Annotated in this window: 53 protein-coding genes and 1 pseudogene; 29 read left to right on the top strand and 25 right to left on the bottom strand. The window is 74.2% G+C overall.

Annotation, left to right across the window (positions count from 1 at the left end):
• Positions 1 to 572 (top strand): annotated as a pseudogene (locus ABZ249_RS23680) (succinate--CoA ligase subunit alpha); the annotation flags it as partial.
• Entirely contained in the window at positions 569 to 2,131 is a 1,563-nt protein-coding gene (locus ABZ249_RS23685; protein ID WP_355266662.1) for an aldehyde dehydrogenase family protein, read from the top strand. The pseudogene ABZ249_RS23680 and the gene ABZ249_RS23685, both read left to right, overlap by 4 nt.
• Positions 2,132 to 2,338: 207 nt before the next feature.
• Here the strand turns inward: ABZ249_RS23685 and fdhD are convergent, their stop codons facing one another.
• From fdhD to ABZ249_RS23710, 5 genes are all read right to left on the bottom strand, one after another.
• Positions 2,339 to 3,220, bottom strand: a complete 882-nt coding sequence (gene fdhD, locus ABZ249_RS23690) for a formate dehydrogenase accessory sulfurtransferase FdhD (protein WP_355266665.1) — start codon at positions 3,218 to 3,220, stop codon at positions 2,339 to 2,341.
• Positions 3,221 to 3,353: 133 nt separating this feature from the next.
• The gene (locus ABZ249_RS23695; protein WP_355266668.1) at positions 3,354 to 4,295 is read right to left on the bottom strand and encodes a 2Fe-2S iron-sulfur cluster-binding protein; all 942 of its coding nucleotides are present in this window, start codon (positions 4,293 to 4,295) and stop codon (positions 3,354 to 3,356) included.
• Entirely contained in the window at positions 4,292 to 6,322 is a 2,031-nt protein-coding gene (locus tag ABZ249_RS23700; RefSeq protein ID WP_355266671.1) for an NAD(P)H-dependent oxidoreductase subunit E, read from the bottom strand. The genes ABZ249_RS23695 and ABZ249_RS23700 overlap by 4 nt, the downstream gene beginning before the upstream one ends.
• Positions 6,323 to 6,525: 203 nt before the next feature.
• The gene (locus ABZ249_RS23705; protein ID WP_355266674.1) at positions 6,526 to 8,490 is read right to left on the bottom strand and encodes a molybdopterin-dependent oxidoreductase; all 1,965 of its coding nucleotides are present in this window, start codon (positions 8,488 to 8,490) and stop codon (positions 6,526 to 6,528) included.
• Between the two features lie 128 nt (positions 8,491 to 8,618).
• Positions 8,619 to 9,602 (bottom strand): 2-dehydropantoate 2-reductase, encoded by a 984-nt coding sequence (locus tag ABZ249_RS23710; protein ID WP_355266677.1) that lies wholly within the window; start codon positions 9,600 to 9,602, stop codon positions 8,619 to 8,621.
• A 79-nt stretch (positions 9,603 to 9,681) separates the two neighbouring features.
• Between ABZ249_RS23710 and ABZ249_RS23715 the strand changes: the two genes are divergently transcribed.
• The 7 genes from ABZ249_RS23715 (at position 9,682) to ABZ249_RS23745 (ending at position 14,384) form a co-directional block, all read left to right on the top strand.
• Entirely contained in the window at positions 9,682 to 10,977 is a 1,296-nt protein-coding gene (locus ABZ249_RS23715) for a molybdopterin-binding protein (RefSeq protein ID WP_355266681.1), read from the top strand.
• 73 nt (positions 10,978 to 11,050) lie between these two features.
• Entirely contained in the window at positions 11,051 to 11,734 is a 684-nt protein-coding gene (locus ABZ249_RS23720; RefSeq protein WP_355266684.1) for a GntR family transcriptional regulator, read from the top strand.
• A gap of 355 nt (positions 11,735 to 12,089) precedes the next feature.
• Positions 12,090 to 12,542 (top strand): helix-turn-helix domain-containing protein, encoded by a 453-nt coding sequence (locus tag ABZ249_RS23725; RefSeq protein WP_355266687.1) that lies wholly within the window; start codon positions 12,090 to 12,092, stop codon positions 12,540 to 12,542.
• A complete protein-coding gene (locus ABZ249_RS23730) occupies positions 12,496 to 12,663 on the top strand; it encodes a hypothetical protein (RefSeq protein WP_355266690.1) in 168 nt (55 codons plus the stop codon). The genes ABZ249_RS23725 and ABZ249_RS23730 overlap by 47 nt, the downstream gene beginning before the upstream one ends.
• A 102-nt stretch (positions 12,664 to 12,765) precedes the next feature.
• Positions 12,766 to 13,617 carry an alpha/beta fold hydrolase gene (locus tag ABZ249_RS23735; protein ID WP_355266693.1) on the top strand — a complete coding sequence of 284 codons (852 nt, stop codon included), beginning with the start codon at positions 12,766 to 12,768 and terminating at the stop codon, positions 13,615 to 13,617.
• Positions 13,618 to 13,679: 62 nt separating this feature from the next.
• Entirely contained in the window at positions 13,680 to 13,856 is a 177-nt protein-coding gene (locus tag ABZ249_RS23740) for a hypothetical protein (RefSeq protein WP_355266695.1), read from the top strand.
• 288 nt (positions 13,857 to 14,144) lie between these two features.
• Positions 14,145 to 14,384: a hypothetical protein gene (locus ABZ249_RS23745; protein ID WP_355266698.1), complete on the top strand. Its 240-nt coding sequence runs from the start codon at positions 14,145 to 14,147 to the stop codon at positions 14,382 to 14,384.
• Positions 14,385 to 14,523: 139 nt separating this feature from the next.
• Here ABZ249_RS23745 and ABZ249_RS23750 read toward each other — a convergent pair whose 3' ends face one another.
• The gene (locus ABZ249_RS23750; protein ID WP_355266701.1) at positions 14,524 to 14,829 is read right to left on the bottom strand and encodes a transposase; all 306 of its coding nucleotides are present in this window, start codon (positions 14,827 to 14,829) and stop codon (positions 14,524 to 14,526) included.
• A 164-nt stretch (positions 14,830 to 14,993) separates the two neighbouring features.
• On the opposite strand from ABZ249_RS23750, the gene ABZ249_RS23755 reads away from it, so the two are divergent.
• Positions 14,994 to 15,467 carry a hypothetical protein gene (locus ABZ249_RS23755; protein ID WP_355266704.1) on the top strand — a complete coding sequence of 158 codons (474 nt, stop codon included), beginning with the start codon at positions 14,994 to 14,996 and terminating at the stop codon, positions 15,465 to 15,467.
• A gap of 324 nt (positions 15,468 to 15,791) precedes the next feature.
• On the opposite strand, the gene ABZ249_RS23760 is transcribed toward ABZ249_RS23755, so the two are convergent.
• Together ABZ249_RS23760 and ABZ249_RS23765 are read right to left on the bottom strand one after the other, a co-directional pair.
• Positions 15,792 to 16,532 carry a hypothetical protein gene (locus ABZ249_RS23760; RefSeq protein ID WP_355266707.1) on the bottom strand — a complete coding sequence of 247 codons (741 nt, stop codon included), beginning with the start codon at positions 16,530 to 16,532 and terminating at the stop codon, positions 15,792 to 15,794.
• Between the two features lie 114 nt (positions 16,533 to 16,646).
• Positions 16,647 to 17,777, bottom strand: coding sequence for a helix-turn-helix domain-containing protein (locus ABZ249_RS23765; RefSeq protein ID WP_355266710.1), 1,131 nt, complete (start codon positions 17,775 to 17,777; stop codon positions 16,647 to 16,649).
• A gap of 130 nt (positions 17,778 to 17,907) precedes the next feature.
• Between ABZ249_RS23765 and ABZ249_RS23770 the strand changes: the two genes are divergently transcribed.
• Together ABZ249_RS23770 and ABZ249_RS23775 are read left to right on the top strand one after the other, a co-directional pair.
• Positions 17,908 to 19,245, top strand: a complete 1,338-nt coding sequence (locus ABZ249_RS23770) for an MFS transporter (protein ID WP_355266714.1) — start codon at positions 17,908 to 17,910, stop codon at positions 19,243 to 19,245.
• A 40-nt stretch (positions 19,246 to 19,285) separates the two neighbouring features.
• On the top strand, positions 19,286 to 20,569 hold the full coding sequence (locus tag ABZ249_RS23775; RefSeq protein ID WP_355266717.1) for an ArgE/DapE family deacylase: 1,284 nt from the start codon (positions 19,286 to 19,288) through the stop codon (positions 20,567 to 20,569).
• 16 nt (positions 20,570 to 20,585) lie between these two features.
• On the opposite strand, the gene ABZ249_RS23780 is transcribed toward ABZ249_RS23775, so the two are convergent.
• Both ABZ249_RS23780 and ABZ249_RS23785 read right to left on the bottom strand, forming a co-directional pair.
• Positions 20,586 to 20,804 (bottom strand): hypothetical protein, encoded by a 219-nt coding sequence (locus ABZ249_RS23780; protein WP_355266720.1) that lies wholly within the window; start codon positions 20,802 to 20,804, stop codon positions 20,586 to 20,588.
• A 67-nt stretch (positions 20,805 to 20,871) separates the two neighbouring features.
• Positions 20,872 to 22,164 (bottom strand): MFS transporter, encoded by a 1,293-nt coding sequence (locus ABZ249_RS23785; protein WP_355266723.1) that lies wholly within the window; start codon positions 22,162 to 22,164, stop codon positions 20,872 to 20,874.
• A 283-nt stretch (positions 22,165 to 22,447) separates the two neighbouring features.
• Between ABZ249_RS23785 and ABZ249_RS23790 the strand changes: the two genes are divergently transcribed.
• The 6 genes from ABZ249_RS23790 (at position 22,448) to ABZ249_RS23815 (ending at position 27,853) form a co-directional block, all read left to right on the top strand.
• Positions 22,448 to 23,350 carry a helix-turn-helix transcriptional regulator gene (locus tag ABZ249_RS23790; protein ID WP_355266726.1) on the top strand — a complete coding sequence of 301 codons (903 nt, stop codon included), beginning with the start codon at positions 22,448 to 22,450 and terminating at the stop codon, positions 23,348 to 23,350.
• A gap of 213 nt (positions 23,351 to 23,563) precedes the next feature.
• Positions 23,564 to 24,139 carry a hypothetical protein gene (locus tag ABZ249_RS23795; RefSeq protein WP_355266729.1) on the top strand — a complete coding sequence of 192 codons (576 nt, stop codon included), beginning with the start codon at positions 23,564 to 23,566 and terminating at the stop codon, positions 24,137 to 24,139.
• Between the two features lie 369 nt (positions 24,140 to 24,508).
• Positions 24,509 to 25,009 carry a sigma-70 family RNA polymerase sigma factor gene (locus ABZ249_RS23800; RefSeq protein WP_255647224.1) on the top strand — a complete coding sequence of 167 codons (501 nt, stop codon included), beginning with the start codon at positions 24,509 to 24,511 and terminating at the stop codon, positions 25,007 to 25,009.
• 97 nt (positions 25,010 to 25,106) lie between these two features.
• Complete coding sequence (locus ABZ249_RS23805; protein ID WP_355266732.1) at positions 25,107 to 25,730, top strand: SCO family protein; 624 nt, start codon at positions 25,107 to 25,109, stop codon at positions 25,728 to 25,730.
• Between the two features lie 71 nt (positions 25,731 to 25,801).
• The gene (locus tag ABZ249_RS23810) at positions 25,802 to 27,022 is read left to right on the top strand and encodes a Dyp-type peroxidase (protein ID WP_355267005.1); all 1,221 of its coding nucleotides are present in this window, start codon (positions 25,802 to 25,804) and stop codon (positions 27,020 to 27,022) included.
• Positions 27,023 to 27,169: 147 nt separating this feature from the next.
• Positions 27,170 to 27,853 carry a copper chaperone PCu(A)C gene (locus ABZ249_RS23815; RefSeq protein ID WP_355266735.1) on the top strand — a complete coding sequence of 228 codons (684 nt, stop codon included), beginning with the start codon at positions 27,170 to 27,172 and terminating at the stop codon, positions 27,851 to 27,853.
• 54 nt (positions 27,854 to 27,907) lie between these two features.
• Here ABZ249_RS23815 and ABZ249_RS23820 read toward each other — a convergent pair whose 3' ends face one another.
• Positions 27,908 to 29,338, bottom strand: coding sequence for a PepSY-associated TM helix domain-containing protein (locus ABZ249_RS23820; protein WP_355266738.1), 1,431 nt, complete (start codon positions 29,336 to 29,338; stop codon positions 27,908 to 27,910).
• Between the two features lie 117 nt (positions 29,339 to 29,455).
• Positions 29,456 to 30,064, bottom strand: a complete 609-nt coding sequence (locus ABZ249_RS23825; RefSeq protein WP_355266741.1) for a hypothetical protein — start codon at positions 30,062 to 30,064, stop codon at positions 29,456 to 29,458.
• A 310-nt stretch (positions 30,065 to 30,374) separates the two neighbouring features.
• Between ABZ249_RS23825 and ABZ249_RS23830 the strand changes: the two genes are divergently transcribed.
• A complete protein-coding gene (locus ABZ249_RS23830; protein WP_355266744.1) occupies positions 30,375 to 31,217 on the top strand; it encodes a glycosyltransferase family 2 protein in 843 nt (280 codons plus the stop codon).
• Here the strand turns inward: ABZ249_RS23830 and ABZ249_RS23835 are convergent.
• The 7 genes from ABZ249_RS23835 to ABZ249_RS23865 all read right to left on the bottom strand — a co-directional run bounded on the left by ABZ249_RS23835 (position 31,195) and on the right by ABZ249_RS23865 (position 41,125).
• Positions 31,195 to 32,079: an aminoglycoside phosphotransferase family protein gene (locus ABZ249_RS23835; protein ID WP_355266747.1), complete on the bottom strand. Its 885-nt coding sequence runs from the start codon at positions 32,077 to 32,079 to the stop codon at positions 31,195 to 31,197. The genes ABZ249_RS23830 and ABZ249_RS23835 overlap by 23 nt on opposite strands.
• A gap of 115 nt (positions 32,080 to 32,194) precedes the next feature.
• Entirely contained in the window at positions 32,195 to 32,827 is a 633-nt protein-coding gene (locus ABZ249_RS23840; RefSeq protein WP_355267008.1) for a histidine phosphatase family protein, read from the bottom strand.
• Positions 32,827 to 33,933: an ABC transporter ATP-binding protein gene (locus tag ABZ249_RS23845; protein WP_355266750.1), complete on the bottom strand. Its 1,107-nt coding sequence runs from the start codon at positions 33,931 to 33,933 to the stop codon at positions 32,827 to 32,829. Before ABZ249_RS23845 ends, ABZ249_RS23840 begins: the two co-directional genes overlap by 1 nt.
• 38 nt (positions 33,934 to 33,971) lie before the next feature.
• A complete protein-coding gene (locus tag ABZ249_RS23850) occupies positions 33,972 to 35,750 on the bottom strand; it encodes an iron ABC transporter permease (protein ID WP_355266753.1) in 1,779 nt (592 codons plus the stop codon).
• 32 nt (positions 35,751 to 35,782) lie between these two features.
• On the bottom strand, positions 35,783 to 36,949 hold the full coding sequence (locus tag ABZ249_RS23855) for a substrate-binding domain-containing protein (protein WP_355266756.1): 1,167 nt from the start codon (positions 36,947 to 36,949) through the stop codon (positions 35,783 to 35,785).
• An 85-nt stretch (positions 36,950 to 37,034) separates the two neighbouring features.
• Entirely contained in the window at positions 37,035 to 37,862 is an 828-nt protein-coding gene (locus ABZ249_RS23860; protein WP_355266759.1) for a MurR/RpiR family transcriptional regulator, read from the bottom strand.
• A gap of 428 nt (positions 37,863 to 38,290) precedes the next feature.
• Positions 38,291 to 41,125 (bottom strand): BTAD domain-containing putative transcriptional regulator, encoded by a 2,835-nt coding sequence (locus ABZ249_RS23865; RefSeq protein WP_355266763.1) that lies wholly within the window; start codon positions 41,123 to 41,125, stop codon positions 38,291 to 38,293.
• A gap of 183 nt (positions 41,126 to 41,308) precedes the next feature.
• Here ABZ249_RS23865 and ABZ249_RS23870 point away from each other — a divergent pair, with 183 nt between their 5' ends.
• From ABZ249_RS23870 to ABZ249_RS23895, 6 genes are all read left to right on the top strand, one after another.
• Positions 41,309 to 41,893, top strand: coding sequence for an XRE family transcriptional regulator (locus ABZ249_RS23870; RefSeq protein WP_355266766.1), 585 nt, complete (start codon positions 41,309 to 41,311; stop codon positions 41,891 to 41,893).
• A gap of 72 nt (positions 41,894 to 41,965) precedes the next feature.
• Positions 41,966 to 42,643: a class I SAM-dependent methyltransferase gene (locus tag ABZ249_RS23875; RefSeq protein WP_355266769.1), complete on the top strand. Its 678-nt coding sequence runs from the start codon at positions 41,966 to 41,968 to the stop codon at positions 42,641 to 42,643.
• A complete protein-coding gene (locus ABZ249_RS23880) occupies positions 42,640 to 43,134 on the top strand; it encodes a DinB family protein (RefSeq protein ID WP_355266772.1) in 495 nt (164 codons plus the stop codon). Before ABZ249_RS23875 ends, ABZ249_RS23880 begins: the two co-directional genes overlap by 4 nt.
• A gap of 42 nt (positions 43,135 to 43,176) precedes the next feature.
• Complete coding sequence (locus ABZ249_RS23885; protein WP_220560582.1) at positions 43,177 to 43,734, top strand: helix-turn-helix domain-containing protein; 558 nt, start codon at positions 43,177 to 43,179, stop codon at positions 43,732 to 43,734.
• Positions 43,735 to 43,736: 2 nt separating this feature from the next.
• Positions 43,737 to 44,624 (top strand): type II CAAX endopeptidase family protein, encoded by an 888-nt coding sequence (locus ABZ249_RS23890; RefSeq protein WP_355266775.1) that lies wholly within the window; start codon positions 43,737 to 43,739, stop codon positions 44,622 to 44,624.
• Between the two features lie 96 nt (positions 44,625 to 44,720).
• On the top strand, positions 44,721 to 45,092 hold the full coding sequence (locus ABZ249_RS23895) for a VOC family protein (protein WP_220560584.1): 372 nt from the start codon (positions 44,721 to 44,723) through the stop codon (positions 45,090 to 45,092).
• A 57-nt stretch (positions 45,093 to 45,149) separates the two neighbouring features.
• Here the strand turns inward: ABZ249_RS23895 and ABZ249_RS23900 are convergent, their stop codons facing one another.
• The 5 genes from ABZ249_RS23900 to ABZ249_RS23920 form a co-directional block, all read right to left on the bottom strand.
• Positions 45,150 to 46,028 (bottom strand): shikimate dehydrogenase, encoded by an 879-nt coding sequence (locus ABZ249_RS23900; RefSeq protein ID WP_355266779.1) that lies wholly within the window; start codon positions 46,026 to 46,028, stop codon positions 45,150 to 45,152.
• A complete protein-coding gene (locus ABZ249_RS23905; RefSeq protein WP_355266782.1) occupies positions 46,025 to 47,902 on the bottom strand; it encodes a TIM barrel protein in 1,878 nt (625 codons plus the stop codon). The genes ABZ249_RS23900 and ABZ249_RS23905 overlap by 4 nt, the downstream gene beginning before the upstream one ends.
• Positions 47,903 to 47,967: 65 nt before the next feature.
• The gene (locus tag ABZ249_RS23910) at positions 47,968 to 48,969 is read right to left on the bottom strand and encodes a DctP family TRAP transporter solute-binding subunit (RefSeq protein ID WP_355266785.1); all 1,002 of its coding nucleotides are present in this window, start codon (positions 48,967 to 48,969) and stop codon (positions 47,968 to 47,970) included.
• A 36-nt stretch (positions 48,970 to 49,005) separates the two neighbouring features.
• Positions 49,006 to 50,280, bottom strand: coding sequence for a TRAP transporter large permease (locus ABZ249_RS23915; RefSeq protein ID WP_355266788.1), 1,275 nt, complete (start codon positions 50,278 to 50,280; stop codon positions 49,006 to 49,008).
• Complete coding sequence (locus ABZ249_RS23920; protein WP_355266790.1) at positions 50,277 to 50,816, bottom strand: TRAP transporter small permease subunit; 540 nt, start codon at positions 50,814 to 50,816, stop codon at positions 50,277 to 50,279. The genes ABZ249_RS23915 and ABZ249_RS23920 overlap by 4 nt, the downstream gene beginning before the upstream one ends.
• A 162-nt stretch (positions 50,817 to 50,978) precedes the next feature.
• On the opposite strand from ABZ249_RS23920, the gene ABZ249_RS23925 reads away from it, so the two are divergent.
• Positions 50,979 to 51,980, top strand: coding sequence for a LacI family DNA-binding transcriptional regulator (locus tag ABZ249_RS23925; RefSeq protein WP_355266793.1), 1,002 nt, complete (start codon positions 50,979 to 50,981; stop codon positions 51,978 to 51,980).
• A 45-nt stretch (positions 51,981 to 52,025) separates the two neighbouring features.
• Here the strand turns inward: ABZ249_RS23925 and ABZ249_RS23930 are convergent, their stop codons facing one another.
• A complete protein-coding gene (locus ABZ249_RS23930; protein WP_355266796.1) occupies positions 52,026 to 52,838 on the bottom strand; it encodes an NAD(P)H-dependent oxidoreductase in 813 nt (270 codons plus the stop codon).
• 130 nt (positions 52,839 to 52,968) lie between these two features.
• Between ABZ249_RS23930 and ABZ249_RS23935 the strand changes: the two genes are divergently transcribed.
• From ABZ249_RS23935 to ABZ249_RS23945, 3 genes are all read left to right on the top strand, one after another.
• Positions 52,969 to 53,919 (top strand): AraC family transcriptional regulator, encoded by a 951-nt coding sequence (locus tag ABZ249_RS23935; protein WP_355266799.1) that lies wholly within the window; start codon positions 52,969 to 52,971, stop codon positions 53,917 to 53,919.
• Between the two features lie 189 nt (positions 53,920 to 54,108).
• The gene (locus tag ABZ249_RS23940) at positions 54,109 to 54,621 is read left to right on the top strand and encodes a hypothetical protein (protein ID WP_355266802.1); all 513 of its coding nucleotides are present in this window, start codon (positions 54,109 to 54,111) and stop codon (positions 54,619 to 54,621) included.
• A gap of 38 nt (positions 54,622 to 54,659) precedes the next feature.
• Complete coding sequence (locus ABZ249_RS23945; protein WP_355266805.1) at positions 54,660 to 55,502, top strand: DUF4097 family beta strand repeat-containing protein; 843 nt, start codon at positions 54,660 to 54,662, stop codon at positions 55,500 to 55,502.
• The last annotated feature ends 15 nt before the right edge of the window (positions 55,503 to 55,517 follow it).

Here is a 55,517-nt window from a genome sequence, read left to right on the forward strand (position 1 = left end):
GGATCATCGGCCCGAACTGCCCGGGTCTGATCACCCCGGGCCAGTCGAACGCGGGCATCATCCCGGCGACCATCACCAAGCCGGGCCGGATCGGGTTGGTGTCCAAGTCCGGGACGCTGACCTATCAGATGATGTACGAGCTGGCCGACATCGGCTTCTCCTCGGCGGTGGGTATCGGCGGGGACCCGATCATCGGGACCACGCACATCGACGCGCTGGCGGCGTTCGAGGCCGACCCGGACACCGACGTGATCGTGATGATCGGTGAGATCGGCGGGGACGCCGAGGAGCGGGCGGCGGCGTTCATCAAGGAGAACGTGTCCAAGCCGGTGGTCGGGTACGTGGCGGGGTTCACTGCGCCCGAGGGCAAGACCATGGGGCATGCGGGCGCGATCGTGTCGGGTTCCTCGGGGACCGCGGCCGCGAAGAAGGAGGCGTTGGAGGCCGCCGGCGTCAAGGTCGGTAGAACCCCCACCGAGACCGCAGGGCTCGTCCGGGCCGCCCTGGCGGCCGCCGAAGACCGAGAGGAGGGGGACGGCTCCGCTGCGGCGGAGGCGCCCGCGACCGCATGACGGCGACGACCCTGAAACCCGGTACGGAGTGGGCGGCCCTGTACGCCCGCTGCCGCGAGATCGCCCCGGAGGCCTTCGGGCCCGACCGGGTGCACAACCGCTGGGGCGGCCGCTGGCGCGCCGACGGGCGGCCGCGCACCTCCTACTCCCCGGTGGACGGCACCGAGATCGCCGGGCCGCCCATGCTCGACACCTCCACCGCGGCCCGGGCCGTGGCGGCGGCCGCGATCGAGCACCGCGCCTGGACCCGCGTCCCTCTCGAGGAACGGCGCTCCCGCGTCCGCGCCGCGGTCCGGTCCTGGAGCGAGCACCGGGACACCCTGGCCCTGGCGCTGGTCTGGGAGATCGGCAAGCCCTGGCGGCTGGCCCGCCAGGACGTCGACCGCGCCATCTCCGGTGTGGAGTGGTACCTGGACGAGATCGACGGGATGCTGGACGGGAGGCGGCCGCTGGAGGGGCCCGTCAGCAACATCGCCAGCTGGAACTACCCCATGAGCGTCCTGGCGCACGCCATGTGCGTGCAGGCCCTCGCGGGCAACGGGGTGATCGCCAAGACGCCCACCGACGGCGGGCTCGTGTGCCTCACCCTCGCCGTCGCCCTGGCGGTGGCGGAGGGCCTCCCGTTCACCCTGGTCGGCGGGGGCGGCAGAGACCTCTCCCCGGCACTGGTCCGCAGCCCGGAGATCGGCTGCGTGTCCTTCGTCGGCGGCCGCGACACCGGCGGCCGGGTCGCCGCCGACCTGGCGGACCTGGACCGGCCCCACATCCTGGAACAGGAGGGGCTGAACTGCTGGGGGGTCTGGGAGTACGACGACTGGGACACCCTCTCCGGCCAGATCCGCAAGACCTTCGACTACGCCAAGCAGCGCTGCACCGCCTACCCCCGGTTCGTGGTGCAGAGGTCCCGCTTCGCCGACTTCCTCCAGGCGTACCTGGCCGCGGCGGCGGGGGTGCGGTTCGGCCACCCGCTCGCGGTCGCCGACCCCGGGGACGACCTGCCCGAACTCGACTTCGGGCCGCTGATCAACGCGGCCAAGGCCAAGGAGCTCAACGACCGGGTGGCGGAGGCCGTCGCGGGCGGGGCGGTGCCCCTGTACCGCGGGTCCCTGTCCGACGCCCTGCTGCTCCCCGGCCAGAACACCGACGCCTACATGGCGCCCGTGGCCCTGCTGGAGCCGCCGAGGTCCTCCCCGCTCTTCCACGCCGAGCCCTTCGGGCCGGTCGACTCGGTCGTGCTGGTCGACACCGAGGCCGAGCTCATGGCGGCGATGAACGCCAGCAACGGCGCCCTGGTCGCCACGCTCTCCTGCGACGACACCGACACGGCCGCACGCCTGGCGGCCGGCGTGCGGGCCTTCAAGGTCGGCGTCAACCGCCCCCGCTCGCGCGGCGACCGCGACGAGCTGTTCGGCGGCCTGGGCGACTCCTGGCGCGGGGCCTTCGTCGGGGGCGGGCTCCTCGTGCACGCGGTCACCCGGGGGCCCGCCGACGAGCGGCCGCCCGGCAACTTCCCGCACTACACGCTCCGTCCCCGGGGATGGGAGGGCGCCGTCCATTAGGGGCCCGGCCACCGTCCGTCCCGGTCCGGCGCCCGCGCCGGCCGGGGCGGGCACCGGACCGGGGCGCACGGAGGGACGCGGAGGACGGGGGCGCGCCCCGGGCCCCGACGTGCCGCGAGGCCGCTCGAATGTTCGAGCGGCCTCGCGGAGGTCCGGTATCGGCCCTGGGCGGTACGGGGGGCTGGAACGCACCGGCCAGGGCCGCGCCTACCGGTGCGGAGGGTGCGCAGCCCCTGGGGCCGCCGAGGGCGCGGTGAGCGCCCTCTCCAGGAGAACGCGGTCCCTTCCGCTGTAGACGTTCATGGAACTGCCGCGCAGGAAGCCGACGAGCGTCATGCCCGCCTCCGCGGCCAGTTCGACGGCGAGGGACGAGGGGGCCGAGACGGCGGCCATCATGGGGATGCCCGCCATCCACGCCTTCTGGACCAGCTCGAAGGAGGCGCGCCCGGACACCATGAGCACGGTTCCGCGCAGCGGGAGCCGCCCGGAGCGCAGCGCCCAGCCGACCAGCTTGTCCACCGCGTTGTGCCGCCCCACGTCCTCGCGCAGGGCCAGCAGCTCGCCCTCGGCGGTGAACAGCCCGGCCGCGTGCAGCCCGCCGGTGCGGTCGAACACCCGCTGGGCCTCGCGCAGGCGGTCCGGGAGCCCGGTGAGGGTGGAGACGCTGACCCGCAGGCCGTCGTCGGCCACCGACCACCGCGCCTTGGTGCGCACGGCGTCCAGGCCGGCCTTGCCGCACAGCCCGCACGAGGAGGTGGTGTAGAAGTTGCGCTCCAGTGAGGTGTCGGGGAGAGGCACCCCGGGGGCCAGGGACACGTCCAGCACGTTGTAGGTGTTGGACCCGTCCTCGGTGGCCCCGGCGCAGTAGCGGATGGCGGTGACCTGCGGGCCCTCGGACACCACCCCCTCGCCCACCAGGAACCCGGCGGCGAGGTCGAAGTCGTTCCCGGGGGTGCGCATGGTGACGCTCAGCGGGGAGCCGTCCAGCCTGATCTCCAGCGGCTCCTCCACGACCAAGGTGTCCACGCGTTCGCTTCCGACACCCTCCCTGATCCGGAGGACCTTCTCACGGGCGGTCACCCGTCCCATGCCCCACCACCGCCTTCCGGCGTCCGAGCCGTCTACTGGTCTACTCCTCCCGACATTCGATGTCGAGGGGACGAAGCGTCAAATCGGTGCGGAGGCCGGACCGCCGCCCCGGGGGCCGGCCTCCGCCCGCGGGTCAGCCGTCGCCGCGCCGCTGCACGTGCTGGAAGCCGAACCTGCCCTTGATGCACAGGTTGCCGTGCGTCACCGGGTTGTCGTGCGGGGACGACACCTTGACGATCCGGTTGTCCTGCACGTGCAGGGTCACGTTGCACCCGACCCCGCAGTAGGTGCACACCGTGGTCGTCTCGGTCTGGCGCTCCTCGTCCCAGGTGCCGGCCTTGCGCATCTCGAACTCCGTGGTGAACGACAGCGCCCCGGTCGGGCAGACCTCGATGCAGTTCCCGCAGTACACGCAGGCCGAATCGGGCAGCTCCACGTCGTGCTCGGTGGAGATGCGGGCGTCGAACCCGCGCCCGGCCACCCCGATCGCGAACGTGTTCTGCCACTGGTCGCCGCAGGCGTCCACGCACTTGTAGCACATGATGCACTTCGAGTAGTCGCGCACGTAGAGGTCGTTGTCCACCTTGGCGGGCTGCTCCACGGTCTCGGCCACCGAGCCGTCGCCGGGCCGGTGCTCGCCCGCGTGCCGGGCGTCGCGGACCCCGAGCGCGGCCGGTTCGGCCCGGGGGCCGAACCGGTCCGGGTCCGCCTCGTAGCGCTCCATCCACTCGGCGATCTGGGGCGTGGTGGACAGGTCCACCGACGAGCCCAGCAGTTCCAGGACCAGCTTGCGGCTGTGCCGCACCCGCTCGGAGTCGGTGGACACGCTCATCCCGGCCTCCAGCTTGCGGGAGCAGGCCGGGGCGAGGGTGCGGGCGCCCTCCACCTCCACCACGCACACCCGGCAGGCGTTGCGCGGTGTGAGCGTGTCGCCGTAGCAGAGCGTGGGCACCTCGGTCCCGGCCGCGGCGCAGGCCTCGAGCACGGTGGTGCCCTCCGGCACGCGGACGGCCTCGCCGTCGATGGTCGCGTCGATCAGCCTCTTGGGGGCGGGCAGGAGTACGGGGACGGTCATCGGGCCTCCTCGGTCGCAGCCCGGTCGCCCGGGGCTGGGGTTGCTGTGCCGCCGGGGGCGGGGGTCTCGGTCGCGGGGCCGTCCTCGGAGTACAGGCCCAGCCGGTCGATCGCGGATTCCACGGCGTTCCAGGCGGTCTGGCCCAGGCCGCAGATCGACGCGTCCCGCATCGCCCGCCCGACCTCGCGCAGCAGCGGGATCTCCTTGGCGGGGGAGGCCCCCGCGCGCAGCCGCAGCAGGGACTCCTCCTGCCGCACCGTGCCGACCCGGCAGGGGACGCACTGGCCGCAGGACTCGTCGCGGAAGAAGGCGGCCACGCGTGCCAGGATCGCGGGCAGGTCGGCGGTGTCGTCCAGGACCAGCACCACGCCCGAGCCCAGGGACGCCCCGGCGGCGCGCGCCCCCTCGAAGGTCAGCGGGATGTCCAGTTCGTCGGCCCGGACGAAGGTGCCGGCGGCCCCGCCCAGGAGCACGGCCCTGATCGAGCGCCCCTCGGGCGGCCCGCCCGCGGCCTCGATCAGGTCGCCCAGGGTGGCCCCGAAGGGCAGCTCGTACAGGCCGGGGCGGCGCACCCCGCCCGACAGGCAGAACAGCTTGGGGCCCGTGGACCCGGAGGTGCCCACGGCCGCGTACGCCGGTCCGCCCATCAGCAGCACGGGCAGGACGTTGACCAGGGTCTCCACGTTGTTCACGGTGGTCGGCTTGCCGAACAGGCCCTTCTCCACCGGGAACGGCGGTTTGGTGCGGGGCTCGCCGCGCTGCCCCTCGATGGAGCCGAAGATCGCGGTCTCCTCGCCGCAGATGTAGGCGCCCGCGCCGCGCCGGATCTCGATGTCGAAGGAGAAGCCCGACCCCATGATGTCGGTGCCGAGCAGCCCGCGCTCCCGGGCCAGGGATATGGCGTTCTCCAGGTGCAGCAGGGCCCGGGGGTACTCGCCCCGGATGTAGAGGTAGCCGGTGCGCGCCCCGATCGCGTACCCGGCGATGGTCATGGCCTCGACGACGGAGAAGGGGTCGCCCTCCATGAGGACGCGGTCCTTGAAGGTTCCCGGCTCGCTCTCGTCGGCGTTGCACACCAGGTAGTGCGGGGTGTCCGGCTGCTGGGCGGTGGCGTTCCACTTGCGCCCGGTGGGGAAGGCCGCCCCGCCCCGGCCGACCAGGCCGGAGTCGGTGACCTCCCGGATCACCCCGGCGGGGCCGAGCCGCAGGGCCTCGCGCAGTGCGGCGTACCCGCCCGCGGAGCGGTAGTCGTCGAGGCTGAGCGGGTCCACACGGCCGATCCGGCGCAGGAGGACGTGGTCGGGGGAGCCCGCGTCGGGGACGGCGTCCTCGGGGCGGGGCTCGGGGGAGGCGCCGGGCAGGGGCTCGGGGTGGAAGGTGGTGGGGTGGGCGGTCCCGGGGCCGTGGGGGCGGTGGCCGTTGGTCGGCTCCTCCCCGCGGGGCGCGCCCTCGGTGAGCGAGTCGAGCCCGTCGGGGGTGGCCGGGGCCGCGACCGCGTACCGGGCCGGCGCCCCGGCCTGGAGGGAGAGCGCCGCGGGGGCGCGCTCGCACATGCCCAGGCACGGGCTCTCGTGCCAGGTGACGGGGGGAGCGTCGGGGCCGGCGGCCTCCGAAGCGGCTCCGGGAGGGCCCAGGCGCTCGGCCAGCCGGTCGCGCAGCGCGCCCGAGCCCGCCGCCGCGCAGGCGATGTCGGTGCACAGGTGCACGACCCTCCGGGGGCGCTCGTGCAGGGCGAACATCGCGTAGAAGGAGGCGACGGCGTAGGCCTCGGCCGGGGGGACGGTGAGTCTGCGGCAGATGTGGTTGAGCGCGCCCCGGCTGATCCAGCCCACCCGGTCGTTGACCGCGTGCAGGGCGGGCAGGAGCAGGTCGCGCCGGTCGCGGGCGGCGTGGCCGCCCCTGGCGTAGCGCAGGTCGGAGTCCCGGCGCGTCCCGCCGTCCCAGCCGGATTCGGGCGTGCCCAGGAGTGAGTCGACGGCGTCGCGTTCGGCTTCGGTGGCCGCCTCGTCCAGAAGTCGCAGGTCCACGCCCGGATCACCTCAATCGTGTAAGACAGATCACAGGATTCTGTATACAGAAGACAGTAGGATGGGAGTTCCGGATTGACAACCCTCGTCACCGATGCGAATCCGTCGGCGGAGGCGGTCGCTCCGGGCGTCCGGTCGAACGGACACGGGGTGGACCGTCCCGCCAGGGGGCTGGGAGACGGTCCACCCTTCGCCCTCCCGGGCTAGCGGAGCGCCCCGTCCGGGGCGTCCCTGCGCTCGGCCGGGGTCCGGGGGCCGAGGCGCTCGATCCGCACGGCGGCCGCCTTGTACTCGGCGGTCCCCGCGATGGGGTCGGTGGCGTCGATGGTCAGCAGCTGGGTGTCGACCTGGTGCGGGAAGTGGAAGGTCATGAACACCAGGCCCGGCCGCATGGACTCGGTGATCGAGGCCGGGACCAGGACCGAGCCGCGGCGGGAGGTCACGCGGACCGTCTCGCCGTCCTCGATCCCGAGCTTGGCCGCGTCCTCCGGGGACAGGTCCAGCAGCTCACCGCGCCGCAGGGGCGAGGAGAACCCCCCGGTCTGCACCCCGGTGTTGTAGTCGTCCAGGCGGCGGCCGGTGGTGAGCCGGAACGGGAAGTCCTCGTCCAGCAGGTCCACCGGCGGCGAGTGGCCCACGATCCCGAACGGCGCGGGGTCGCCCCGCAGCGCCGGGTCCTTGGACCACAGGCGGGAGTGCAGATAGCTCGGCTCCACCCTGTCCTCGGAGTAGCAGGGCCACTGGATGCCGTCCAGCTCGGCCAGGCGCGCGTAGGTCATGCCCCGGTGCATGGGGGACAGCGAGCGCACCTCGTCCCAGATCTCCTCCGCCGCCGGGCGCTCCCACTCGTGGCCGAGCCGGTTGGCCAGCTCGCACATGATCTCGATGTCGTCCCTGGCGCCCTCCGGCGGGTCCAGGGCCTTGCGCACCAGCTGGACGCGCCGCTCGCTGTTGGTGAAGGTGCCGTCCGACTCGCACCAGGCGGCGCTCGCGGGGAGCACGACGTCGGCGAGCTCGGCGGTGCGGGTGAGGAAGATGTCCTGCACCACCAGGTGGTCCAGGGCCTGCAGCCGGGCGGTGGTCTTGTGCGTCTCGGGCTCGGACTGCACGGGGTTCTCGCCGATGACGTAGAGGGTCTTGAGCTCGCCCTCCTCCATCGCCTCGAACATCTGGGTCAGGTTCAGGCCCTTGCGCCCCTGGATGGGGCGGCCCCAGGCGCGCTCGAACGGCGCCCGGACCTCGGGGTCCAGGATGTCCTGGAAGCCGACCAGCCGGTCGGGGATGGCGCCCATGTCGCCGCCGCCCTGCACGTTGTTCTGGCCGCGCAGCGGGTTGAGCCCGGAGCCGTACCTGCCCACGTGCCCGGTCAGCAGGGACAGGTTGATGAGCGCGCGCACGTTGTCGGTCGCGTTGTGGTGTTCGGTGATGCCGAGGGTCCAGCACAGCTGGGCGCGCTCGGCGCGGGCGTAGGTGTGGGCGAGCTCGCGGATGGCCTCTGCGGGCACGCCGGTCTCGGCCGAGGCCGCGGCGAGCGTCCACGGCTCCACCAGGGCGCGGTACTCGTCGATGCCGCTGGTGGCGCGCTCGATGAAGGACTCGTTGGCGAGCCCCGCGTGCAGGATCTCCCGGCCGATCGCGTGCGCCAGCGGGATGTCGGTGCCCACGTTGAGGCCGAGCCAGCGGTCGGCCCATTCGGCGGTGGACGTCCGCCGGGGGTCCACGACGAAGAGCCGGGCCCCGTTGCGCACGCCCTTGAGCACGTGCTGGAAGAAGATCGGGTGCGCGAACCGCGGGTTGCCGCCCCAGATGACGATGAGGTCGGTGTCCTCGATCTCCGCGTAGGAGGAGGTGCCGCCGCCGGACCCGAAGGCGGCGGCCAGGCCCGCGACGCTGGGCGCGTGGCAGGTGCGGTTGCAGGAGTCGACGTTGTTGGTGCCGACGACGACGCGCGTGAACTTCTGCGCGATGAAGTTCATCTCGTTGGTGGCCCTGGCGCAGGAGAGCATGCCGAAGGAGTCGGGCCCGTGGCGTTCGATGCCCTGGCGGAACCCGGCCGCGGCGCGGTCCAGGGCCTCCTCCCAGGAGGCCGGGCGCAGCTCGCCGTGTTCGCGGACCAGGGGAGTGGTGAGGCGGTCATAGGGGGCTGAGAAGTCTTCGGAACGACGCATGTGGCCTCGCTTGGAGTTCGTGGCCTTGGAGAGAATACTGTATGCAATGTTGAAGGCCGCGGCAATGGGCGGTCCGGGGAAAGGGCGGTCCGGGAGGGGCCGCGGGTGCCGGCTCCGGGGTCGGAGGGCTAGGCGGGGGCGGGCTCGGAGACCCTCTGGTTCAGGAGGCCGGCCACGGCGTCGACCGCGCGGAGGGTGGGCACGGGGGCGCCGGTGAGGTCGGCCAGCTCGACCACGGCGGACAGGATGACGTCCAGCTCCATGGGCCGGCCCCGTTCCAGGTCGTGGAGGGTGGAGGTCCGGTGGTCGCCGGTCCGCTCCGCGCCCGCGAGCCTGCGTTCGACCGAGATGTCGGGGTGCACGCCCAGCCGGGCGGCCACGTCCAGGGTCTCGTTCATCATGGTGCGGGCCATGTCCCGGGTCGAGCGGTGGCGGCAGATCTGCGCCATGGTCGAGCGGGTGAGCGCGCTGAGCGGGTTGAAGACGATGTTGCCCATCAGCTTCACCCAGATGTCCACGCGCAGGTCGGGCTCGACCGGGCACTTCAGCCCGCCGGCCACCATCGCCGCGGACAGGTCGCGGCAGCGCTGGGAGTCGGAGCGGTCGGGCTCGCCGATGGAGAACCGGGTGCCCTCGATGTGCCGGACCACCCCCGGCTCGACGATCTCGGTGGCCGCGTAGACCACGCAGCCGATGGCGCGCTCGACCGGGATCGCCCGGCTGACCGCGCCGCCCGGGTCCACGCTCTCGATCCTCCGGCCGGCGAACGGCCCCCCGATCCCGTGGAAGTACCACCAGGGGATGCCGTTCTGCGCGGCGACCACGGCGGTGGACGGGCCCAGAAGCGGGCGCAGCAGCGGGCCGCACGCGGCGTAGTGCTGGGCCTTGAGGCCGAGCAGGACGATGTCCACGGGGCCGACCTCGCCGGGGTCGTCCGTGGCGTGGGGGTGCGCGGTGAAGTCGCCGCGGGGGCTGAGCACCCGGACGCCCCGCTCGCGCAGGGCCCGCAGGTGCTCGTTGCGGGCTATGAGGTGGACATCGGCTCCGCCGCGGTGCAGTGCGGCGCCCGCGTAGGCGCCGATCGCTCCGGCGCCGAGGACGGCGATGCGCATGGGAACTCCTTCCATTTACCATACTGTATACAGTATGCTTTGTGGTGTTCGTCTCCTCACCTCGGCAGGGAGAGAAGGAATGCCCGACTCGGTCGCCCCGGAAACTTCTCTGGTTCTTCGTCTCCACGGCCGTCGGCGGGGCCACGCGCCGACACCCTGGCACCGCGCCCGCGAGCTGGCGCGCGAGGCCGGCGCCGAGGGCACCACGCCCGTGGAGGAGGTGCCGCTCTCCGCGGCCCTCGGCTCCACGCTCGGGGCCGACCTCGTCTCCGCGGTCGACGTCCCCGTCCTGGACAGCGCCGCCATGGACGGCTACGCCGTCTGCGGCGAGGGGCCCTGGACCGTCCTGGGCCGGGCACTGGCCGGACACCGCGGGCCCGTCGCCCGCCTCAACGCGGGGGAGGCGGTGGAGATAGCCACGGGTGCCATCGCTCCGGACGGCACCACCTCCGTCCTCCCCTACGAGCGCGCCACCCTGGCTCCGGCCGGGCCGGAAGGGGCCGCCCCGGCGGCGGCCGCCGGAGACCGGGGCGGCGCGCCGGGACCGGGGGGCGCGGGGCTCCTGAGCGGTGCGACCGAGCCGGGGGAGCACCTGCGACTGCGGGGCGAGACCACCCCGGCCGGGACGGTGGTCGCACGCGCCGGGAGCCCCGTCACCCCCGCGCTCCTGGGCCTGGCCGCGGGCCTGGGGCGGGACGCCCTGCCGGTGCTCCGCCCCCGGGTCCGCGTCCTGGTCACCGGCGACGAGGTGGTGCGCGAGGGCGTCCCGCGCCCCGGGGCGGTGCGCGACGCGATCGGCCCCGTGCTGCCCGGGCTGGTGGCCTGGGCCGGCGGCGCGTGCGCGCCCCCGGAGCTGCTGGCGGACCGGCGGGAGGACCTGGAGCGGGCACTGGACGAGGCGTCGGGGACCGACCTGGTCGCGGTCTGCGGCTCCTCGTCGAAGGGTCCGGCCGACCACCTGCGCGCGGCGCTGACCGGCCTCGGCGCGCGGTTCGTGGTCGACGGGGTGGCTTGCCGCCCCGGCCACCCGCAGGCCCTGGCGGTCCTGCCCTCCGGCGCCGTGGTCGTGGGGCTGCCGGGCAACCCCGGCGCGGCCCTCGTCGCCGCCCTCACCCTGCTCGTCCCCGCGCTGAGCGGCCGGGCGGGCCGGCGCGACCCGGCCCACACCGGGCAGCGGGCCCGGCTCATCGGCGAGACCCGTCCCCACGCCTCCGACGTGCGGCTGGTCCCGGTGCGCGTGAGCCGCGACCTCGCAGTGGAGCTGCCCTCCAGCGGCTCCGCCGACCTGCGCGCGGCCGCCGTGGCCGACGCGTTCGCGGTCGTCCCGCCCGCCCGCACGCCGGGACTCGTCGAACTCGTCGGGACGCCCCGATGACCCGTGGACCCTCTGCACTTCGTAGACTGTCTACAGTGAACCCGACCACGCAGCCGGAATCTGGAGACTCCTCATGTCCTCGCAGGGATTGAACGCCGTCGCAGGACGGATCCAGCGCCCGGTTCCGTTGCGGGAGTCCGTCTACGAGGCCATCCTCGACCTCATCACCACCCGTGCGCTCTCACCCGGCCAGCACCTGGTCGAGACCGAGCTGGCCGGGACCCTCGGCGTGTCGCGCCAGCCGGTCCGCGAGGCCATGCAGCGGCTCAGCAACGAGGGCTGGGTGGACCTGCGGCCCGGCTACGGCGCGTTCGTGCACACGCCCACCGAGAGCGAGGCCGACCAGCTCCTGGCCGTCCGCGCGATGCTGGAGGCCGAGTCCGCCAGGCTCGCCGCCGAGCACGCCTCGCCCGAGCAGATCCGGCACCTGCGCGAGCTCGTCTCCGCGGGCCGGGCGGCCACCGGACACGCGGACACCGAAGCCGTGGTCCAGGCCAACGCCGACTTCCACCGGGCCGTCACCGAGGCCTCCGGCAACCGGGTGCTGGCCGAACTGGCCGCCCAGGTGGACCGCCGGGTCCGCTGGTACTACGCACCCGTCGCCGGCATCCGGGGCTCGGCCTCCTGGGACGAGCACGAGCAGCTGGTCGAGGTCATCGAGCAGGGCGACGCGGCCCGCGCCCGCCTGCTCATGAGCGAGCACACCGAGCGCACCCGCCGCACCTACCACGAAGAGGTCGACGGCGTCCGGCCCTGACCCCGCGGGCCGGGCGTCCGCACGGCCCGGAGGGCCCGGCGGGGCCCTCCGCCGTGGTGGGAGCGTTGGGAGACGTTCGCGTCTCCCGCCACCCCCCCGTCACTCCCGACCCTGGGAGAGCTCCTCGATCGCACGCGGAAGAAGCGATCGTGCCGGAGCCTTCCTGGTGGTCGCGGATCATCCACACCTGGCCGTCCTTCACGCTGGTCGGCGCGTACGAACTGCTCATGCGCGAGTTCCGCGCTATCGCCGGGACGCCGGCGGTGAGTGCCGTGAGGTCGGTCTTCGAGTCAGCGCTTGGTCCGGCCGCATACTCTTTCTTGATCGATCGATCCAGATAGTTTGCGGTGGGGCCATGGCAAGGACCCGGGAGTTCGACACCGAAGCGGCCGTGGGCCGCGCCATGGAGCTGTTCTGGGCGCGTGGCTACGAGGCGACCTCGGTGCGCGACCTGACCCAGCGCCTGGGGATCGGGCAGGGGTCTCTGTACGCGGCGTTCGGTGGCAAGGACGGCCTGTACCGGGCCGCGCTGGAGCACTACCGCGCCACCCTCGCGGCGGATGCCCTGCGTGCTCTGGAGGAGGGGGCGGACGCTCGCGCGGCGATCCGTACGCTGCTGACGGAGCGGATCCGCGTCGCCGTGGAGCGCGGCGGTCAGGGCTGCCTGGCCGTCAACGCCGCCTGCGAGAGGCTGCCGCAGGACGCGGCGACCCGGCGCACCGTGCGCGACGCAGGACGCGAGCCGGGAGGCGCTGACCGAGGTGCTGCGGGCCGCGAGGGACCGGGGCGAGATCGCCGAGCGCCATGACCCGCACACGGTCGCCGCCTTCCTGGTCGCCTTCCTCAACGGCCTGCTGGTCTCCTCGAAGATCACCCCGGACCGCTCCTTCGAGCCCCTCATCGACGTCGCGCTGACCGCTCTCGACTGACGCGGCCCTCACAGCCCGGGCCGGGCGTTGTCATGCCCTCATTCTGTAACGAACGATCAAGAAAGTGGATGTCCCAGGATGTACGACCATGACGGAGCGCCCATGCGCACCGGCCGTGCCACCGTCAACGGAACGAGCCTGCACTATCGGACGGCCGGGTCCGGTCCCGCCGTGGTGCTGCTGCACGGCGTGCCCAAGACGGGCTACCACTGGCGCCACCTGGTCCCGAAGCTGACGCCCCACCACACCGTCGTCGTGCCCGACCTGCGCGGTCTCGGTGACTCCGCCCGCCCCGCGGACGGCTACGACTCCGGGACGATGAGTGACGACATCGCCGGGCTGGCGGCCCGCCTCGGCCACGAGACCTACGCTGTGATCGGCGAGGACTGGGGCGCGGTGATCGGCTACCAGCTCGCCGCCCGCCACCGCGACCACGTCACCTCCCTCGTCTTCGCCGAGGCGCTGCTCCCCGGCTTCGGCTTCGAGGACCACACGGCCCTCACCCCCGAGAACGTCTCCGGCATGCACCTGTGGCACCGGGGCTTCTACTTCCAGCCCGACGTGCCCGAGATGCTGATCTCCGGGCACGAACGCGAACTGATCACCTACATGATCAAGAGCGAGCGCAGCCACCCCGACACCGCCACCCCCGAGGCCATCGAGGAGTACATGCGCTGTTACTCCCTGCCCGGCGGCATCCGCGCCATGCTCGCCGTCTACCGGGCGATGCTCACCGATGCCGAACAGAACCGGGAGGCGGCCCGAAAGAAGCTCGACATCCCCGTCCTGACGCTCGGCGGCTCCGCCTTCATCGGCGAGCGCAACGCGGAGCAGGCACGGTTCGTGGCGCACGACGTCACCGGACACGTCTTCGACGCGGGCCACGACCTCGCGGAGGAGGTACCCGACGAGATGGCCGCCGTGGTACTGCCGTTCCTGGCTGTGCACCGGTAGCGGTCGGCCCTCCGGCCGTCACCGAACTGCCGCCCGGGTCACGGCCCTGCCATCAGAGCGCGATGACGGCGATCCCGACCGGAACCGCCTACGCGGTCCGGGCCGGGCTCGGGGCGGCCTTCACGGTGGCGTGGCCGATGTTCACGGGTGGGGAGCCCGCCACGGCACTGCGGCTGGCGCTGCTCGCCGGAATCGTGGGCAGCGTGGTGGGACTCGAGCTCCTCAAGCCCGCCGGCTGACTCCGCGCACCACTCGCCGCCACACCATGAAGCCCCGCACCCCGAAACCCCGGGGTGCGGGGCTTTTCTCGTGTCCGGTCGCCGACGCCCCTGACCTGCCATAACCACCACCATCCGCCGCCCCCGCTCTACGGCACTGGGAGGACACCGCACCCGCTGTACCGCATGGCGAAAGGACCACGACGATGGCGATCCGCTCTGAGGCGAACCGCACCGCCCCCTGCCCGGTGGCTCGGGCCGCCGCCGCACTGGAGGCCGACCCACACCGACCGGCACCAATAGGAGCAGGTGCGCGGGCTGATCGGCCGGGACGAGACCGCCAAGGCCCTCGACCGGCCCCGGGCAGGTGTGTGCCCGGGACCCGCGGCGGCGGCCCCGCCGGACCACCCGCGGGTGGCCACCCTGTCGGCGCTGGCCGCCCACACCGTCGTCGGCGCCACCGTCCCGTGCCAGATCCGCATCCCTCGCCCGCGGGTGAGTTCGGCGTGCACCCGCCGCACCCCGTGGACGCCGTTGGACGCGGCGTAGATCTGGCGGATGGTGTCGGTGAGCAGCACGTGCCGGACCGAGCGGGCCGAGGGCCCGCGGTCGCGCCAGGTGTAGAACCCCGACTCCGATACCCCCAGCACCCGGACGGCGACCTGGACCGGATGGCCCTCGGCGGCCATCACAGCGATCGCTTCGAACCGTCTTTTGGGGTCACCACCTTCCCCAGCAGCTCACTGGCCCGGCGGTGGATCGCCGGCTCGGCCTCCAGTGCGGCGATGCGCTTGTTGGCCGCGGCCAGCTCGGTCTTCTCGGCGCTGGTCAGGCCCGGGGCCAGGCTTCGGTCGATGCGGTCCTGGCGCCGCCAGGCGTAGATCGTCTCGGTACTGATGTCCAGATCGCGTGCCACGGCCGCGACGCCGCGTCCGGCCTGGACCAGGTCCAGGACCTCGCGGCGGAACTGGTCGGGGTATCCACGACGTCCCACGATGCCCCCCTTCAAGGGCCACGTGGTCCCAGGATCCGGAAAACCGACTCCGAAAAACGCAGGGCACACCACACCGTCTGTCAGGGAGATGGCCTGAAGAGGTCACTCCCACCGCCCGTTCGGCCGGGCGCGGGTATACCGCGCAGATGAGGAGTTTCTTCAGGGTGCACGCGGACTATGTCGGGCGCGTGGGTGTCGAGGTGGGGATCTTCGTGGCGGTCGATCACCTCCGGCGGGCGGGGATGCTCTCGGAGGCAGAGGAGGACCTCTACTTCGACATCGACGACTGGTTCCGGGACGCCCTGCCCGTCCCGCCCCTGTACACGGACGGGAACACGCTGGGAGCGGTGACGTGGTTCCGGCGGTCCGTGCGCACCCGGAGCGATTTCGTGGAGCGGATCGACACCCTGCGGGGGATCCTCACTACCCACGGGGTTTCCCACCGGGAGAGTACCTCCGACGACCCGGGCCGCATCGTGTACGAGGACGACCACCAGGTCGGCGTCGTGCCCCCTGTCCGTCGGCCGGTCACCCCCCTTCCCTTCCCGCCCTTCCCACCGGGGACCGTGCTGGGGCCGACGACCGCGGGCTCCAAGCGGCATCTGGCCCGAAAGGCGACACGGCCGGAGGGGACCTGAACACTGTGCGGAGGGCAGAGGCCACGGCCGTCCCGCCGCCGGCGCGGCTCCTTCTCCTGCCGGGGGGATGGCGGCTGCGAGCCGCGCGGTTTCGGCGCGCGGAACCTCGACGGCACTCCGGCGGGGGATCGAGTACAGGTGCGAGCGCACCGACGGCTCCAGGCAGACCGAGGACACCACGGCGTCGACCACGGTCTCGACGTGCCGCCGTTGCAGGTCCGGGTCCGGTCGCGACCGGTGAACAGGTGGGGCGGTGGCGGGGCTGTCAGCGGCGGCCCGGGAGCCGGTCGGCGGCCTCGCCCGGGCAGGCGTCCGGCGCGGGGATCACCAGTCGTCGAGCGAGCCGACGAGCATTGCGCCGGAGATCCCGCTGAAGAGGACGGTGACCAGGATCTTCGCGAAGAGCTCGGCCCCGGTGGGCATGCCGTAGGCCAGGGCGTCCACCACCATGACCACCGGCATCAGTCCCATGAACATCCAGGTGAAGGCGCGGAAGCAGAGCATGAAGAACCCGTCCCACCAGCCGAACAGCCCCCACAGCAGGATCCCGAGGCCGAGGAAGGCCAGGTACGACCAGGCTATGAGCGCCCCGCCGGACTCCGGCAGGAACCACTCCGCGCCGCCCGCCACCTCCACGCCGACGACCTCTCCCTGCCAGAGTCGCAGTGTGGCCGGATGCCCCTCCTCGGCCTCGGAGTAGAAGGTCGACGACACGTCGCGGGTCTGGTGGGAACCGTCGGCCCGCTGCCAGGTGACCTCGTAGTGGGTGGTCCTGGTCGTGCTGGTGTGGGTGTGGCCGTTGGCGTCGGTGTACGTCGACGTCGAGGTGGTGGTGTAGGTGTGCCGGCCGACGATGGTGGCCGCCTCGCTGTCGAAGCAGTCGTCCGTACCCCTCTCGCACGCCACGGCCGCGCGGAACTGCCGGGTCTGCTGGTACGGCCCGGCGGCGCCGAACAGCGCCGCCGCGAGCACGCCCAGGCCGAGCACGACCACCACCGCCCGTCCGAGGACGGGCGTGTGGGCCGGTGAGCGGCGCAGCGGAGAACGGAACCGGTGAAGCCTCATTGCACCATCCCTACGATCACCTGTGAGGGGGCGGTGGATCGCCGATCCGTTGATGCCCGCTCGCGGTCCGCGGAACCCCTCCCGCCGGGGCGCCCCGGGGTCTCCTGCCCGGTCCTAGCGCAGGCCCGCCAGGGCCAGCTGGGCCGCGGACGCGTCCACCGGCCGGGAGACGTCGAGGCCGGTGGCGTCGGCGAACCTGCGCAGGCGGTTGATGACCGTGTTGCGGTGGCAGAACATCCGCTGCGCGACCTCGGTGACCGAGCCGGTCCTGAAGTAGTTCTCGACCGTCTCGATCTGGAGGTTCCTCTCCCGCTCGGAGAACCCCCCGAGCGCCTCCCCGACGTCCTTGGAGAAGGCCTCGGCGACCGGGCCCAGGCGCGCGCCCGCCAGCCGGGTCCAGTGGCTCCCGACCGTCGCCGCCGCGCCCTCCCGCGCCCACGGCGCCAGCTCGCAGGCGACCCGCCACATCGGGGCGATCTCCCCGAGGCCGCGGGCGCTCGGCGAGATCCCGACGGGGCTCCGCGACAGCTCGGCCCCGGCGGCGCCCGTGGCCTCCGCCGCGGGGACGAGGGCGAACTCGACCCCGTCCGAACGGAGCGGGACCGCCCTGGGCAGGAGCTCGCCGATCCGGTCCCTGAAGCCGCGCGCGTGGTCCCCGTCGGCCACCACGACGATGTGGACGCCGTCGGCGCGCAGCCCCAGGGCCTGCGCCGCCTGCGCGTGCAGGCGCGCGTCCGCGCCGGAACCGCTCAGCAGGTGCCGCAGCAGGAACGCGTGCTCCAGCTCCAGTTCGGCGCGCACCCGCGCGATCTCGTCGGTGTACCCGGTCTGCACGTGCGTCGTGTGCACCTCCACCGCCTCCCAGATGGAGATGACGTCCTCGGAGAAGGCGGGGAAGTCGGGCTCGGGGACGTGGGCGCGCATCGCCTCCCACAGGAAGCGGAAGTCCATGCGCACGGCGCGCAGCAGCGACTCCAGGGGGATCCCGCGGCGGGCGCGCGAGCGCCCCACCTCGACCGAGTGGGCCCGCAGCTCCTCGTAGCGGTCCCGGCCCCGCAGGAGTTCCAGCAGGAGTTCGAGCGTGGCCCGGGCCGTGCCGTACAGCTCCGTGTCGTCGATGACGGTCTCGGCGTAGCCGGTGAGCTCGCGGACCCTGCGGACGTAGGCCCCGGCTATGGAGTCGAGTTCCGCCAGACACGCCCCCGCGGCGCGGGGGACGACACCCGACTGTTCGGATTTGTGCATGTGCACATTTTAGAGGGGATTTCCGTGGTGATCTGCGCTTGTCGGGGTGCGTTCCTTCCAAGACGATGATCGGTATCACACCTGGTCGTTCATGTTCCGTCCGACCGGTGCACATCTCCCGGAGGATCACATGTCACGACCCGACCCCGCCGTGCCCGAGCGAGGGCCGAAGGTGAACGCGGCCGACGCTGGACGGATCGCCTTCGCCGCCTTCGTCGGGACCGCCCTGGAGTGGTACGACTACTTCCTGTTCGGCACGGCCGCCGCCCTGGTCTTCAACCGCCTGTTCTTCACCGACCTGGACCCGAGCGCGGGGCTCATGGCGTCCCTGGCGACCTTCGGCGTGGGCTTCGCCGCCCGGCCGATCGGGGCGCTGATCTTCGGCTACGTCGGCGACCGCTACGGCCGGCGGCCCGCCCTGCTGACGACCATCGTCATGATCGGCTGCGCCACCGGGCTCATCGGGGTGATCCCCGACTACCTCGCGATCGGGATCGCCGCGCCGCTCCTGCTCGCGGTCCTGCGGCTCCTCCAGGGGCTGGCCGTGGGCGGCGAATGGGGCGGTGCCATCACCATCGCCATCGAGCACGCCCCCGAGCGCCAGCGCGCCCGGTACGCCGCCCTGGTCCAGGTCGGGTCCCCGGTCGGCACGCTCATCTCCTCCGCCGCCTTCGCGGCCGTGCTGCTGCTGCCCGCGGCCGAGTTCGACGCCTGGGGATGGCGCCTGCCGTTCCTCGCGGCCTTCCCGCTGCTCGGCATCGCCCTGTACATCCGCCTCAAGGTGGAGGAGTCCCCGGTCTTCCAGGAGCTCGTGGAGATGGAGGACCGCGCCAAGGTGCCCGCCCTGGCCCTGTTCCGCGAGGCCGGGGGCCGCCTGGCCGTGGCGGTCGCCGCCGCGCTGCTGGGGGTCGGCGGGTTCTACATGATGACGACCTTCGTGGTCTCCTACGCCTCCACCGTCCTGGAGGTCGACCGCCAGGTGGCCGTGAACGCGACCCTGGTCGCCGCCGTCCTCCAGATCGCGACGACGCTGGTCGCCGGGCGCGTGGCCGAGCGCTTCGGCCCGGGGCGGATGACGGTGATCGGCGCCGTGGCCACGGGCGCGGCCGCCTTCCCCCTCTTCCGGCTCATCGACACGGGCGCCCCCTGGGCGATCACCGTCGCGGTGGCCGCCGGCATCTGCCTGATCACCCTGGCCTACGCCGTCACCGGCACCCTGCTGGCCGACCTCTTCCCGCCCCGGCTCCGCTACAGCGGCGTCTCCCTGGGCTACAACCTCGCCGGAACCCTCAGCGGGTTCCTCCCGCTCATCGCCACCGCCCTCCTGGCCGTGGACGACGGCGCGTCCTGGCCCGCGGTCCTGGTCCTGATCGGCATCTGCGCCGTCACCGCCCTCGGCGGCGCGGCCGGCGAGCGCATCCGGGCCAAGGACATCCGCGCAGCGGCGGACGCGCGCACCGCGGCGTGAAGCGCCCGCACCGACGACAGCACCGAAGACAGGAGATCCCGTGAACCTCGCACCCGACGTCATCGCGCGCATCGAAGCGGCCGTCGACGACGCCTTCGAAGCCCAGCTGGCCTTCACACAGGAACTCGTGCGCCACCCCTCCCTGCGCACTTGTGAGTCCTCCGCGCAGGACCTGATGTACGAGGCCATGGCGAGCAGGGGGCTGGCCATGGACCGCTGGGAACTCGACCCCGAGGAGATCGCCGCCCACCCGGGCGCCGGAAAGATCAAGGTCTCCTACGAGGGCGTCGAGAACGTGGTGGGCACGTACACCCCGGCCGAGGGCGGCGGCCGCTCGCTCATCCTCAACGGCCACATCGACGTCGTCCCCGAAGGCCCCCTGGAGGAGTGGTCCCGGTCGCCCTGGGACGCCCCGATCATCGACGGCTGGCTCTACGGCCGGGGCAGCGGCGACATGAAGGCGGGGCTGGCGGCCAACCTGTTCGCCTACGACGCCGTGCGGGCGGCGGGCTTCGCGCCTGCAGGACGCATCCACTTCCAGTCCGTGGCCGAGGAGGAGTGCACCGGCAACGGCGCGCTCGCGACGATCCAGCGCGGGTACACCGCCGACGCCGTGCTGATCCCCGAACCCGAGGAGGACATGCTCGTCCGCGCCAACGTCGGCGTCATCTGGTTCACGGTCCGCGTCGCGGGGCACCCCACCCACCCCAGGGAGATGTCGGCGGGGTTCAACGCGATCGACGCGGCGCACCACGTGATGGGTCGGCTGCGCGGGCTCGAACAGCGCTGGAACGACGAGAAGGGGCGGCACCCCTACTTCGAGGACCTGGACCACCCCATCAACTTCAACCTCGGCGGGATCACCGGCGGCGACTGGCCGTCCAGCGTTCCGGCCTGGTGCGAGCTCCAGGTCCGGGCGGCGATCTACCCCGGGGTGAGCGCCGACGACGCCTGGGAGCAGATCCAGGGGGTGCTGCGCGACACCACCACCGACGACGCGGGCCACCCCATCGAGGCCGTGGGCGAGCGGACCGGCTTCTACGCCCAGGGGTACGTCCTGCCCGAGGGCACGGACGCCGAGAACGTGCTGCGCAGCGCCCACGAGGCCGTCTTCAAGGACGAGCTGCGCACCTTCACCACCCCCGGCTACCTCGACGGCCGCGTCTACGCCCTGTACCAGGGGATCCCGGCGCTGGTCTACGGGCCGGTCTCCGAGGCCATCCACGGGTACGACGAGCGCGTGGACGTCGAGTCCGTGCGGCGGATCACCAAGTCCATCGCCCTGTTCATCGCCCAGTGGTGCGGTCTCGCCGAGACCCCCTGACCGCCCCGGCCGGGGATCAGGCGGACAGGTGCGGGACCCGCGCGGCGACACGGCGCGCGGTGCCGGGCGGGTTGTGGGGGGTGGCGGTACCGGTGGGGCCGAGCCGGAGGAGCCGGCAGAGCGCGACCAGGCGGCGGAACCCGCGCACCTGCTCGGCCTCTCCGGACTCCAGGTCGAGCCGGGCCGGCAGGGCGCCGGGGGCCGGGGCGCCGGGGGCCGGGCGCCGCGAGGCCATCGCGGGTCGTGTCCGCCGTCGGGTGGAGCGGCGGGGCGGGTGGTCCGCCGCCCGGTCGGCGCCGGGGTCAGGTGGGGCCTTCGGGGCGCGCCGGCCGGTCCGGTCCGTCGGCCGGGTCCCGGCCGGGACCGGTGCGCGCACGGCGCGCGGTGATGAGGCCCAGGGCCGCGGTCGGGACCAGGGTGAGCGCGATGACGGCCGTGCCGACCGCGGCCGGCCCGTCGAGCCCGAGCGGCGAGGCCAGGGCGGCCCCCGCGGCCGGGGTGACGGCGGCGGTGCCGAGGTTGAACGCGGCGACGCTCAGCGCGGACCCCGGCGACGCAGCCCTCCCGGCGAAGCGCACGGCGAGGTGGATGAGCACGCCGTTCGCGCTGAGCCCGAACAGTCCGAGCAGCGCGATCAGGACGACCATCGCCCAGGACGAGCCGGAGAACACGAGGATCGAGGCCACCAGCACGGTCGACACCACCGGGGTCGCGATCGTCACCGCGTGCGGATGCCCGTCGCCCAGGCGCCCGGCGACGAGGGTGCCGATGAACGAGCCGACGCCGAAGACGGTGAGCACCAGGGGCACGGCCGCGGCGGGCACGCCGGACCGGTCGGTCAGGAGGGGCGCGATGAAGGAGTAGACCGCGAGGACGCCGCCGCTGGTGGTGGCACAGGCGGCCAGCACGAGCCACAGCCGGACGGACAGGAGCCCGGCCAGGTCCGCGACGAAGGACGGCCTGTTTCCGCTGGCGGGCTCGTCGCGGGGCACCGACCGCAGGACGAGGACGGTGACGAGCGCCGCGGCGGCCGCCAGGGCCCAGAAGGTCCCGCGCCACCCGGCCAGCTGGGCGATGTAGGCCCCGGCCGGAACGCCGAGGACGGTCGCCAGGGAGCCCCCGGCCCCCACGACACTGACGGCGCGGGAACCCAGCGCGGGACCGGCGGCGCGGCTCGCGACCACGGCGGACACGGCCCAGAACGCGCCGGTGGCCAGGCCCGTGAGGAACCGGGCGACCATGATCTGGTCGACGTCGGAGACCAGCGCCACCCGGATGTGCCCGGCGACGAAGACCCCGAGCGCCAGGATCAGCGTCAGCCGCTGGGAGAGCCGGGCCGTGAGCACCGTGATGAGCGGTGCCCCGACGATCATGCCCACGGCGAAGACCGTGATGAACGATCCGACCCGCGCGGGGGAGACGCCGAGGTCCGCGGCGATGTCGGGGAGGATCCCGGCGACGACGAACTCGGTGGTGAGCATCAGGAACGTGCCCACGGCGAGGACGTGGGCGACGATGGGGAGGCGCCTGCGTTCGGGAGCCGTCCGGTCGGTGGAGCCGCCGGAACGGGAGGCCGTGAGGGCTTCGGTTCGCATGGGTGAACCTCGCATGGGGTCGTGGTGCATGGGATCGCGGTGTGCGTCGGCCGCTCTCGTGGTGACCGGTGCGGTGGCCGGGGTGTCCGCGCTCCGGCCGCGGGGCGCGGTCGGAGCGGGATGAGCGGGCCGGGATCGCGCGGGCGATGGCGGGACACCGCGAGGTCCCGCGGTCGGCCGCCCCTCCACGACACCACGCCCGCCGCGGGAGGGGGAGACCCGCCCGGTGGGGGTACCGCCAGGGACTCCCTCGTGACGGGGGCGGCCGCCTACCGTTGGAGACATGGACAACCGAGCAGAGGTCCGCGAGTTCCTCACCACCCGGCGGGAGAAGGTCACCCCCGACGACGTGGGGCTGCCCGCGGGCACGAACCGGCGGGTGGCGGGGCTGCGCCGCAGCGAGGTCGCGACCCTGGCCGGCGTGAGCGTCGAGTACTACACGAAGCTGGAGCGCGGCGCGATCAGCGGCGCGTCCCCGGAGGTCCTGGACAGCATCGCCAGGGCGCTGCGGCTGGACGACGCCGAGCGGGCCCACTTGTTCGACCTGGCGCACGCCGCGAGCCCGGTGGCCCGGCCCCCGCGCCGGCGGAGCACGAAGTGCTGGCGGCCCCACCCGAGCCTGCAGTGGACGCTGGACGCGGTCACCGCCGGGCCCGCGTTCGTCCGCAACGGCCGCATGGACCTGCTCGCGGCCAACGCGCTGGGCCGGGCGTTCTACAGGGACACCTACGCCATGCCCGGGCAGCCGCCGAACATCGCCCGGTTCACCTTCCTCGACGGGCGCGCCCGCGAGTTCTACCCGGACTGGGACGCGTTCGCCGAGATCACCGTCTCGATCCTGCGCACCGAGGCCGGCCGCGACCCGCACAACAAGGAGCTGCACGACCTGGTCGGGGAGCTCTCCACCCGCAGCGACGAGTTCCGGCGCCTGTGGGGCGCGCACAACGTGAGGCACCACGGCACGGGGTTCAAGACGTTCCACCACCCGGTCGTCGGCGAGATGACGCTGGCCTACGAGGGGCTGAACATGGAGGCCGAGCCCGGCCTGACGCTGACGATCTACGCCGCCGAGCCCGGTTCGCCGTCGGCCGAGCGCATGCAGCTGCTCGCCTCGTGGGCGGCCGGCGAGGAGGACGCGCAGTCCCCGGCGGCCGCGGACGAACACCGCTCGAAGCCCCGCACCTGACGGGCGCCGCCCGCGTCCCTTGCCGACCGGATGCCGGCCGGAGCGGTGCCGTCGGCCACGTGCGGGACCGGCCGTTCGCGTGCGGGTGCCGTGCGGTGCGCGCACCGGGCGCGACCCGGAGCACGGCCGTCCGGTACGCCCTGCGGGAGGCACCGGGCGGAGGACCGGACCCGCCGCAGCCCCCCTTGACGGCGGTGAGACCATATCGGTGAGATGACCGAGAACAGAGCGTGCCGCCCGCTGCGCGCCGGGGTGTTCACCCTGGTGTGCGCGAGCCTGTCCGCTCACGGGCACGCGCTCTCCTCCGGTCACGACGTCCCGCTCCTGGGCCTGCTCCTGGGCGCGGCGGTCGTCTTCGCCATGGCCTGGGCGGCCACCGGCCGGCGCCAGGGTTGGGCCGCCCTCACCGGGTGGATGCTGTGGGGCCAGTTCGCCCTGCACGTGGCGTTCAGCTACGTCGGGTCGTTCGGCGTGCCGCACACCGCGTCGCACTCCGGCCAGGTCGTCGCCGAGGCGGCGGCGCCCGCCTGGACGATGATCGGGATGCACGTGCTCTCGGCCCTGGTCAGCGCCTGGTGGCTGCGCCGGGGGGAGAGCGCACTGTTCTCCTTCCTGCGCTTCATGGCGCTCACCTTCCTCCCGCTGCTGCTGGTGCTGGGCGCCCTGCCCGCACCGCGGGGCCCGGTCGCCCTCCGCCCGCGGAGCGCCGACGCGCCCGCCCGCATCCGCCTGCCCTACCTGCGGCACAGCCTCATCCTGCGGGGGCCTCCGGTCCCGTCCGTCGCCTGAGACCCCGCGTTCGCCCCGTGCGCCGGAACGCCGGGGCACGGCCGTCCGTGCCGTGACCCGCCCTCCGCCGTGCGGTCCCGACAGCTCCGCCGCTTTCCGCGCCGTGTCGGGAGGACCGTCGAGCGCGCCGTCCGGGCGTCCGTCGATCCTCCCCTTCCGGGGCGCGCCGCCCGAGCGGCCGCCCCCTCGACGAGTACGCGCGCACCCGGGCCGGCTCCCGGCCCGGCGACCGCGCGGACGGCGACAGAAAGAACGGACATGCTCTCCCTCTGTGAGGCCGCCTCCCCCGTGCCCTTCGACGGGGCAGTCCGCCCCGCCGACCCCGCCCGCCCCGACGGGGCCGCGCACGGCGAACTGACCGTGCTGGCCATGCGCGCCAAAGAAGGCACCCGCGAGGCGCTGGAATCCCTCTTCGAGCTCACCCGCGACGATGTGGTGCGGTTCATCGCCCGCCGGGTCGACCCCGCGTGGGTGGACGACCTGACCCAGGAGACCTTCTCCCGCGCCCTGCGCGGCCTGGCCCACTACGCGGGACGCGCCCCGGTGCGCTCCTGGCTGTTCTCGGTGGCGCGCCACACCGTGGCCGACCGCTACCGGCTCCAGGGCCGGACCCCGCGCCACAGCACCGTGGACGAGTGCGCCGAGACCGGGGCGCTCGCGGAGCCGGGCCGGTTCGACGAGTACCTCGCCCTGCTGGACCTGCTGGACGCCCTCCCCGAGGACCGCAGGACGGCCTTCGTGCTGACCCAGCTCCAGGGGATGCCCTACGCCGAGGCGGCCGAGGCCATCGGCGCCCCCATCGGAACGGTGCGCTCCCGTGTGGCGCGCGGCCGCCGCGACCTGCTCCGGATGCTGCGCCAGGCGGCCTGACCCCGCCCCGGGCGGGACCGCGCCGCCGTCCCACCCCACCCGGACCCTCCCTGTCCCGGTCGACCGACGACCGGGCCCCGACCATGGAACGAGAACGATGACTTCCCGCACGCGCCCGACGCGCGCCCTGACCGCCGCGCTCTGCGCCGCCGTACTGGCCGCGGCCACCGCCTGCTCCCCGGCCGACCCCGTCACGGAGGCCGGGTACTACCTCGACCTGTCCGACGACCCCATGGCGGCCTCGGCCGTCGAGCTGGCGACCGTCGACGGTGAGCCCTGGGGGTTCACCGACGTCGCCGACGACCGGCTGACCCTGCTCTTCTTCGGCTACACCAGCTGCCCCGACGTGTGCCCCATGACCATGGCCGAGATCGACCTCGCCCTGGGCCAGGCCGGGGACGCCGCCGACTCCTACGACGTCGTCATGGTCAGCACCGACCCCGGGCGCGACACCGACGAGCAGCTGCGCTCGTGGCTGGACCGCTTCGACCCCGCCTTCCAGGGGGTGCGCGGGGACATCGACGCCACCGTCGAGGCCGGCCGCGACTACGGGATCGCCATCGACCCCCCGCAGGAGACCGACGGGCAGTACCTGGTCACCCACGGCGGGCGCATCGTGGTCCTGCTGCCCGGCGGGGAGGCGGCGGGCATGTTCGACGAGGGCACCGAGGCCGACGAGATCGCCGCCCTGCTCCCGGCCCTCGCGGACACGCTGCTGTGAAACGCCGCACCGACACCGGGACCGGAACCGGTACCCACGGCGGCACCGGGGGCGGGCTCGCCCGGCGCGACCTGATCACGGCCGCGGCGGCGGCCGGGGCCGCCGGCCTCGCCACCGGTGCGGCGGCCGCCCACGCCGCCGCCGCGCCCCGGGACACCGGGGAGCCCGACCCCGCACTCGCCCCCGCCCGCTCCCGGGCGGGGGCCCGCGGCGGCCTGCCCCCGGCACTGCTGACACCCACACCGTCGCAGGTCCACCTGGTCGCCGTGGACCTGCGGGCCGACCCCGGGGCCCCGGCCCGCGAGGCCGCGCGCCGGGTGCTGCGGATCTGGAGCCGGGAGGCCGCCGCCCTGCACGAACACGGGCTGGCGGCCCTCGTCGAGGGAGCCCCCTCCCAGGGGCTGCGCCCCGCCTCGCTCGGCGTGACCCTCGGCCTGGGGGCCTCCCTGCTCGCCGCGGCGGGGCTGGCCGACCGGGTGCCGCCGCACCTGGAGGACCTGCCCGCCTTCGCCGCAGACCACCTGGAACCGGCCTGGTGCGGCGGGGACCTGCTACTCCACGTCGGGGCCGAGGACCCGGTCGTGCTGTCCTCCGCCGTGGGGCACCTGCTCGGCGCGGTCGCGGCCGACGTGAGGGTGCGCTGGTCCCTGGCCGGGTTCCAGCGCTCCGCCGCGGCGGCCGACGACCCGTCGGCCACCCCGCGCAACCTCATGGGGCAGATCGACGGCACGGTCAATCCGCGCCCGTCCGACGCCCTGTTCGGCCCCCAGGTCCTGGCCGCGCACCCCGAGCCCGCCCTGGCGTGGATGGACGGCGGCACCTACCTCGTCGTCCGCCGCATCCGGATGCTCCTCGACGACTGGTTCACGCTGGACCCGCGCGACCGCGAGGCCGTCATCGGCCGCCGCCTGGACACCGGGGCACCCCTGGGGGGAGCGGCCGAGGGCGACCGCCCCGACCTGGCCGCGACGGGGGACGACGGTTCCCCCGCCATCCCCCTCGACGCCCACATCAGGCTGGCCGCCCCGGAGAACACGCTGGGCGCCCGGATGCTGCGCCGCGGCTTCTCCTACGACCAGGGCTGGGACGCCCGGGGACGGCGCCGGGCCGGACTGCTCTTCACGGCCTGGCAGGCCGACCCCCGCACGGGGTTCACCCCCGTGCAGCGTGCGCTGGACGAGGGGGGCGACGCCCTCGGCCCGTTCATCCGGCACGAGGGCAGCGCCCTGTTCGCGGTCCCGCCGGTGCGCGGGGACGCCCCGTGGACCGCGCACGACCTGTTCGGCGGGTGAGGGCGCGCACCGGCGGGAACCCGGGCGGCCCTGGAGACGACTCCTGTGACGGGCCGCCCGCCCCGACCGGCCACACGCCCACGACCACGGTCACGAACGCGTCCGCGATCGTGACCACGACCGCGACCACGAGGAGACCCGAGCACCATGCCGTCCCCGCACGTCCCGCCCGCCTCGCGCACCCCGCATGGCCCGAACTCCCAGCACACCCAGCACGCCTCGAGCGTCCCGGATGCCCCGCGCGGCCGGTACGTCTCTCGGGTCCCGGATACCCCGCAGGCCCCGCGCGTTCAGCGGGCCCTGCGTCCCGCCGGCGTTTCCGCGGCGCTGGTCGCCGCGCTGCTGTTCGCCACGGCCTGTGGGGCCGCCGAGGCGCCCACGGTCGCCGATGCCTCCCCGGAGGCGTCGCGCGGCCACACGGTGGCGGGGGACCTGGAGGTCTCGGGCGCGTGGGTGCCCGAGCCCGCCAACCCCGAGGTCGCGGTGCTGTACCTGGAGGTGGCCAACGCCGCCGCCCGGGACGCGGCGATCACGGGCGTGTCCACCGACGCCTCGCCCGACGCCGACCTGTGCAGCACCGAGACCACGGACTCCGGGGCGTCCGGGATGCGGGTGGTGGAGGAGATCCCCGTGGCCGCCGGGGGAGCCACCGCCCTGGTGGACGGCGGCTACCACATCATGCTCAACGACCTCCCCGAGCCCCTGGAGGTGGGGGACCAGGTGGAGGTCACCCTCACCTTCGACGGCGACCGCGAAGCGGTGTTCACCGCCCCGGTGGAGCCCATGACCGCCGGGAGCGCCCCCGAGGCCGACCACGGCGGACACCACTGAGCCCGCGGCCGCCCGCACGGGCACGCCCGGCGGCGGGCGCGCCCGTGCGGCCGTTCACCGGGCGTCCGACCCGACGGCCGGGGCCTCCCGCACCCTTCCGCCGGGGTCCGCGGAGTCCGGGCGGTTCCTGCGCGCCCGCCACCCCAGGAGGACGTCCACGGCGAGGAACACCGCCAGGGACGCCCCCAGCAGCGGCACCGCCCAGCCGGTCACCGCCAGGACGGCGACCACCCCCGCCTTCCACGGCCAGGGCAGCGACCGGAAGGACCCGCGCGGGTAGGGGCGGCCCACCCCCAGGGCCCGGCCCCGGGTCGGCCGCCGCTGCCACCACATCCGGTACCCCCAGAGGACGACCGCGACCAGCCCGCCGGCGACGGCGGTGAGCACGATCTGGTTGGGCACCCCGAACAGCACACCCATGTGCGCGTCGATGCCCCACCGGCTCAGCTTGGCCATGAGCGGGTAGTCGGAGAAGCGGACCACGTCGACCACCTCCCCGGTGTCGGCGGCGATCGCAGCGGAGTCCACGCTCGTCGGCCAGGACCGGTCGACCTGGGTCACCGTGTAGGGGGCGGCGGGGTCCTTCGGGAAGGAGACCTCGACGAGCCCGTCCAGGCCGGCCTCCCGGGCGCTCGCCAGCACCGTGTCGACGCCGACGTCCACACCGGGGGTGGCGTTCGGGGTCTCCACCGAGACGGCGGGGGTGGTCCAGGACAGCCGTTCGCGCAGGTCGGAGATGTTCGCCCCGGCGTACTGCGACCAGGTCATGCCCGTGGCGGACAGGAACAGCAGACCCGCCAGCAGCCACAGCCCGGTCGCCCCGTGCACGGACACCGACCGGGAGCGGCCGGGCGCGGTGCCCGCTCCGGGGACCAGCAGGCGGCGGGCGCCCCCGCGCCCGCGCCGGCGCAGCGCCGCCGACACCCACAGGGCGGCCCCGCCCAGGGCGACCGCCCACAGCCAGCTCGCCGCCAGTTCGCTGTACAGGCGGCCCGCGTCGCCCAGGTGCAGGTTGCGGTGCAGCATGTCCACCCAGGTCCGCACCGGCAGCGCGCCGCTGGTGCCGTAGGTCTCCATCACCCCCAGCACCTCGCCGTCGTAGGGGTCGACGAAGACCGTCGTCCGGTGGCTCTCGGACGACGCGGGCAGGTCGAAGAGGACCCGGGTGGAGTCCCGTTCCCCGGTGGCCGGGCGGACCGCGCCGGGTTCGGCGCCCGACAGCTCCGCGCGGGCGATGCGCACCTGCTCGTGCAGGGGCAGGTGCTCCCCGCCCGGTTCGACGTAGAGCTGCTCGGCGTGCACCGCCTGTTCGAGCTGCGGCGTCCACACGTACAGCAGCCCGGAGACGGCGGCCACCAGGATGAACGGGGCGACGAACACCCCGGCGTAGAAGTGCAGGCGCAGGATCAGCGGGCGCAGCGCCGCCCAGGCGCCGCGGGTCCCGTCGGGCCGGTCCGGTGCGGGGGTGTCCGGTCGTGGGTCCACGTGATCGTTCTCCTCGGAACGGTCCGCCGGGCGCGGTACCCGGCGGTCTCTCCCCCCTGTGGTCGTCGGCGGGGCCGCCCGGGTTCCCGCGGGGCTTCGGTGCCGCGCGCCCGCTTCTCAGCGGAGGAGTGAGAAGACGACCGCCGCGACGGCCGCGCCGAGCACCGCCCCCACGACGGCCTGCGCCGGCGTGTGGTCCCGGAGGCGGACCCGGGACCAGCCGATGACCGCGACGACCGGCACCGCGACCGCCGTCGGCGCGCCGTAGGTGAGCATGAGGACGACGGAGACCCCGCCGGCCACGGCGGTGTGGAAGGAGATCTTCCACGTCAACGTGATCGCCAGTGTGATCACCAGCGCGGTCAGCATGGCGGCGACGAGCGCGAACAGCTCCCGCGGCGCGTCCAGCGACACGAGCGTCGCGACGCCCAGGGACACGCACGCGATGACCATCAGGAGGGGGACGAACCGCTGGCGGCGCTCCCGTACATGGCGGTCGGTCCACCAGCCGCGCCGGACACCGAGGATGAGGACCGTGTAGGGGATGACACCGCAGAACAGCGCGGCGAGGAGGCCCCAGCCCAGACCGGCGATGCTCCCGGTGCCGTACCACCCGACCGCAAGCAGGACGGCGACCACGAGGATACCGGGCGTGAACACCTCGGTGACGGCTCGGGCCGCCCGGTCCGCGGCCGTGGGGGTGCGGGCCTCGTCGAGCGCGGTCACAGCGGTTCCTCTGTTCTGTCGGCGTCGTGGGCGGCGGACGGGTGTCCGCGGGCGGCACGGAACGGCCGACGGGTTCTCCGGTCCGGGTCCGTCCGACCATGATCCCCGGTCCTCCCGGGGCCGGGGCCGGTGGGGCGGGCGGGGGCGGGGCGGCCGTTCGGCCTGCGCGGTCACCGGGCGTTTCCCTCACGGTCACGGGGACCGTGTCGGCCGTTGCCCTGCCTGGGGTCATATGGTCCCGGACCCGGGCGGCCGCCCGGGTCCGGGACGAGGCGGGCACAGCCGTCGCAGGACCGAGGAGAGGAAATCCGTGACCGACGTCGATATCCCGAGAAGGAGGCGCGGGAGGGCGGCCCGGGCGGTGGCGTCCGCGCCGACGGTGTCCCTGGTCATCCCGGCGTTCAACGAGGAGGCCACCATCGAGCGGTGTCTGCTCGCCGTGCTGGCGCAGACACGGGCCCCCTGGGAGGTCATCGTGGTCGACAACCGCTCGACCGACGGCACGGCGGAGACCGTCCGGCGCCTGGCCCGGGCCCACCCCGAGGCGGGGATCAGGCTCCTGCGGCAGTTCGACGCCCAGGGGCTGGTCCCCACCCGCAACGCCGGGTTCGCCGCGGCGACCGGCGACGTCCTCGGGCGTATCGACGCCGACTCCGTGCTCGCCCCGGACTGGGTCGAGAACGTCTCCCGGGCCATGGAGGACCCGGCCGTCGGGGCCGTCACCGGGCCGGTCACCTACTACGACGTGCCCCGGTTCGGGTCCCTGCCGGTGTCCGACGACCTCGTGCGGCGCACGCTCTGGCACCTGGGGAGGCGGCGCTGCCCGTTCCTCTACGGCAGCAACATGGCGATCCGCGCCACGGCGTGGAAGTCGATCGAGCACGCGGCCTGCCCCGACCACGAGGACGTGCTGCACGAGGACATCGACCTGGCCGTGCACCTCAAGCAGGCCGGTATCCGCGTCGCCTACGCTCCCCGGATGCGGGCGGGGGTCTCCGCCCGCCGGCTGGACTCCTCCCCGGCGTCCTTCCGCGCGTACACCCACCGCTTCGTCGCCACCTACGAGAGCCACGGTATCGACCACTGGACCCTCCGCGCCCCGCGCCACCTCCTCCAGGGGCTGTTCTGGGCTACCCGGCGAGGGCGGCGGTGATCTGGCGGGTGGTCTGCGCGGCGACGCGCGCGTCGGTGGCGGCGTAGGCGGTGTAGGCGTTCAGGCCGGTGGCCAGGGCCCAGCCGCGGCCGCGCAGCCAGGTGGCCCCGTCCACGCCCAGCGCCGCCCGGAAGTCGGCCCGGCGGTCGGCCGACATCAGCGTGAAGGCGACCATCAGGTCGCGGGACGGGTCGCCGGCGCCGAACCCGCCGAAGTCGATGACCGCGCTCAGGCGGCCGCCGACGGTCAGCAGGTTGCCGGTGTGGAAGTCGCCGTGGAACCACACCGGGGGCCGCCGCCAGGCCGGCGCGGCCAGCGCCGCCTCCCACACCTCCGTCATCGCCGCCGCGTCGAACACGTCGGCGGTCGCGGCGATGGCGGCGCGGGTCTCGCGGTCCCGGTCGGCCAGCGGCTCGCCGGCGAGCCCGCCGCGGGCGCTAGCGGCCGGGACCGCGTCGGGGGCGAACCGCTGTAGGGCGGTGAGGAATCCGGCGAGCCCGACGGCGGCGTCGGAGGAGTCCGCCAGCGCCCCGACGGTCGCGGGCTCGCCGTCCAGCCAGCGGGTCACCGCCCACGGCCACGGGTAGCCGAAGCCTGGAGATCCCACCGCCACCGGCTCGGGCACGGCCAGCGGCAGGTGCGGGGCGAGCCGGGGCAGCCACTCGGCCTCCTTGCGGGCCTGCCCGACGGCCCCGGCGTGCCGGGGCAGCCGGACGGACAGCTCCCCGCCCAGCCGGTGGATCACGTGGTCCGAACCGCCGGGCTCCACCCTGGTCAGGGGCAGGTCCGCCCACCGCGGGAACTGCGCGTCGACCAGGCGTCGGACGAGGTCGTGGTCGATGGCGGGGCGGACGGTTCCCACGGGCGCGCTCCTGCGTTCGGTCCGCCCGGGGCGGGCGGCGGTGTACACGGCAGGTCCCCATCCCAGCGCCTCGGCGCCCGTCCGTCCAAGGGTTTTCCCGGGCCCCGGGGCGGAGTCAGTCCGGCGGGTCCAGCGGGGACAGGGCCGGGGCGTAGTTGAACAGCCGCAGCCTGGCCGCCCCCGGCTCGGTGAGGGAGGCCGCCCCGGGGTCGACGTCCACGATGCTGAGGCTGGCCGGATGGCTCGGCACCGTGCGGGCCGGGTCGAGCCCGACGGCGGCCGTGAGCAGGGCCCGGGCCGGCCCGCCGTGGGTGACCGCCATGAACAGCTCGTGTCCCCGGGCCGCGGCGTCGCGTACGGCGGCGTCGATCCCCGCGACCACCCGCTCGGTGAGCGTGCCGAAGCTCTCGGCCCCGGGCGGGTGGTAGCGGCCCGCGCGCCACGCGGCGTACACGCCGCCGCCCTCCTCCTTGATCTCCGCCGAGTACCGCCCCTCCCAGCCGGCCAGGTACGCCTCGTTCAGCCGCGGGTCGCACGCGTCCGGGCGGACGCCCAGCACCTCGGCGGTCTCGCGCGTGCGGCGCAGCCCCGAGGTGACGACGTACCCCGGCGCCAGGTACCCGACCGTCTCCGCCAGCGCGGCGACCTGCCGCCGCCCGGTGGCGGACAGCCCGATGTCCTGCTGCCCCTGGAGGCGCCGTTCCTCGTTCCACTCGGTCTCGCCGTGGCGGACCAGGACCAGCCGCATCACAGGGCGGCCCCGGCCGCCGGGCGCCCGTCCGCGGCGTCGAAGTACGCGTCCGCCCTCTCGGGCAGGCGCACCCCGAGCCGGTCGCCGGGCCGCAGGTCCACCGGGGCGTCCCGGGAGAGGTGCAGCCGGGTCCCGTCGTCGAGGTCCGCGCCCAGCACCCACCGGTCGGCCATCGGCACCTGGTCGGCGAACGTCGCCGGCAGGCACCCGGGCCCCGGCTCGGCGGCCGGCGCGAGCGAGGCCGCGCGGTACATGGCCTGCACGGCCCCGCCCGCGACGCCGTCGGGGGCGGGGCCGCAGTCGACGCCGTACGCCCGCAGCCGCCCGTCCTCCACCCGGCATCCGATGATGTTGGCCGGGGGAGTGCCCACGAACGTCGCGGCGAACGGCGTGCGCGGCGCCTCCAGCAGCTCCCGCGGCGTGCCGAACTGCTCGACGCGGCCGTCCCTCATGAGCGCGATGTGCGTGGCCATGGTCATCGCCTCCACCTGGTCGTGGGTGACGTAGACGCTCGTCGCGCCGGTGGAGCGGTGGATGCGCATCAGCTCCCCGCGGGTCTCGACCCGCAGCCGCGCGTCGAGGTTGGACAGCGGCTCGTCGAAGAGCAGGACCCGGGGTTGCGGCGCGATCATGCGGGCGATCGCGACCCTCTGCTGCTGCCCGCCGCTGATCTCCCCCGGGTAGCGGTCGGCGAGGTCGGTGATCGCCAGCATCGACAGCACCCGCTCGGCGCGGGCCCGCCGGTCGGCTCGCGGCCACTTGGCCACGACCAGCGGCCATTCGACGTTCTGCCGCACCGTCTTGTGCGGCCACAGCGCGTACGACTGGAAGACCAGCCCGGCCTCGCGCTCGCCGGGGGCCACGGCCGGGCCGCCGCCCCGGGCGATGACGCGGTCGCCGAACCGGATCTCGCCCCCGGTGGGGTCCTCCAGCCCCGCGAGCATCCGCAGGGTCGTCGTCTTCCCGCACCCGGAGGGGCCGAGCAGGACGAGGAAGGAGCCCGCGGGGACGTCGATCGAGATGCCGTCGACGGCCGCGGTGCCGCCGAAGTCCTTGCGCAGGTCGGTGATGGTCAGGGAGGCAGCGGGTGCTCCGGTTCTCATGCCGGTCCTTTCCGCCCGTCGGTGGTCCGTCGTGGAGGTCATGGGTTCGGGTTCCAGGGTTGGGCGGCGCCTTCGAGGCGCCGGGCGAGGACGGTCGCCCCGACCGAGATCACCGCGATGACGACGGTGACCGCGTTGGCGAGCTGGGTGAAGTTCTCCGAGGAGTACTGGTAGGTCAGGACGGCCAGGACCGGCATCGCCGGGGTCGCCAGCAGCACGACCAGGGACAGGTCGCGCACCATCTGGACGAACACCAGCACCCCGCCGGTGAACAGGCCGCGGGCGGTCAGCGGCGCGATGACGGCGCCGATCCGGCGGAACAGGCCGGCCCCGGCCATCACCGCCGCCTCCTCCACGTCCCGGGACACCTGGCTCAGCGCCGAGGTGCCCGACCGCACCGCGAAGGGGATCGTCGCGGCGATCCCGGCCAGCACCAGGATCGCGAAGGTCCCGTACAGGCTCGGGAACGGCCCGATGGGCGCCCCGAACTGCGCGATGAACGCCGCCCCGAGCGCGATGCCGGGGATGAGGAACGGCACGAAGGAGACGACTCCCAGGGTCGCGGGCAGCCATCCGGTGCCGCCGGAACGGGTGACGGCGTAGGAGACGAGCAGCCCCAGGACGCCGGCGCCGACCGCCACGCACACCCCCAGGAGCACCGTGTTCCAGGTCGCCTGGAGGATCTGCGGGTTGCCGAGGATCCCCGGCAGCCCCTGCGCGAACGCCGGGTCGGAGTCACCGATCCAGTAGTGGAGGGTGAACCCGGAGGCGAAGTCGTTGGTGCGCCGGGTCAGGGAGCTCAGCACGAGCACCGCGCCGGGGACGACGGTGGTGCACACGACCACCAGCCAGGCGAGCGCGGCCGTCGGCCGGGTCCACGGACCGAGGTCGACGCTGCGGCGGCGGCCGCCCTTGCCGGTGATCGTCGCGAAGCTCCGCCGGCCCCCGGTGAGGCGGGTCGAGGCGTACATGATCATCGCGGCCACGAGGATGAGCACGATCGACAGCACGTAGCCGCGCACGACGTCGCCGGTGGAGATCGCCCCGTACAGCCGGGTCGAGAGCGTGTGGAACCGGACCGGCAGCCCCAGGAGCGCCGGGGTGACGAAGTTGGAGACCCCCTCGGCGAAGGCCAGCAGCGCGCCGGACACCATCGCCGGGGCCACGACGGGCAGGGCGATGTCGCGGGCCACGCGCAGGGTGGAGGCCCCCGTCAGCTCGGCGGCCTCCATCAGGTCCCCGTTGACGCTCGCCAGGGCGGCGGCGATGAGCATGAACGACAGGGAGAAGTAGTGGGCCGTCAGGGTCGCCGCGACCGGCACGGGCCCCCAGGCCAGCCAGTCCGGGACGGCGACCCCGAGGTTCGTCAGGATGCCGGCGGAGCCGCCGATCAGGTCGTTGCGGAACACCGACTCCCAGGCCAGCGCCAGGGCGAAGCTCGGCAGCGCGAACGGGATCGTCGCCAGCAGGCCGAGGACGCCCCGCCCGGGGATGCGGGTCATCACGACCACCCAGGCGAGGAATCCGCCGATCACCGTGGAGCCGACGGCGGTGGCCGCGCCCACGAGGATCGAGTTGCCCATCGGCCGCCACAGGAGGTTCTCCGACATCGGGCTGGCGAAGACGTCGGCCCACGCCCCGCGCCCGTCCTGGGTGAGGGTCGTGTTGACCAGCCCGGCGAGCGGCGCCACCACGAGGACGGCCAGGACGAGCAGTGTGCAGGCCCCCAGCACCGCGGTGGGCCGGGTGAGGGCGGTCCGGGCGCGGGCCGCCGTGCGGCCGGCCGCGGTGCGCCGTGGGGAGGGTGCCGTCGGCATGGCGTCCTTTCGTCGCTGCGCTGGCGGGGGGCTCACAGGGTGAGCAGGAAGTCGGCCACGCCGTCGCGGATCCGGGCGGTCTCCTCCGGGACGATGTCCCAGGCGCCCAGCTCCTCCAGGGGGGCCGCGTCCGCGGGCTCGGCCATGTCGGTGCGCACGGGGTAGTCGCCGGGGACGTAGAACGGCTCGTAGGCGGGGCCGCCGGTCTCGGAGCCGTCGCCCATGAGGAAGTCCGCGACCAGCCGCGCGGCGGCCGGGTTCCGGGCGCCGTTCACCATGCCGATGTAGGCGGGGAAGGTGATGCCCGGCGACGGGACGGTGCCCAGGGACGCCTGGAGGGCCCAGCCCTCCTCCTCGTTGTCCCGGCGGTCGGAGTACGAGGTGATGCCGACCGGCGGGTCGTCCTGGCCGGTGGCGCCCACCGCCTGGTTGACGTTGTCGGTGTCGTCGACCAGGACCAGCCCGTTGGCGTACAGGTCCTTGATGAACTGCTGCCCGGCGTTCTCGACGCCCTCGTCGAGGACGACCTCGGTCCCGAAGTGCTCCCGGTGCGCCTGCGCCATCTCGTCGGACCGCCGGACGATCTCCGCCATGAGGTCCAGGTAGTCGCCGCGAACGGAGGGGTCGACCATGACGACCCGGCCGTTCCACTCCTCCTCGGTGAGCTGCCACAGGTTCTCGACCGGGCTGCCGTCGGGGTGGGCCTCCTCGTTGTACATGAGGATCTTGGTCGAGAGCCGGTTGGCCAGCAGCGGCTCCCGGTACTCCCGGGGGACGCTCTCCGCCAGGCGCGGCGGGACGTAGTTCCGCAGGATGCCGCCCGCGACGAGCTCGGTGACGACCACCGGCGCGTCGGAGATGTAGGCGACGTCCGCGGACGGGGCCCCGGCCTGCGACTCCGACCGCAGCCGGGTGATCTGCTCGGAGGAGGCGATGTCGTGGCCGATCAGGTCGATCCCGGGGTACTGCGCCTCGAACGCCTCCTCGACGGAGGCGATGCGGGAGGTGAAGGAGTAGACGGTGACCGACCCCTCCTCCGTGGCCAGTTCCACGAGCTCCTCGTGGGTGGCGTCGTCGAGTTCGTGGGGTTCGGCGGCCGTGTCGGCGGCGGGGGCCTGGGGGGTGCCGCCGCCGCAGGCGGTGAGGGCCGCGGCGAGGGAGAGGGCGACGGGGGCGGAGAGCATTCCTGACAAGCGCATGACGGTTCCTCGGTGTCGGTGGGCGCGCTGGTGGAGGGATGGGGGGACGGCGCTGCCGCCGTGCCGGGGCTTTCGGACCGTGCGGTCAGTCGAAGTCCGCGAGCAGGCCGTCCAGGCGGTCGAGTGCGGGCAGGACGGCGTCCGGGTGCCGCCGGGCGATGGTGAGCACGATGGCGTTCGCGATCAGCATCGGGACGCTGAGGGAGGAGAAGCCCTCCTGGTGCCCGCGCGGAGCGGACAGCACGGTGGTCGGGGCGGGGTCGAGGGTGTGCAGGGTGTCCGTGACGAGCACGGAGGGGGCGCCGACGGCGGCCGCGTGGGCGTACAGGTCGGTGAGGTTGCGCGGGGCGCGGCGGAAGGCGAAGGAGACGACGGCGTCGGACTCCGACATCGCCAGGAGGCGTTCGGCGACCTCGCGGCCGGGCCCGGTGAGGTTGACCGACCGCATCCCGAACCGGCGCAGGCGGCCGTCGAGGAGTTCGGCCAGGACGGCCGCGTTGCCCCGGGCGAAGAGGTAGACCGTCCGGGCTCCGGCCAGGAGGTCGGCGACGCCGTCGATCTGCGACTGGTCCACGTGCCTGACGACCGCGGACAGCGATTCCAGCTCCGTGGCCAGGAGCGTGTCCAGGACGAGCCCCGGCTCGCGGAGCTCCTCCCGGAAGCGGTCCCCGGCCCCGTTGAGGCGGTCCTCGCGGTCCTTGCGCAGGTCGTCCCGCAGCTCCGGGTACCCCTGGTAGCCCAGTCGCTGCGCCAGGCGGGTGGCGGCGGCCGCGTGGACCCCGGCGCGCCGGGCGACGTCGCCGCCGCGCCAGAACGGAGCCTCCGCCGGGTGGGCGAGGATCTCGTCGAGGAGCACGCGGTCGGACCTGGTCAGTCGGTCGCGGTACTCGTTCACACGCTCGGGGAAGGTCATGGCCGTCACGCTACAGCAACTTTAATTGCAGAGATAGGAATCTTTGCAACTTTACTTGCGTTTCATCGGTCCGTCACCCTCCGGACGGGCGCGCTTCCCCTGGTCAACGCCCTGCGGCGGGCGCGGTCGGGTCCTGCCGCAAGAGCTTGTACAGGCCGGCTTCGGCGGGGCCGTGGGGGGTGGCGGTCAGGCCGTGGGGCGCGGGCGTACGAGGGCCCGGCCCGGTGGCCTCCCGCGTCGGCGGGGGCACCCGTCGGCGCGGGACCGCGGCCCGACGGCCTGTTCGGACACAGGGGGCGGGGCGCGGGTCCGGCGGACGGGCGGCGCCCGGACGGAGGACGCCGCGGGGCCGGGAGGCGCCTCGTCCCGGGCCGGGGCGATCGCGGTGGCCGCACCCTCCCGCGCCCGCCCGGCGCGTCACCGAGGGGTCAGGACGAGGCGCGGAGCCTCTCCTCGGTCTCCCGCACCTGTTCCGTCCGGTGCTGGGTGCGGTAGAGGTCCAGGGCCCGCAGCCAGGCACCGCGGGCGGCCTCCGTCTCGCCGAGGGCGTGGTGGGCCTCGGCGATACCGCTGAGCGTGTTCGCCTCCTCGAAGGCGTCCTTCAGGGCCCGGTGCACCTGAAGTGCCTGTCGGTAGTGTTCGACCGCCTCCGTGTGGCGGCCCGAGCGGGTGGAGATGTAGCCCAGGCTGTCCAGGGAGGCGGCCTCACCCACCCTGTAGCCCAGTGCGCGCGCGGCCTCCAGCGCTTCGAGGCAGCATTCGCGTGCCCGCTCGTACCGGCCGAACCGCGCGAGGAACCAGCCCAGGTTGTTGAGCGCTCCGGACACCCACATCGACTGTCCGGCGCTCCGGTACAGCTCCAGGGACCGCTCCGCGGCTTCGACGCCCTTCTCGTCGCCGGTGAGGATCGCCATCAGCACGAAGGTCTGGAGCGTGTGCGCCTGGTTGAGCAGGTCCCCGGTCTCCTCGAAACCCTTGAGAGAGCTGGTGAGGTGGTCCAGAGCCTCCTCGCCGGGACGCCCGGCCAGAAGAAGGGCGGAGGCCAGGCCCCGGTGCGCCATCGCCCGCATCGTCAGGGCGTCCGGACCGGTGAGCCCGGCCGTGGAGTCGAGCCCGACGCGGCGGAGTTCGATGAAGTCCTCGACCCGTCCGCGGCGACGGACGTAGGAGTTGCAGTCCCAGCACAGCCGCCAGACCTGTCGGTTCAGGCCCAGGTCCGAGGCGAGCCGGACCACGGCCGGAAGCCAGGACCATTCGGTGGTGAACCACTCCAGCGCCTCGGTGTCGTTCGCCATACCGGGGGCGAGCGGGTGCCCGTCGGACGGTCCCCCGGCCAGGGACGAGGGGACTTCGTGCGGGTTCAGGGCGCTGTTGGCGAGGGTGGTGGTGTGGACGTAGAAGTCGACCAGGGAGCGCAGGGCCTCGCGGCGCTCCTCCTCCGGAAGGTCCCCCTCGGCCCGCTCCCTGCCGTACAGGCGGACCAGGTCGTGCAGTTCGTAGCGGCCCGGTACCGGCTGTTGGACGAGGTGGGCCGACTCCAGGGTGCGCAGCAGGGTCCTGGTGCGGGCCGGGCCGTGTCCGGCCAGGGCCGCGACGGCGGTCAGTCCGATGTTCTGGCCCGGGAGCAGGCTCAGCAGGTCGAGCAGGCGTGCCGCCGCGCCGGGCAGCGCCCGGTGGGAGGCTTCCAGGACACCGCGCAGGGAGGTCCCCAGGTCGCCGGTGTCCAGGGCGTCCAGCCGGGTCTCGGCCTCCCGCAGTTCGGAGGCGAGTTCGGCGAGCGGGAGGTGCGGGCTCCCCGCGGCGCGGGCGGCGGCGACCACCAGGGCCAGGGGGAACCTGTCGCAGCCGGTGATGATGGACTCCAACGCTTCGGGTTCGGCCGCCACACGGTGCTCCCCGATCCGGGCGGCGAGCAGTCGGCGTGCTTCGGCCGGGGTGAGCGGGCCCAGATCGACGGAGCGGGCCCCCTCGGTGGCGACCAGGCCGCTGAGCCGGTCGCGGCTGGTGACCAGGACGACGCACGAGGGGGAGCCGGGGATCAGGGGGCGCACCTGCCCTGCGTCGCGTGCGTTGTCCAGCAGGATCAGCATCCGCTTGCCCGCCAGGAGGCTGCGGTACAGGCCGATCTTGGCCTCGGTGCTGGTCGGGATGGCCTTGTTGTCCACGCCCAGGGCGATGAGGAAGTCGTGGATCGCGGATTCCGGCTGTGTCGCGGAGGTACTCGGGGAGAAGCCGTGCAGGTTCACGTAGAGCTGGCCGTCGGGGAACCGGTCGAGGTTGTCGTGCGCCCACCGCAGGGCCAGCGAGGTCTTGCCGATGCCGCCGATGCCGGAGACCACGGTGACGGGGGCCGCCTCGGCTTCCGGAGCGGTGTCGAGCGCGGCGAGTTCCCTGCCGCGTCCCGCCAGCAGCGGCGGCGGCGCGGGGAGCTGGCTCGGCAGGGGGACGGGAGGGGGCTCCACCGCAGAGGACGAACGGACCGCGGAGAGGGCCGTCGCCGGGGACGGGGCGTCCAGTGCCGGGTCGGTGTTGAGGATCTTCAGGTGGAGGTCCCGGAGTTCGGCCCCGGGGTCGGCGCCCAGTCCGTCGGACAGCGCGCCGCGGATGCGGTCGTAGTGCTCCAGTGCCTGGGCGGCCCGTCCCTCCCGGTACAGCGCGAGCATGAGCTGGCCGATCAGCCGTTCGTCGAGCGGGTGCGCCCGGGCCAGGGAGAGCAGGTCGCCGAGGCGTTCGGCCTGCCTGCCCTGGCGCAGCAGCAGCTCGTTGCGGTCCAGTTCCGCCCGCAGGCGCTCCAATCGCAGGCTCTCCCGGAACTCGTTGACCCAGGGGCCGTCCAGGGTGCCGAAGGCGTCGGCCCGCCACAGGGCGAGCGCCTCCTCCAGGAGGGGCAGGGAGGCGTGCTCGGTCGGGGCGTCCCGCGCCCGGGCGGCGAGTCGGCGGAAGCGGTACAGGTCGACGGTGTCGAGGGCGTCCCGGCTCAGGGAGAGGACGTAGCCGCCCGGGCGGCGGCCGACCGCCGCGTCGTCCCCGGCCGTGGACAGGGCGGTGCGCAGCCGGGAGACGTAGCTGTAGAGCGAGGACCGCGCCCCGTCGGGCGGCACGTGCCCCCAGACCCGGTCGATGAGCCGGTCCACCGGGACCGTGCGGTTGACGTCGGCCAGCAGTCCGACGAACACGGACTGCCGCCGCCCGTGCCCCAGGTCGACGGCGCGCCCGTCGATCCGCGTCTGGATGTCGCCGAGTACGGAGATCTCGACCGTCAACGCCACTCCCGGGCTGGAGAGAAAGGGGACGCCTGCGGGTCCGGTACGCGGGAGCACAGCGATACCTGGGGTCCCAGGAGTTTACTCTCCGAAGACCGTTCCGGAAGCCGTGTTCCCGGCCGCCCCGGCCGGGCTTTCCGGAGGGGGACCGCCGAACGCCGGGCCGACCGCTAGATTGCCGACATGGACGACACAGGGGACGACGGCGCGGTGCTGCGGGCCGTGGGCGAGCGGCTGCGGCGGCTGCGCACGGGGGCGCGGATGACCCTCGCCGAGCTGGCGGAGCGGACCGGGATCACCCCGAGCACCCTGTCGCGGCTGGAGACCGGGCGGCTGCACCCCACCCTGGGACAGCTGCTCCCGCTCTCGCGCGTGTACCGGGTGCCGATCGACGAACTCGTGGACGCGCCCCCGGTGGGGGACCCGCGGGTGCACCTGCGCCCGGTGCGCCGCTTCGGCCTCACCTTCGTCCCGCTCACCCGGCGCGCGGGCGGGGTGCAGGCCTACAAGGTGGTCTACCCGCCCGCCCGCACGCTCCCCGCGCCCGAGCTGCGCACGCACGAGGGCCACGAGTGGTTCTACGTGCTCTCCGGCACCGTCCGGCTGGTCCTGGGCACCGAACAGGACCTGCTGCTGGGGGCGGGGGAGGCGGCCGAGTTCGACACCCGTGTCCCGCACTGGATCGGCAACCCCGCCGAGTCGGCCGCCGCGGAGGTCATCGCGATCTTCGGGACCCAGGGGGAGCGCATCCACCTGCACGGGGCCTGAGGCGCCGCCTCCCCTTTTGCGGATCCGCAAGAGAACGTGCGCGGCGGGCGTGGGTGCGCCCACCATGGCGGCATGGAACCAGACACCACCCGATCCCCGTCCGGCCGCGGGTTCTGGGAGCAGCGGTACCGCGACGAGGACCCCTCGGGGCCGCCGCCCGCGCCCAACCCCGCCTTCACCGCACTGGCCGGCGAACTCTCCCTCGTGCCGCCCCCGTCGGAGGGGGCCCGAGCGCTCGAACTCGCCTGCGGCCGCGGCGGGGACGCCCTGTGGCTCGCCGCCGCGGGATGGCGCGTCACCGCCGTCGACATCGCGGAGCACGCCCTCTCCGCACTGGCGGAGCGGGCCCGCCGGGCCGGCCTGGGGGACCGCCTCGCCGTGGAGCGGCACGACCTGGCCCGGTCCGCCCCCGCGCCCGGGAGCCGGGACCTTGTCTACGCGAACTACTTCCACACCGTCGTGGACCTCGACCGCGGCGCCGCGCTGCGCCGGGCGGCGCGGTCCGTGGCCGACGGCGGGGTGTTCGCCGTCATCGACCACGGCTCCAGCGCGCCCTGGTCCTGGGAGCAGCGCGACGACCACCCGAGCGCAGAGGACCTGTGGCGCTCGCTCGGCCTCGGGGCCGGCTGGACCCTCCTCGTGTGCGAGGGGCGTTCCCGGCTCGCCCGCGGCCCCCACGGGGGGACGGCGACGGTGGTCGACACCGTGGTGGCGGCGCGCCGCCGGGCGGGCGGGGGTGAGCGCGCGTGAGCCCCGCGGGACCGCGCCGCCGGGACCGGCCGCCGCCCCGGACCGGCCCCGGTGAGAAGGCGGTGCTCACCGGTTTCCTGGACTACCTGCGCGGGAGCGTCCTGGCCAAGGTGGACGGGGTGCCGGAGCACGACCTGCGCACCCCCCGGGTGCCCTCGGGCACCAACCTCCTCGGGCTCGTCGAACACCTGGCCCACGTCGAGCGCTTCGTCTTCCTGGGGGAGCGGGCCAGCGACTGGCAGGCCACCTTCCACGCCGCCCCGGACGCGAGCCCGCGGGACGTCGTCCGCGGGTACCGGGAGGCCGTCGCGGCCGCCGACCGGGCCATCGCCGCCTGTCAGGACCTGGACCTGCCCGCCCACGCGGGCGGCCCGGGCGGGCCCGCGCCGTCGATGCGGTGGGCGCTGGTGCACATGATCGAGGAGACCGGCCGCCACGCCGGCCACCTCGACATCCTCCGCGAGCTGGCCGACGGGGCCACCGGCCGTTGATATCGGATTTGATAACATTCTCAAAGTTGATAACGTAAGGGCATGGCCACCGCCGACGTCCTCCTCCACCCGGTGCGGCTGCGCGTCGTGCAGTCGCTGTTCGACTCCGACCCGCTGACCACGGCGCAGCTGCGCGACCGCCTCCCCGACATCCCGCCCGCGACCCTGTACCGGCACATCGCCGTCCTGGTCGAGGCCGGCGTCCTGGAGGTGGTGGAGGAGCGCCGCGTGCGCGGGGCCGTGGAACGCGGCTACCGGCTGAGCCGGGGGCGCGTGGAGGTCGACCCCGAGGCCCGGGCCGCGATGACCGCGGACGACCACCGCCGCGCGTTCACCGCGTTCGCCGCCTCGCTGATGGCCGACTTCGACCGCTACCTCGACCACGAGGACGCCGACCCCGTCCGGGACGGCGTCGCCTACCGGCAGGCGGCGGCCTGGCTCACCGACGAGGAGCTGGCCGACCTGGTCGCCCGGATCGGCGAGCTGGTCCTGGCCGCGGCCGGGCGCGGCCCGGGCGGCGGGCGGCGGCGGCGCGTCCTCAGCTACCTGGCGGTACCCGACTCCCACCGGGGCCACGGGGCCCCGCGAGAAGGAAAGTGATCATGTCCGACACCCCCCGAACCGCGGTGGCGCCCGAGTCCGGCCGGAGGGGGCCGGCGCCGGCCCGCAACGGCCCGCGGTGGCTGCGCCCCGCCCTGGTGCGCATCGTGCTGCTGACCGTCCTCTTCCTGGCGGTGCAGGCGCTCGCCGCCCAGTTGATCCTGCCGGTGATGGACCGCCCCCTGTGGGCCCAGACCCTGGGCGTGGGGATCGCGGTCCTCACCCTGCTCCTCTACGCCGCCATGGTGCGCCTCACCGAGCGCCGGGGCGTCACCGAACTGCGCGTCACGGCCCTGCCCCTGGGGCTGGTGGGCGGTTCGGTGCTGGGCGTCGCGCTGTTCGCGGCGGTGATCGGGATCATCGCCGTGCTCGGCGAGTACACGATCACCGGCCGGGGCCCGGTCGACGGCGTCATGGCGGCGATCGGGCTGATGTGCGCGGTCGCGGTCATCGAGGAGGTGATGTTCCGCGGGGTCCTGCTGCGCGTCCTGGAGGAGGTCACCGGCCCGTGGATCGCGCTGGCGCTGTCCTCGGTGCTCTTCGGCGCCATGCACATGGCCAACCCCGGGGCCACCCTGTGGACCGGGACGGCCATCGCCGTGGAGGCGGGCCTGATGCTCGGCGCCGCCTACCTGCTCACGCGCAGCCTGTGGCTGCCCATCGGCCTGCACCTGGGCTGGAACCTCGCGGCCTCGGGGATCTTCGGCACCGCGGTCTCCGGCGTCGACCACGGGGAGACGAGCGTGTTCACCGCCACGGCCTCGGGCCCCTACCTGCTCACCGGCGGCGACTTCGGACCCGAGGCGAGCCTCACCGCGGTCCTCGTGTGCAGCGTCCTCACCGTGCTGTTCCTCCTCCGGTTCCGGAAGGGGTCCCGAGCGGACCGCTGACCCGCCGCACGGGGGACGCGGGCCCCGCGGAGAGCCCGCCACGCCCGCGTCCCACCGCCTTGACCGGTCCGGCGGCGGCTCCTAGGGTCGTGCACCATGGAGCCCATCGCCACGTTCAGCCTCGTCGCGCTCGACTGCCCCGACCCGGCCGGCCTGGCCGAGTTCTACGCTGCGGTCACCGGTTGGCGGGTCCGCCCCTGGGAGGACGACTCCTGGATCCAGCTCGTGAGCGACACCGGTGCCACGATCGCCTTCCAGAAGGCGCCCGGCCACGTGCCGCCCGAGTGGCCCGGCGACGAGCGCCCGCAGCAGCTGCACCTGGACTTCGACGTCCCCGACCTCGACACCGGCGAGCAGCGGGTGCTCGCGATCGGTGCCCGCAAGGCCGGGTTCCAGCCCGCCCCGGACTCCTTCCGGGTCTACCTCGACCCGGCCGGGCACCCCTTCTGCCTCGTGCGCTCCGGCTGACCGCGGGGCGGGACCCCGCCCCGGGCCCCGCCCCGCGGCGCCCGCGCCGTGCGCACGTCACCCCGCGGTGAGCCCGGCGAAGTGGGCGGCCATGCGGTCCCGGTCGGGGACCAGGCCGGTGATCAGCTCGAAGGCCTCCACCGCTTGGAGCACGGCCATGCGGCCGCCGGGCAGCACGCGGCATCCGCGCCGCTCCGCCGCGGCGACCAGTGCGGTGCGCAGCGGACGGTAGACGAGGTCGGCCACCCACAACCGGGGCTCCAGCAGTTCGGCCGGGACGGGCAGCCCCGGATGACCGGCCATACCGCTGGGGGTCGCGTTCACCAGGCCGTCGGCGGCCGCGACCCGTTCCCCCACGGCTCCGGGCGGGACCGCGGAGCACGACCGCCCGGGGAACCCGGCCCGCAGGCTCCCCACCAGCTCGGCGGCGCGTTCGAGGTCCAGGTCGACCACGGTCAGGTGCTCGGTGCCGGAGCCGAGCAGGGCATGGGCCGCGGCGGCCCCCGCCCCTCCGGCGCCCAGGAGCACCACGCTGCGGCGCGCCGCGCCCGGCAGCCCCTCCTCCAGGGCCCCCAGGAACCCCGACCGGTCGGTGTTGTGGCCGACGGCCGATCCCTCGTCGAACACCACGGTGTTGACCGCGCCCACCGCGGCGGCGCCGGGGGCGAGCGCGTCCAGGTGGGGCAGGACCAGCCGCTTGCACGGGTGGGTGATGTTGAGGCCGTCGAAGCCGTAGCGCGGTGCCGCGCGGACAAGCTCCCCCACGGCCTCGGGGGGCAGTTTCAGGACGTCGATGTCGATCGTCCGGTACACCAGCCGGCGTCCCAGGGCGGCGGCCTCCCGTTCGTGCATCGCCGGGGTGAGGGACGGGCCGATCCCCGCGCCGATCAGTCCGACCAGGAAGGACCGCTCCGGCACGGCCGCCGTCCCCCTCACGCGGCGCGCTCCGTCCGGTGGACCGCCAGGCGCACCGGGGTGTTGCGCGCCCCGTAGCCCGCGTAGCCGCCGATGCGCTGGACCACCTCGAAGAAGAGGTGCCCGTCCAGCAGCGGTGTGAAGAAGTGCAGGAACTCGCCCCGGCCGTCGGGGTCCCGGTCGTGGAGGATGTTCAGCCTTCTCATGTGCTCTCTTCGGTGCGGCGGCAGGTCGGTACGCGCCGCCAGGTCGTCGTAGTAGTTGTCGGGGACCGGTAGGGTCCGCAGCCCGGCCGCCACCGCGGCCTCGGCCACGGCGACGGCGTCCTCGCAGGCCAGGGCGATGTGCTGGACTCCTCCCGCGGTGTCGGCCCGGGGTCCGTCGCCGACCAGTGAGACGTTCAGCGCGATCCGCGGCCCGCCCCCGGCGATCGCCAGGGCCCGGCTGCGGATCAGCCCCTCCGGGGAGGCCAGTTCCGTGCTCTCCCCCGGGGACAGGCCCAACAGGGCGGTGTAGAACAGCGAGGCCTCGTCGAAGTGGGCGAAGGGCTGGTGCAGCCCCACGTGGTCGATCCCGGTGAGGGCGGGGCCGCCTCCGGAGTGGACGTCGCCGACCGCGGGGGCCGAGAAGTCCGACAGCCAGGGCTCCTCCCCGCCGTCGCCGGACGGGCAGAGGAAGACGGCGGTCCCGTCCGGGGCCGCGACCGCGTGCAGCGGCGTCTCGGACGGGTCCTGCCGCCGGGCGAGGACCGGGGAGCACAGGCGCTCGGCCCGGGCGGCGGAGCGTTCGGGGGAGTCCAGGACCAGACCGAGCGCGGTGACGGAGGCTGCGCCGTCCCAGGTGTGTCCGAGCCGGGGGTCGGCCGCGTTGAGCAGGATGCGGGCGGGACCGTGCTCCCACAGCTGCACCGGCTTGGAGCGGTGGTCCCGGGTGTGGGCGAAACCCAGGGCCGCGAGCATGGGCCGGATCCTGCCGGCCGCCTCCCCGGCCGCGGCCACCTCCACGAACCCGAAGCCCCGCGGAACCTGCGGTTCGGGCAGTCGGGCGAGCGTCACGGACGGCCTGTCCCCGGGCGGGGCGTCCCGGCGGGCGAGGGCGTCCTCCAGGACGGTGAGCGAGCGCAGCGCGTCGGCCGCGGTCCGCCCGGGGTCGCCCGCCCGGAACACGTCGTTGAACACCTCCAGGGACAGCGGCCCCGTGTACCCGGCGGCGAGCACGTGTCCGGTGAACGCGGCCAGGTCGAAGCCGCCCTGGCCGGGGAAGCACCGGTGGTGGCGGCTCCACTGGAGCACGTCCATGCTCAGCCGCGGCGCGTCCGCGAGCTGGAGGAAGAAGAGCTTCTCCCCGGGGATGCCGCGGACGCCCTCCGGGTCGTCCCCGCGGGAGAGGATGTGGAAGCTGTCCAGGCACAGCCCGAGCGACGGGTGGTCGGCCCGGCGGACGAGTTCCCAGGAACGGCGGTAGGTGGACACGTGGGTCCCCCAGGCCAGGGCCTCGTAGGCGACCCGGACCCCGTAGCGTTCGGCGGTCTCGGCCAGCAGCCGCAGTTGGGCGGCGGCCCGGGCGTCGTCGTCGATCGCCGACGTTGTGGCGTTGGAGCACACCAGGACGGTGTCCGCGCCCAGTTCCACCATGAGGGCGAACTTGGCCTCGGCCCGCCGCAGGTTCGCGGCCAGCGTCGCGTCGTCCACGCCCTCGAAGTCACGGAAGGGCTGGTAGAGGTCGATGGTCAGGCCCAGGTCCCGGGCCAGGGCCCGGATCTCCCGGGGGCGCAGCGGGGAGGCGACGAGGTCGTTCTCGAAGATCTCCACCCCGTCGAAGCCGGCCCCGGCCGCGGCACGCAGTTTCTCCTCCAGGGTGCCGCTGAGGCAGACGGTGGCGATGGAATGCCGCATGTGGGCGTCCTCCGATTCCGGTAGGGGGCGCGGTCGGGACCGCGCCCGTTCGGGTGCCGGGCGGGTCAGCGGGCGTCCTGGAAGCCCTGGTAGAGCTCCAGCTCCTCGCCCTCGAGGTTCCGGGCGAAGTACTCCCGCGCCCGCTCGCGGAAGGCCTCCACGTCGACGTCGTCGACGACCTCCATGGCCCCGGTCTCCTCCCATTCGGCGAGGGTCTCCGCTTCGGCCTCCTCGATGCAGGCGCGGTTGTCCTCGCGGACCGAGGACACGGCCTCCTGGAGCGCGCGTTGCTGCTCCTCGGTCAGGCCGTCCCAGGTGGTTCCGGAGACCACGATCATCTGCGAGCCGATCTGGTGGCCGGAGAGGCTGATGTGGGACTGGACCTCGTCGAAGTTGTCCGCGGCGACGGTGGCGATGGGGTTCTCCTGGCCGTCGACGATGCCCTGCTGGAGTGCCATGTAGACCTCCTCGAAGGCGACGGTGGTGGGGCTGGCCCCCAGGGCTTCGGCGTTGGCGAGGTAGACGGGGGAGTCGGGGAAGCGCATCCGCAGCCCCTCCAGGTCTCCGGGGGTGCGGATCGGCCGGTCGGCGGTGAAGTGGCGTTCCCCGAAGTACCAGACGTCGAGGATGTGGGTGCCGGTGGCCTCGGCGAAGCCGTCCTTCATCGCGTCGGCGGCCGGGGAGTCGAAGAAGGAGAACATGTGGTCGACGTCGTCGAAGGCGTAGGCCGCGTCGAAGACCCCGATGGGGGAGTAGGCGGCGCCCAGTGCGGCCGAGCCCTGCACGTCCATGTCGATGTCCCCGGACATGACGGAGGCGAAGGTCTCCGTGTTGCTGCCGAGTTGGCTGTTGGGGAAGGTCTCGACGGTCAGGCCGACGCCGGCCTCGGCCACCCGCTCGGCGACCAGGTCGATGCCGCAGCGGGTGTGCGGGTGGTCCTCGGTGTAGCTGTTGGAGAAGGTCAGGGTGGTGCCCTCCGCCCCGTCGCCGTCGCCGGAGGCGGAACAGCCGGTCAGGGCCAGGGCGGCGGCCAGGGCGGGTGCGGTCGTGCGAAGCAGGCGGTTCACTTCGGGTCTCCTTCTGGGGTGGGGGGAGGGGCGGGGTCACAGACCCAGCAGTCCGGGAAGGAACAGGACGAGGTCCGGGGCCAGGGTGAGCAGGAGCAGTACGGCGACGATCGGGACCAGAAACGGCGCGGTGCCGCGGAAGACCTCGTGCATGGGTGTGCGGGTGGCGGAGCCCAGCACGAAGAGGACACCGCCGATGGGCGGGGTGAGCAGGCCGATCATCAGGTTCACGATCACGATGACCCCGAAGTGGACCGGGTCCACGCCGAACTGGGCGGCGATGGGGAGCAGGACCGGGACGGTGATGACCAGGGCGGCCATGGGCTCCAGCAGCGCGCCGATGATGATCAGAGCGACGTTCACCATGATCAGGAACACCACGGGGCTGTCGGTGAACCCGAGCAGGAAGGAGGCGACGTCCTGCGGGACGCGCTCGCGGGCCAGGACCCAGCCCAGCAGCCCGGAGGCGGCCAGGATGAGGGCGATGGAGGCCGTCGTGGAGGCGGTCTCGACGGTGATGTCCCACAGGGAGCGCAGTGTGAGCCGGCGGTAGGCCAGGCCCAGGAGAACGACGTAGGCGACGCCGACCGCAGCGGCCTCGGTGGGGGTGAACAGGCCGCTGAGGATGCCCCCCAGGAGGATGACGGGGGCGCCCAGCGGGCCGATGACCCGCAGCCCGGCCCGGCGGAACTCTCCCGGTTCGGCCCGCCGTCCGGCGAGCTCGGGCCGCCTGCGGCTCCAGAGGAAGACGTACAGCGCCAGCCCGAGCGCGATGAGCAGGGCGGGGACCACGGCGGCGGCGAAGAGGGCGGCGGTGGACACCGCCGCGACCGAGGCGTACACGATCGCGGGGATGCTCGGCGGCATCACCGGGCTGATAAGGCTGGAGGACGCGGTCAAGCCCAGGGTGAACCGACGGGGGTAGCCGCGCCCGGTCATCGCCGGGACCATCATCTTCCCCGTGCCGGCGACGTCGGCCATGGCGGCGCCGCTGATCCAGGAGAACCCGAGGCTGACACCGATGTTGACATAGCCCAGGCTGGCCCGGACCCGCCCCAGGAGCACCTGTGCGAAGGCGAAGATGCGGTCGGCGATGCCGGTGTGGTCGGCGACGACCCCCAACAGGATGAACAGCGGGACGGCCAGCAGGGGGAAGCTGTTGACCTCCTGCGCTGCGGTGCGCAGGCTCAGTCCGGTGGACTGGTCGGTCAGGGACATGTACACCAGGCAGGGGCCCAGGATCGCGAACGCCACCGGTACGCGCAGGACCAGCAGGACGAGGATGCCCAGGATCACCGGTACCGCGCTCATCGGGCCTCCTCGCTCGGTCGGGTCTCCAGGGCCGGAGGCGTGGGAAGCAGGGTGTTGAGCAGGGCCCGCAGCCCGGCCAGGGCCAGGCCGGCCATGGGGACGGCGTAGGTCCAGGACAGCGGGACGCCCAGGGCGGGGGTGCGCTGGGGCGAACCGCCGAAGACCAGTTCGGCCGCGTCCAGGACCAGCCCCGCGGCCACCGCGGCCACGACGAGGTTCGCCAGGACCCACACCGTCCGCAGTGCCCGGCCCCGGAGGAAGAGGTCGACGATCTTCAGAGTGATGTGCTCGTCGCGGCCGACCAGGTACCCGGCCAGGGCGAAGGCCAGCCACACGAGTCCGTACCGGGCGAGTTCGCCGGTCCAGACCCAGCCGGCCACCGGCAGGTGGCGCTGCACGGCCTGGGTGAACATCAGGGCGAAGACCATCGTGAGCATGAGCGCCCCGGTGGTCAGTTCCGCCTTCTCGAGCCACCGGGAGGCGGTTGCCAGGGGGCGCGGGATCAGGGGGGCGGGTGGACGGGAAGAGGCTGTCATGGGAGTGGGGTTTCCGGTCGGCGGGGGGTGTTCGTGCTGATCAGCGGAGTGAGTGTGGCGTGGGCCACTTTCTGCTGAGTTGTGCCGTGAACTCTAGGTTTCGGGCTTATCGAATGGCAAGCGATTGCCAAATGTTGCCGCGGGAGGGTAGGAACGGGAGCCATGAGCTCCCCCCGACGCACGACCATCTACGACGTCGCCCGCGAGGCGGGCGTGGCCGCCTCCACCGTCTCCCGCGCCCTCAACAACCCCCGCCGGGTCAACCCCGCCACCCGCGAGCACGTCCTCGCCGTCGCCGAGCGCCTCGGCTACCGGCCCGATCCGCTGGCCACGGCCCTGCAGTCCGGGCACAAGGCGACGATCGCGATGCTGGTCCCCGACATCACCAACCCCCACTTCTTCGGCACCATCCGGGGCGCGGAGAAGCGGGCCAGTGAGGCGGGGCTGACCTTCATCCTCGCCAACACCGAGGAGTCGGCGGACAACGAGCGCAACCGGATCGAGCGGCTGTCCCGGTCCGTGGACGGATTCGTCCTGGCGGCCAGCCGCATGCGGGAGGAGACCACCCGGGAGCTGGCCCGCGAGTACAACCTCGTCCTGGTCAACCGGCAGGTCGAGGGACTGCCCAGCGCCGTGGTGGACAACGGTGCGGGCAGCCGCCAGATCGTTGAGCACCTGGCCTCGCTGGGACACCGGTCCCTGGTCTACCTCTCCGGGCCGCACCGCTCCTGGCCCGCGGCCCAGCGCTGGCGGGCGCTGCGCGCCGCGGCCGAGGCGCGCGGCATGGCCGCGCGGCGGCTGGGCCCCTTCCCGCCCAGGGTCGAAGGCGGCGGGGTGGCGGCCGACGCCGGGCTGGGCGCGGGCGCCACCGCCCTGGTCGCCCACAACGACCTGCTCGCCATCGGCGTGCTGCGGCGGCTCGCCGAACGCGGCGTGGCCGTCCCCGAACAGGCCAGCGTGGTCGGCTACGACGACATCTTCGGCGCAGACCTGTGCGTTCCCGCGCTGACCACGGTCGCCGGGCCGCACGAGGAGGCGGGGCGGGCCGCGGTGGAGCTCCTCACCCGCAAGGGGTCCCTGTCGCGCTCCCAGCCCGCCCCGCAGCAGGTGGTGCTCTCCTCCCACCTGGTCATCCGCCGGTCGACCGGCCCGGCCCCGCGCTGACCCGGCCGGCTACGCGGGCCGGACGCCCGCGCCGGCGGGGCCGGGTCAGCGGTCGGCCTCCCCGTCCCCGGCCAGGTGGATGCCCAGGTCGGTGCGGCCGGGAAGCAGGTCCTCCCGCAGCGCGCGCGTGCCGTGGTAGTCGCCGTCCCGCAGGCGGCGGAACGGCCGGGCCCGCTCGGTGTCCAGGGTCTTCAGCCGGTCGCGCAGCCGCCCGGCCTCGTGCTCCAGGCCCTCCGCGTCCAGGGAGTCGGCGTCGTGGACCACGTGCAGGTCCAGCACGTCGATCCCGACGTACCACAGGGTGCCGTGGGTGAGGGGGAACAGGAGGGAGTCGAGGTCGCCGCTGATCCCGCGGGGCCCGATGGAGCGCTCGTCCTCGCCCGCCGTGACCACGACGAGCGCGCGGCGCCCGGCCAGCCCGCCGTCGCCGTAGCGGCGGGGCAGGCCGGAGGCCGGGTCGAGGTCGCCGTAGGCGAACCCCTGGGTCAGCACCCGGTCGAACCAGCCCTTGAGGATCGCCGGCGGCCCGTACCACCACAGCGGGAACTGCAGGACGAGCAGCTCGGCCGCGGCGAGTTTCGCCTGCTCCTCCCGGACGTCCGCGGGGAGCAGGCCCCGGGAGTACGCCTCGCCGGCGAGTTCGGCGACGTTCCCCGGGCGGCCCGCCGGCTCCCCCAGGTCGCGTTCTGCCAGCACGGGATCGAAGCCCTGGGCGTACAGGTCCGAGGCCGTCACCTCGTACCGCTCCGCCAGGGCCTCGGTCCCGGCCCGGAAGAGCCGGTCGTTGAACGACCCGCGGCGGGGGTGCGCGTACACCCACAGGGCGGTGCCGGGTTCGGGCCGGTGGGCGATGGTCATGGTGCGCCTTTCCGTGTCGGTGCGCGGCGGCCGGAGCGGTCCGCCGGACGCCCTCCAGTCAAGCCGCCACCGTGAGACGGGGGAATACCTCCGAGGCTCGGATCGATACGCGATCGTCTAGGCTGGCGGCATGGACACGCTGAGCGAGGTGCTCGACCACATCCGTTCCTCCGGCGCCCTGGTCGGGCGGAACCTCATGTCGCCACCGTGGTCGATCGGGTTCGACGAGGGCGCGTCGATGACCCTCGTGACCATGCTGCGCGGGGACGGGTGGATCGTCCAGGAGGGGGCCGGGCCCGTGCGCCTGTCCAACCGCGACCTGGCGGTCGTGACCGGCCCGCGGCCGTTCGGCGTCACCAGCGACCCGGACGCGCGGATCGCCCCCCTCTACGTCCTGTCCGCCCAGGGGACCTGCACCGACGGGGCGGGGAGGGCGCTCGCCCCGGAGGACGTCTCCCTGGGCGTGCGGACCTGCGGTACCCGCCTCGACGCCGAGCACGCGCTGCTCACCGGTTCCTACACGGCGACCGGGCGGATCGCCGACCGCCTGCTGACCGCCCTGCCGCGCGTCCTCGTGGTCCCGGGGCGGCACCGGCGCTCGGCGCCCCTGGAACTCCTGGAGGCCGAGATCGCGCGCGACGAGCCCGGCCAGCAGGCGGTGCTCGACCGCCTGCTGGACCTGGTGCTGGTCGGCACCCTGCGCGACTGGTTCGCCCTGCCGGAGGCGTCCGCGCCCCGCTGGTACCGGGCCGCGGCCGACCCGGTCGTGGGACCCGCGCTCAGCGCGATCCACGACGACCCCGCCCGGCCGTGGGACGTGGGGAGCCTGGCGCGCGAGGCGGAGGTCTCGCGCGCGACCTTCGCCCGCCGGTTCACCGAGGTGATGGGCGAGCCGCCCATCTCCTACCTCACCGGCTGGCGCCTGTGCCTGGCCGCCGACCTGTTGCAGCGCAGCGACGACAGCATCGAGTCCATCGCGCGCCGGGTGGGCTATTCCAGCGCCTACGCGCTGAGCGCCGCCTTCGTGCGGGAGTACGACGTCCGCCCCGGCCGCCACCGCGCCCTGGCCCGGGCCCTGTAGGGGCGCTCCGGCCGGGGAGCCCGGGGTCTCCGCGTGTCGCTCGGGGGCGATCCGGTGTCATCTTGGCGCCATGAGGTGTGTCGTGGCGCCATCCCATTCCTGCTGTTCAGGGGAGTCGTATCCCTCTTTCTGGTGGGTTCGGCGCAGATATGCCTTTGAGTTGCGCCATCTGTGTGCCACTATGGCGCCATGGATCTCACGTCATATGTCGCCGCGCTGAGGGACGAACTCGCCCTCGCCGCCGAAGCGGGCGGGGACGACGCCCGGGCCCTGGCCGAACGCCTCGTCGCGCCCCTGGACTCCGCCGCCCGCCTCATGCTGCTCAACGTCCTGTCCGACGCCATGGCCGAGGTCACCCGCGAGCTGGCCCCGGGATCGGTCGACGTCCGCCTGCGCGGCCGCGACCCCGAGTTCGTCGTCACGCCGCCACCGCCGGAGCCCGAGGCCGCCGGCGTCCGGGCCGCCCGGCCCCTGCCGCCCGCGCCGCCCGCCGACGCCGAAGGCGAGGGCGGCACCGCCCGCGTCAACCTCCGCCTGCCCGCCCACCTGAAGGGCCGCCTCGACGCGGCCGCCGAGCAGGAGGGCCTCTCGACCAACGCCTGGCTCGTGCGGGTCGTCGCCACCGCCCTCGACCCCGCCGACCTCCCCGCCTCCCGCGCCCGCGGCGGCGGCCGCGAGAGCTTCACCGGATGGGTCCGATGAACCCCCGCCCGTCCGCCCCCGACCGTGAGGAGACCGCCATGCCCGCCTTCGACACGCCCGGCCCGACCCCGCTCGTCCTGCGGCTCGAGATCGGCACCGTCCGCGTCACCGCCTCCGACCGCGCCGACACCCTCGTCGAGGTGGCGCCCGCGGACCCCGGCACCGGGGCCGACGTGCGCGCGGCCGAACGGATCGAGGTCACCCGGACCGCCGACGGGATCTCCGTCAGGGCGCCCCGGAGCCTGTCCTCGCTCGGCTCCCGGAACCAGGGGTCCGTCCGGGTGAGCGTGGACCTGCCCGCCGGCTCCCCGGTCCGGGCCCGCACCGAGATCGCCGACCTCCTCTGCGAGGGCGACCTCGGCCACTGCGACCTGCGCACCTCCATCGGGGACGTGACCGTCGAGCGGGCCCGCGGAGCCACCCTCGCCAGCGGCAACGGGACCGTCCGCGTGGACCACGTGGCCGGCGACCTGCGGCTGACCGGATCCGACCGGGTCCGCGTCGGCCGGGTCGAGGGCGCCGCCACCGTCACCGGGCTCAACGGCGGGATCGAGATCGGCGAGGTCGCCGGCGAACTCGCCGTCACCTCCGCCAACGGCCACGTCCACGTGGGCGGCGCGCACGGCCGGGCGGAGATCCGGTCCTCCAACGGCACCGTCCGCGTCGACGAGGTCGTCCGCGACGAGGTCACCCTGCGCGTCGGCGTCGGCGACATCGAGGTGGGCGTGCGCCGGGCCACCGCCGCCTGGCTGGACCTGGACACCCGCCTGGGCCGCGTCCACCGCTCCCTGGAGGACTCCGCCGGGCCGGACGGGGACGAGCGCACCGTGCGCGTCCTCGCCCGCACCGGGGTCGGCGACATCACCGTCCATCCCGCCTGAACGACACGGAAGGGA

The sequence above is a fragment of the Nocardiopsis sp. NPDC006139 genome, from assembly GCF_040614155.1.
Taxonomy (GTDB): domain Bacteria; phylum Actinomycetota; class Actinomycetes; order Streptosporangiales; family Streptosporangiaceae; genus Nocardiopsis; species Nocardiopsis changdeensis.

Bases quoted from the DNA above. Each gene is read 5' to 3' on its own strand.
- ABZ249_RS23685 (WP_355266662.1), top strand. From the start codon at position 569: ATGACGGCGACGACCCTGAAACCCGGTACGGAGTGGGCGGCCCTGTAC.
- fdhD (WP_355266665.1), bottom strand. From the start codon at position 3,220: ATGGGACGGGTGACCGCCCGTGAGAAGGTCCTCCGGATCAGGGAGGGT.
- ABZ249_RS23695 (WP_355266668.1), bottom strand. From the start codon at position 4,295: ATGACCGTCCCCGTACTCCTGCCCGCCCCCAAGAGGCTGATCGACGCG.
- ABZ249_RS23705 (WP_355266674.1), bottom strand. From the start codon at position 8,490: ATGCGTCGTTCCGAAGACTTCTCAGCCCCCTATGACCGCCTCACCACT.
- ABZ249_RS23710 (WP_355266677.1), bottom strand. From the start codon at position 9,602: ATGCGCATCGCCGTCCTCGGCGCCGGAGCGATCGGCGCCTACGCGGGC.
- ABZ249_RS23715 (WP_355266681.1), top strand. From the start codon at position 9,682: ATGCCCGACTCGGTCGCCCCGGAAACTTCTCTGGTTCTTCGTCTCCAC.
- ABZ249_RS23720 (WP_355266684.1), top strand. From the start codon at position 11,051: ATGTCCTCGCAGGGATTGAACGCCGTCGCAGGACGGATCCAGCGCCCG.
- ABZ249_RS23725 (WP_355266687.1), top strand. From the start codon at position 12,090: ATGGCAAGGACCCGGGAGTTCGACACCGAAGCGGCCGTGGGCCGCGCC.
- ABZ249_RS23735 (WP_355266693.1), top strand. From the start codon at position 12,766: ATGCGCACCGGCCGTGCCACCGTCAACGGAACGAGCCTGCACTATCGG.
- ABZ249_RS23740 (WP_355266695.1), top strand. From the start codon at position 13,680: ATGACGGCGATCCCGACCGGAACCGCCTACGCGGTCCGGGCCGGGCTC.
- ABZ249_RS23760 (WP_355266707.1), bottom strand. From the start codon at position 16,532: ATGAGGCTTCACCGGTTCCGTTCTCCGCTGCGCCGCTCACCGGCCCAC.
- ABZ249_RS23765 (WP_355266710.1), bottom strand. From the start codon at position 17,777: ATGCACAAATCCGAACAGTCGGGTGTCGTCCCCCGCGCCGCGGGGGCG.
- ABZ249_RS23770 (WP_355266714.1), top strand. From the start codon at position 17,908: ATGTCACGACCCGACCCCGCCGTGCCCGAGCGAGGGCCGAAGGTGAAC.
- ABZ249_RS23780 (WP_355266720.1), bottom strand. From the start codon at position 20,804: ATGGCCTCGCGGCGCCCGGCCCCCGGCGCCCCGGCCCCCGGCGCCCTG.
- ABZ249_RS23785 (WP_355266723.1), bottom strand. From the start codon at position 22,164: ATGCGAACCGAAGCCCTCACGGCCTCCCGTTCCGGCGGCTCCACCGAC.
- ABZ249_RS23790 (WP_355266726.1), top strand. From the start codon at position 22,448: ATGGACAACCGAGCAGAGGTCCGCGAGTTCCTCACCACCCGGCGGGAG.
- ABZ249_RS23795 (WP_355266729.1), top strand. From the start codon at position 23,564: ATGACCGAGAACAGAGCGTGCCGCCCGCTGCGCGCCGGGGTGTTCACC.
- ABZ249_RS23800 (WP_255647224.1), top strand. From the start codon at position 24,509: ATGCGCGCCAAAGAAGGCACCCGCGAGGCGCTGGAATCCCTCTTCGAG.
- ABZ249_RS23805 (WP_355266732.1), top strand. From the start codon at position 25,107: ATGACTTCCCGCACGCGCCCGACGCGCGCCCTGACCGCCGCGCTCTGC.
- ABZ249_RS23815 (WP_355266735.1), top strand. From the start codon at position 27,170: ATGCCGTCCCCGCACGTCCCGCCCGCCTCGCGCACCCCGCATGGCCCG.
- ABZ249_RS23840 (WP_355267008.1), bottom strand. From the start codon at position 32,827: ATGCGGCTGGTCCTGGTCCGCCACGGCGAGACCGAGTGGAACGAGGAA.
- ABZ249_RS23845 (WP_355266750.1), bottom strand. From the start codon at position 33,933: ATGAGAACCGGAGCACCCGCTGCCTCCCTGACCATCACCGACCTGCGC.
- ABZ249_RS23850 (WP_355266753.1), bottom strand. From the start codon at position 35,750: ATGCCGACGGCACCCTCCCCACGGCGCACCGCGGCCGGCCGCACGGCG.
- ABZ249_RS23855 (WP_355266756.1), bottom strand. From the start codon at position 36,949: ATGCGCTTGTCAGGAATGCTCTCCGCCCCCGTCGCCCTCTCCCTCGCC.
- ABZ249_RS23860 (WP_355266759.1), bottom strand. From the start codon at position 37,862: ATGACCTTCCCCGAGCGTGTGAACGAGTACCGCGACCGACTGACCAGG.
- ABZ249_RS23870 (WP_355266766.1), top strand. From the start codon at position 41,309: ATGGACGACACAGGGGACGACGGCGCGGTGCTGCGGGCCGTGGGCGAG.
- ABZ249_RS23875 (WP_355266769.1), top strand. From the start codon at position 41,966: ATGGAACCAGACACCACCCGATCCCCGTCCGGCCGCGGGTTCTGGGAG.
- ABZ249_RS23885 (WP_220560582.1), top strand. From the start codon at position 43,177: ATGGCCACCGCCGACGTCCTCCTCCACCCGGTGCGGCTGCGCGTCGTG.
- ABZ249_RS23890 (WP_355266775.1), top strand. From the start codon at position 43,737: ATGTCCGACACCCCCCGAACCGCGGTGGCGCCCGAGTCCGGCCGGAGG.
- ABZ249_RS23895 (WP_220560584.1), top strand. From the start codon at position 44,721: ATGGAGCCCATCGCCACGTTCAGCCTCGTCGCGCTCGACTGCCCCGAC.
- ABZ249_RS23905 (WP_355266782.1), bottom strand. From the start codon at position 47,902: ATGCGGCATTCCATCGCCACCGTCTGCCTCAGCGGCACCCTGGAGGAG.
- ABZ249_RS23915 (WP_355266788.1), bottom strand. From the start codon at position 50,280: ATGAGCGCGGTACCGGTGATCCTGGGCATCCTCGTCCTGCTGGTCCTG.
- ABZ249_RS23920 (WP_355266790.1), bottom strand. From the start codon at position 50,816: ATGACAGCCTCTTCCCGTCCACCCGCCCCCCTGATCCCGCGCCCCCTG.
- ABZ249_RS23925 (WP_355266793.1), top strand. From the start codon at position 50,979: ATGAGCTCCCCCCGACGCACGACCATCTACGACGTCGCCCGCGAGGCG.
- ABZ249_RS23930 (WP_355266796.1), bottom strand. From the start codon at position 52,838: ATGACCATCGCCCACCGGCCCGAACCCGGCACCGCCCTGTGGGTGTAC.
- ABZ249_RS23935 (WP_355266799.1), top strand. From the start codon at position 52,969: ATGGACACGCTGAGCGAGGTGCTCGACCACATCCGTTCCTCCGGCGCC.
- ABZ249_RS23940 (WP_355266802.1), top strand. From the start codon at position 54,109: ATGGATCTCACGTCATATGTCGCCGCGCTGAGGGACGAACTCGCCCTC.
- ABZ249_RS23945 (WP_355266805.1), top strand. From the start codon at position 54,660: ATGCCCGCCTTCGACACGCCCGGCCCGACCCCGCTCGTCCTGCGGCTC.